Here is a 55,231-nt window from a genome sequence, read left to right as displayed (position 1 = left end):
GCGCAAAGCCGATGGCATTCATCACGCTCAGGGCAGAGCCCACCGCATCCGGTGGCGCACTCTCCGCGGCCAGCGCCGAGAACTGGGGCGAATCCGCGATCACCGTCAGCCCCCAGAGGGCGAGCAGGCCCAGAAGCAGCCATGGCGCCAGTCCAGCCAGCAACGGGTACAGCAGGCACACCAGCCCGGATGTCGCCAGCGCCACCCGTGCGACCCGCAGGCTCCCCAGACGGCGGCTCAGGCGGCCACCCCAGACACAGCCCACCGCGCCCAGCCCGATCACCGCGAAGGCCAGCCAGGGCACCAGGCCGGCGGGGGCATCCAGACGGGCCAGTTCATGCGCAACCAGCACCGGAACCAGCGTCCAGAAGGCGTACAGCTCCCAGCAATGGCCGAAATAACCGCCGGCCACCGCACGAAAGTCACGCCCGCCCAATGCACGAAAGCCCTTGCCCAGCCCCGGTGTGCGCCCCGCCGGCGGCAGATGCGGGCCGTCGCCCAGGCGCGCGATCATCCCGGCGGCCGCCACCGCCAGCACAGAGGCCAGCATCATCGGTACCGGCCAGACGAGATCGAGGGTCACGCCCCGCAAGAGATGAGGAAGCGCCGTTCCCAGCGTGAGCATCCCGAGCAGCCAGGACAGGGCCCAGCCCTTTTGCTGCGGCGTCCAGCTGATCACCAACTTCATGCCCAGCGGATACACCCCGGCCAGGCACAGCCCGACGACAAAGCGCACGGCCAGTGCCAGCTCCCAGACGCCGGCCAGCAGGATGAACCCGGCATTGACCAGTGCCCCCAGCAGCGCGGACACCATGAACAGGCGACTCGCACGCACCCGGTCGGCCAGCCCGGTTGCGGCCGTCACCAGGGTACCGGTGATGAATCCCAGCTGGGTCGCCATCGTCAGCCACCCAATCTCGGTCGCCGTCCAGCCCAGTTCCTGCTGCAGAGACAACCCGACCCCGTTCACACTGAACCACAGCGAGGTCGCAAAGAGCTGAGCGATCACGATCGCCGCCAGGGGATGGCGGTGCAGCAGTCCGACGTAATGGCCTGCCTGCACGAGTGCTAAACCGCCACACGGCCCGGACAGACGTCACTCAGTGGGCATCCCTGACAAAGCGGTTTGGGTCGGCAGCGCTGCTTGCCGTGTTCCACGATCAGGGCGTGCAGATCATTAAAGGCCTGCGCATCCGGCCCCAGCTCCGACTCCACCCAGACCCGCAGGTCGTCGTAGGCGCCGCGGGCATGCGGCAGGCCCAGCCGCTCGAACAACCGCCGGGTATAGGCATCGACCACGAACACCGGCCGTTCGAACGCATACAGCACGATGTCGTCCGCCGTCTCCGGCCCGACCCCCTTCACACTCAAAAGGGCCGAGCGCAGGGCCTCGGTCTCCATGCGGGCCAGGGCTTCCACGCCACCCTGCTGTTCCAGAAAGCGCAGCAGGTGCCGCAGGCGGTCGGCCTTCACGTTGAAGTAACCGCTCGGCCGGATGTGCTCGGCCAGCGTTTCGTGCGGGAGCTCCAGCAGCGACTCCGGATCCAGTACATCCGCCGCGCGCAGATTGGCGATTGCGCGTTCGACATTGGTCCAGCTGGTGTTCTGCGTAAGCACCGCGCCCACCATGACCTCGAACGCCGACTCCGCCGGCCACCACTGCAGATCACCGTAGGCACCCTGCAGGCGCTGCCGGACCTCGGACACCCGCAACGGCATCAGGAACGCGCCCGACCACCCGGCTTGCGCGGCCCGCCCTTGCGCCCGGCACCTCCCGGCCCCGAACGCCCGGTCTTGCCGCCCTTGCCGGGGCCGCTCCCTGGCTTGGTAGAGGTCCAGCGATCCGCTTCGCGTACGCGCCCCCCCGACTTGCCCCGTTTGCCACGCGCGGGCCGAGTGTTGCGGCCCGGCCCGCGGCGCCGGCCCCGCTCGCGAATGGATTCCGGCACCGGCAGTTCGACCGCCTCGTACAGGGCCTCGACCTCGCGCACCTCCAGATCGCGGGAGGCGCCCGTCTTCAGGCCGCGCCCGAGGACCACCGGTCCGTAGCGCACCCGGATCAGCCGGCTCACGGTCACACCGACCGCATCCCACAGGCGGCGCACCAGGCGGTTGCGGCCTTCACTGACCACCACGTGAAACCAGTGATTGGCACCGTCGCCGCCACGCTCTTCCAGGACATCGAAACGCGCGGGACCATCCTCCAGCTCGACCCCTTCCAGCAGCATGCGCCGCGTATCGTCGGGGACCTCGCCCAGCACCCGCACCGCATATTCGCGCTCCAGCGAATGGCTGGGGTGCATCAGGCGATTGGCCAGTTCGCCATCGGTAGTGAACAGCAAAAGCCCCGAGGTATTCAGGTCGAGACGCCCGACCGCGACCCAGCGCTGCCCCTTCAGGCGCGGCAGGCTGGCGAACACCGGCTTGCGGCCCTCGGGATCCGAGCGACTGCAGATCTCGCCGACGGGCTTGTGATACACGAGCCAGCGATGGGCATGCTCCGCCATGTGGATCACGCGCCCGCGCACGCGGATCACGTCATTCGGCCCCACCTGGTCGCCCAGCTTGGCCGTGCGCTGGTTGACCTTCACCTCGCCGCGCTCGATCCAGCCCTCGATCTCGCGCCGCGAACCGAGGCCGCGCGCCGCCAGGACCTTCTGTACCCGCTCCGACATTCCTGCTGACTCCAGACGTCTCGATCCGGCCGCATTGCCGCGACCGGACCCGCATTCATTATGATGGGCGCTCACGATACACCAACAGGACGTTGCCCATGACCGCCAAGAGCCCGGAAACCACTCCCGTCCAGACCCCGCTGAACATCGCCGTCCTCACCGTATCCGACAGCCGAACCCTGGCCGAGGACCGCTCCGGCGATGCCCTGGTCGAACGGCTGGAGGGCGCAGGGCACCACCTGGCCGAGCGCCGCGTGGTCCGGGATGACATCTACGCGATCCGCGCCGAACTCTCGCGCTGGATTGCGGACCCGGAGATCGACGCGGTGCTGACCACTGGCGGCACCGGCATCACGGGCCGCGACGGCACCCCGGAGGCTGCCTCGGTGCTGCTGGACAAGACCATCGAGGGCTTCGGCGAGCTGTTCCGGGCACTGTCCTATGAAGAGATCGGCACCTCCAGCCTGCAGTCCCGCGCCCTGTCGGGGGTCGCCAACGGCACCTATATCTTCGTGCTGCCCGGCTCCACCGGCGCCTGCCGCACCGCCTGGGACCGCATCATCCAGGCCCAGCTCGACGACCGCACCATGCCCTGCAACCTCACCATGCTGATGCCGCGCCTGAAGGAGTCCTGAGCGGTCAATCGGGATCTGCCCCGGGCTCGTCGGGCGCGAAGCACACCGGCGAAGCGCGTTCTCCGGTTCGCTCCTCCTCGGCCCTCTCGGCATTGAGGAGATCGCGCAACACCGCCACGTGGCTGTGTTCCACGTCCCGAGTAGCCGTCAGCAGCGTCAGGCAGCCACGGCGGGCATACCCCAGCAACCGGCCAAAGGCCTCGGAGTCCGCGTCCAGTTCGGCCTGATAACGACGGCTGAAGTCACGCCAGCGACTTGGGTCATGCGCGAACCAGCGGCGCAAGTCCGGCGATGGCGCGACAGACTTCTCCCAAGCATCGAGTACGAGCGCGGACTTCTTGACGCCGCGAGGCCAGAGGCGATCAACCAGTACACGGGCCCCATCGTCGGGATCGACCGGATCGTAGACGCGCCGGATCCGCACCCGTTCCATGCCGCGATTACCGGTCCACGTGGGTCTGCAGCCAGTATTCGAGCAGGGCCGCGTGCCAGAGCTTGGAGCCCTGGATACGGGTGAAGTACTGGTCCGGTGCATCCAGCAGCTTGTCGATATAGGCCGGCTGATAGAGGCCCCGCTCGCGCGAGGCGCGCGAGGTGAGAATGTCGCGCATGAATTCGAGAAAGTCGCCACGCACGTATTTCAGCGCCGGCACCGGGAAGTAGCCCTTGGGCCGGTCCAGCACCGCATCCGGCAAGCGGCCGCGGGCAATGCGGCGCAGCACGTCCTTGCCGCCGTCGCCGAGCTTCAGGTGCGGCGGCATCGCGGCGGCGGTCTCCACCAGCTCGTGATCCAGGAACGGCACCCGCGCCTCCAGGCCGAAGGCCATGGTCATGTTGTCCACGCGCTTGACCGGGTCGTCCACGATCAGCGTGGTCACATCCAGCGCCAGCACCGCATCGATAAAGGAGTCCGCACGGTCGGTCTCGAGCTCGGCGAACTGCTCGCGCAGCCAGTCGCCGGTGATGTCGTTCGCGGGGGGATGACGCAGCATCTCGGCCATCTCGGGGTGATCGCGGTCGAAGTAGTGGCGCCGGAAGCGTTCCACCCAGTCACCGTGGCGATCCTCCGCCATCTGCGGATACCAGAAATAGCCACCGAAGACCTCGTCGGCACCCTGGCCCGACTGGACCACCTTCACGTGCCGCGAGACCTGCTCGGAGAGCAGGTAGAAGGCCACCGCATCCTGGCCGAACATCGGCTCGGCCATCGCGCCGACGGCCTCCGGCAGCCGGGCCAGGACCTGGTCGTTCGGGATCAGCGTGGCCTGGTGGTCGGTCGCGTAGCGTTCGGCGACCGGATCGGAATATTCGAACTCGGAACCCTTCTCCTCCGGCTGGTCCTCGAAGCCGACGGTAAAGGTACGCAGGTCTTGCGCCCCCTCCTCCATGGCCAATGCCACCAGCAGCGAAGAGTCCAGCCCGCCCGACAGCAGAACGCCCACCGGGACGTCGGCCACCTCCAGGCGCTTGCGCACGGCACTGCGCAGGGCGTGTTCGATGCGCTCCTGCCACTCGTTATCCGATACCGGCTCGGCCGGGCGGCGTGCGTGCAGCGTCCAGTAGCGCTGCAGCCGCTCCTGTCCCCGGGCGTCGATGCTCAGGTAATGCCCCGGCTCGAGTTTGCGGATGCCGCGCAATACGGTACGCGGCGCGGGCACCACCGCGTGAAGCGAGAACAGCATGTGCAGGGCCTCGGCATCCAGCTCGGTGTCCACGTCGCCCGCCGCCAGCAGGGCCTGGGTATTGGAGGCGAAGCGGATGCCGTCGCCGGTGCGCGCCAGGTACAGCGGCTTGATGCCCATGCGGTCGCGCGCCAGCAGCAGACGCTGGGCGTGGCCGTCATACAGGGCGAAGGCGAACATCCCGTGCAGCCGCGCCACGATGCCCTCGCCCCACTCGGCATAGCCGCGCAGGATGACCTCGGTATCGCCCGTCGAGAAAAAGCGGTGGCCGCGGCCTTCCAGCTCCGAACGCAGCGCCCGGAAGTTGTAGATCGCGCCGTTGAACACCAGCGCGAGCCCGGTCTCCGGGTCGAACATCGGCTGGTGCGCGCGCTGCGACAGATCCAGGATCGACAGCCGCCGGTGCCCCAGCGCGACCCGCCCGGAGGCCCACAGCCCGTCGGCATCCGGCCCGCGCCGTTCCAGGCTGGGCAGCATGCGCGCCACGGCCTCGCCGCTCGCGCGCCGCTCGCCCCAGACGAATTCTCCCGCGATCCCGCACATCGATTCATTCCTTGCTGGTTGGGTGGCTTTGGTTTGGACCCGGCTTTTTACTGCCGACGCGGGCAGGGGCTTCGCCTGCAAGCAGGCCCCTACCGTTCAGGAGGCTCTGACGGGGCTGCGCCGAAGGCGGCCTCCAGGGCCTCCATCAGGGCCTGACTGGCGGCCCCGGCGCGATCGCGATCCGCGTGCGCCATGTAGAACGGCACCTCGTGGCGCGTGCCCGCCTCCAGGTTGAGTTCGACCAGACGCCCCTGCGCGAGATCCTCCGCGATGCGATCCAGCGGAAGCCAGGCGAAGCCGATCCCGGAGCACAGGATCTCGCGCGCGGTACTCATGTGCGAGACCGTCCAGCGCTGGTCGGCCTCGAGCCAGCCACCCTCCCCGGCCTGCTGCTCGCCGGAATCACGAACCACGATCTGGCGCTGAGCCTGCAGGTCCCGCCGCGTCAGTCGTCGGCCGTCGGCCAGCGGATGCCCCGGGTGTGCCACGCAGACCATGACCTGGTCCGTCAGCCAGGCACCCAGATAGCCGCCCGGAAGCTCCGGCGCGATCAGGATATCCACCCGGCCTTCGCGCAGGAGTTCCGGACCGCCGCTCAGGACGACCTCCTCCAGCTGAACACGCGTGGCCGGATAGGCACGGGAAAAACGCTCCAGTGCCTGGATCACAGGCCCCCGCGGCAGGATCTGGTCCACCGCCAGCCGGACCTCGGACTCCACACCGGCGGCGAGCGCACCGGCCAGGGCCTCGATCTCGGCGGCCTCCTCCAGCAGGTGCTCGGCACGGCGCAGCAGCGCCTCACCCGCCGGGGTCAGGACCGCCTTGCGGCCCTGTACCTCGAAGACCTCGACGCCCAGGCGCTCCTCCAGCTTCTGCACCGCATGGTTCACGCTGGAGGGGCTCTTGTGCACCTGTTCCGCGGCACGGGCAAAACCGCCGGCGGCCACCACCGCCTGCAGCATGCGCCACTGCTCCAGGGAGACGCGAATCAATGGACCCGCCTACGTCGGCATCCAGGAGTCCACGCCAGGACGCGGCGGCCCCGTTCTGGTGACAGGCTGCACCGCCACTGCCGCGGCTTCTCAGCACACAGCATCGAACCAAACGCCGCCCGATTCATCCTAGTGTTCCTCGGGGCACCCGCAGCCGGTCTTGTGGATACGCCGATGCCATTCCTCGCGCATCCGCGCGCAGGCGGTCGTGGTCATCAGCAGCAGATGGACCGTGGAGGGGTAGATCCGGCCATCCATGCGCAGGGTCTCGGTCAGCTCCGGGTCCTTGCCCTCGGGAATGTAGAAAAAGTCCTGTCCCTCGCGCAGCTGGTCCTTTTGCGCCTTGAACAGGCGAAAGGCCGTGCCCTTGGGCACTCCGTTCCATTCGTCGATCTGACGCAGGCTCAGGGTGGCGTACCCCGCATGAATAATCGGTTCCGGCGGGGTGGCGCTGGCGGAACCCTCACGCCCGGGAAACAGTCCTGCACTACGGGGGTCTTCGTCGCTTTCGATCCTCATGCTGGCATTATGGCATGCCGACAGCCGGCCGACGGAACAGGACGACACGGATGGAATTGCTACAGGAATACGGGCTGTTCTTCGCCAAACTCGTAACCGCCCTCGTGGTGGTGCTGATCTTCGTGAGTGCCGTGGCGGGGGTGGTCGCCAAGAGCCGCGAGAGGCGGCCGGACCGCCTGACGGTACGCAAGCTGAACGATCGCTATCGCCGCATGGAGAAGACCATTCGCCACGCGGTGGAGGGCAGCGCGAACTGGCGGGCACGGTTGCGCAAAAAGCTGGGCTGGCAACGCGGCGATTCGTCGTCAGGCGAACACGATGCGGGCGAAGCGTCCGGGTCGGATGCCCCGGCCGATGAATCCGTCGACAAGGAGCGCCCCCGGGTCTATGTGTTGCGCTTCACGGGCGACATCCGCGCCTCCAGCGTCGACAGCCTGCGCGAGGAAGTCACCGCGATCCTGACACTCGCTCGCCCCGAACAGGACCGCGTCATCGTATGCCTGGAGAGCCCGGGCGGGCTCGTCCCGTCCTACGGCCTGGCCGCCTCGCAACTGGCCCGCCTGCGTGACCAGGGGCTGGACCTGACCGTCGCGGTGGACCGGGTCGCCGCGAGCGGCGGGTACATGATGGCCGCGGTGGCAGACCGGATCGTGGCCGCGCCCTTCGCAGTGCTGGGGTCGATCGGGGTCGTGGCCCAGATCCCGAACCTGCACCGCTGGCTGGAGCGCCATGACATCGATGTCGAACTGCTGACCGCCGGCGAATACAAGCGCACCCTGACCGTACTCGGGGAGAACACCGACGAGGGCCGGCGCAAGTTTCGCGAGCAGCTGGACGAGGCCCACGACCAGTTCAAGACGTTTCTTTCCCGCTACCGCCCATCCCTGGATCTGGAGAAAGTGGCGACCGGAGAGCACTGGTACGGAGAACAGGCACACCAGCTGGGCCTGGCCGACGAGCTGCGAACCAGCGATGATCTGCTGCTGGAGACCAGCCGCGAGGCTGACCTGTTCGAGATCACCTATACCCGCCCGCAACGTCTGAGCCGGCGGATTACCCTGGCGATGGAGTCCATCGTCGAGCGCGTGCTGCGCAGCCAGGGACCCGAGGCGCGGCTTTGAGCCATCTCGGCATAAAGGGAAGAAGAACCCGTCCCTGCCCGTCGACCATGCAAAGGACCCATTCGGAGGATATGACCATGAAAAACCGTTCCTGCACCCCCGCGTTGCTGTTGTGTCTGCTCGCCAGCCTGGCCTTGCTTGCCCTGCCGCTGAAGGCGGCCGCAGACGACCAGATGCCCTGGGGCTCGGCCGAGATGATGGACCGTGAATACGAACCACGAAAGGTGGTCTATGACGTCTATGTGGATACCGAAGACGAGCTGAACATGGTGCTCGACCGTGTCAGCATGTTGAACAACGTCTACGAGTCCGATCCCTTCGAGGCCCATATCGTACTGGTCCTGCACGGCCGCGAGGTCCCGTTCTTCACCCGCGACCAGTTCGAGGAACGCGAGGAAACCATGCGCCGTGCCAAGTCCCTGACCGAGGGTGGCGTGGTGGAATTTCGCATGTGCGAGGCCTCCGCCCGGCTGCGCGGCATCGACCACGAAGACGTCCACGGCTTCGTGAACCTGGTGCCCATGGCTGACGCCGAGATCATCGAACTGCAGCACGAGGGCTATCTGCTGATGCAGTGAGGCCCCGCCTGCAGACAGACGCCAGAACCCTGGCGTCTGTCTGTTAACGCCCCTTCAATGGCTGCCCCGAACGAGCCTCCTACGCCCCATCGATGGCACCCCAAGGAATCCCCGCTCATGAAACGACGTCTGCTTGCCCTCCTGATCGCGGCCACCGGCCCCACCCTGGTCCTGGCCGACGAACCGCGAAAGAGCGAACCTGACCGGAATGTCTACATCCCCGGGGCCGAGGACAGCCAAGGCGTGTTGCGCGTGGCAGCGGTCTACAACGGGGACCGCATCCGGATTCACTACGAGTACGAGACCAACAATCCAAGCTGGTATCACCAGTACTGGCGCTACGAGGATGGCGAATGGGTGCGCTATGGCTCCGGCGGGCCGGAGCCGGACGAGCACGGCCTGTACGAAGACCGTATCTCGATGATGCTGGATGACGGCGCGGTCGAGGACTTCATGCGCCTCGGAGGCTGGATCACGGCGCACGAGGGCATGCGCAGCCTGAGCTCGGAGATCGATCGCGACGAGGTGCGCAACCACCCCAAGCTGGGCGAGGAGATGGGGCGCCGCGACGTGCGCAAGTACCTGCCCGGCACCCGCGAGACCGATGACCCGGAGGACATGTCCTGGGACGCGATCCGGGACGATGACGAACTCGAGGCGATGCGGGACGACGGCGAGTTCCTCGACCTCTGGCAGTGGCGCGCCCATCGCAGCCACCCGGTTGGGTACGCGGACAACGGCTATGTGCTGCACTACCGCCTGAGCTCCGAGGGCGACGGCATGTTCACCGACAACTGGGACGACGACGCCGACCAGCCCGCGTACATGTTCGACCCCGACCAGGTGGGCGCTCCGGCCCTCGACTGGGAACGCCTGGTCGCTGGCGAATACGGCCAGAACGACCCCTACTTCCTGTCGGAAGATAACTCGGTCGCGTTTGACCCCGACTATGACTGGCAGGAGGGCGACACACTGCCCCAGCGCTTCCTGCGCGAGCCCAGTGGCAGCCGCGGCGCGATCGAGGCCTCGGGCGGCTACCAGGACGGGGCCTGGCGCATCGCATTGACCCGCTCGCTCGACGCCCCGGACTCGCGCGACAGCAAGGCGCTTGAGCAGGGCAATACCTATAACGTCGCCTTCGCTGTGCATAACGGTAACGGGGCCCGCTGGCATCTGGTCTCGCTGCCCATGACGCTGGGCCTGGACAATGGCGAGGCCGACATCGAGGCCCAGTACGCGGATGGGCATCTGGACGACGTTGATCTGGAATGGACCGAAATCCCGGTGTTCTACCCTGGGCAGATGACCTACCAGGACCTGCACGGCGACACGCACGGGGCCGGCGGCCCGCTCGTGCGCGACGGCGACCTGGGCGTGCTTGACGCCCATGATCCGGAGGGGCTGGCGGACCTGATCATCGAGCACGAACTGCGTCAGCTCGAGCACTAGGGAGACGCTGATTTTATCGCGCGCCCGCGCTCGAGTCGCTTTTGCGTGGGGACAAGGCGCGGTGACTGCCGTGCAGTCATTCTGCACAAGGGAACCGCAACGCAGTTCCCGCGCAAAAGCGGCCGAGCCCCTGCTTTGAATGGCTTGTGGGGTTGGTGCCCCCTGTTCCCCGATCCTGCGTTGCGCCGCTTGCGGGTAGAACCACTACCCGCTGCACGACGCGCCTTGTCTCGGAAAACAGGGGGCGCCAACGCGGACGTGCGATTAAATCAGCGTCTCCCTAGACTTGGTCGCACCCCCTCAGCGTCTCCCCAGGACCAATCGTCAGGTGGACCGGGATCGTTCCGAGGGTGCCTGCGAGGCAGGGAACAGGCGCGGCATCCAGCGCAGGTAGCCGAGCATCCCGAACAGCTCGACCAGCGACTGCAGTACGATGACCATGACGGCCGCGTGCAGGGCCTCCGGCAGCGCAAGGGCCACCGGCAGCACGACAAACGAGTTGCGCGTGCCCAGGCTGAACGCCAGCGTGCGCCCCTGCTCGCCGGGCAGGGCGAAGGCCCGTGCGAGACCCCATGCCAGCGCGGCCGCCCCGGCCAGGAACAGCAGGTACACCGGGATCACCCCCAACAGCTCCCGTCCGCCCTCGAACACCGCCGGGGCCTCCACCAGCGCGATCATTCCCACCACGAGGGCCAGCAGCGGAACGGTAGCGCCCGCGAAGCGGTTCTGCCAGACCTCTACACGCCCCCGCAGCCTGAGCGCCTGTTCCAGCAGGATGGCCACCAGTAGCGGCAGGCCGATCAGCAGCGCCGCCGCGGCGAACACAGCCGGCGACATCAGGCCCATGGCCTCCCCCGGCCCCAGGATGATGGCCAGATAAGCGGGCAGCATCAGAAACTGGGCCGCCAGGCTCACCGGTGTAAAAGCCGCGGCACGCGCACCATCGCCCCCGCCCTGGCGGGCAAAGGTAATGAACCAGTCGGTGCAGGGCATCAGCAGCACGAGCAGGATGCCCAGCCGTATCGCCGGGTCGGCGGGGGCCAGCGGCAGCAGGGCGACCAGCAACAGGGGTACCAGCACGAAGTTCCCCACGAGCGCGGCGATCAGGAAGCGTCGGTCGTTAAACGCGAGCCGGATCGCCTCCCAGGGGATCTGTGCAAAGGTGGCAAACAACAACAGTCCGAGCGCGATCCATACCCAGGCGATCAGACCCTCGCCAAGCCCCGGCCAGAGGCCAGCCAGCACCAGACCCATCACAATGGCGGCAAGATAGATCCAGACCTGAAGGCGTTCCAGCATCAAGACACGGTACCAGAACCCCACCCTGCCTCCGGGCTTCGTTGCCCTCGACACTGGGACCGTTCAGGCTTGGAAATACTTGATGTATCGATTAGCCGGCAGCCGATGTCATGTCTCAGCAAGAGCCTCTGATTGCCTACCACGATTTCCCTCCCGTCACGCGTGACCGGCTGGAGACCCTGCAGGCGAATCTTGGCTATGTCTGCAACCAGACCTGCTTTCACTGCCACGTGAACGCCGGCCCCAACCGGCGCGAAGTCATGCCGCCGGAGGTCATCGACGAACTGCTCGCCTGCTGCGACCGCTGCGATATCCGCATCCTCGACCTGACCGGGGGCGCTCCGGAACTGAACCCCGGTTTCCGCGACCTGGTCCGCGCCGCCCGCCAGCGCGGCATATACGTGATCGATCGCTGCAACCTGACCATCCTCGGTGAACCCGGTCAGGATGACCTGGCCGCGTTCCTGGCCGAACAGGACGTCGAGATCGTGGCCTCGCTGCCCTGTTATCTGGAAGCAAACGTCGATGCCCAGCGTGGCGACGGCGTGTTCGAGCGCAGCCTTGCCGGCCTGAAGCAGCTCAATGCCCTGGGCTACGGCGACCCCGGCAGCGGGCTCCGCCTTAATCTGGTCTACAACCCGCAAGGGCCCAGCCTGCCGCCCCCGCAGGCCGAGCTGGAGGCCGCCTACCACGAGCACCTCGAGCGCGAATACGGCATCCGCTTCAACGCACTGTTCACGATCACCAATATGCCCATCCACCGCTTCGCCAAGACGCTCGCGCGTGAAGGCCGTTACAACACGTACATGCAGACACTGCGAAACGCCCATCAGTCGTCTAATCTCGCAGGCGTCATGTGTCGGACACTCGTCTCGGTCGACTGGCAGGGATACGTGCACGACTGTGATTTCAACCAGATGCTGGAGTTGCCCCTCGGGGCCGGTCGGGGCGGTCGCGTGCACATCGCCGAGCTCACGCCCGAGTACCTGGCGCAGGCACCGATCGCGGTGGCCGACCACTGCTACGGCTGCACGGCCGGCCAGGGTTCCAGCTGCGGCGGGGCGCTTTGATTCCCCCGCCACCATTCAAATCCTCAACCACGATGAAAAGGAGTTCGTCATGAAAAAGACTCTTCTGGCCACTACCCTGTCACTGGCCCTCGCCGCCACGTCCGCGCAGGCGTTCGATGTGGACGGCATGATCACCAAGGCCAGCCCGCACTCGGCCGCGGAAACGCTGGATCGCCTTGAGTCCACCCTGGAGGCGAACGATGTCAACGTCGCCCTGCGCTGGGACCACGCCGAAAAGGCGGCCGGCGAGGGCATTGATCTGGGTCCGACCGAGCTGCTGCTGTTCGGCAATCCGGCCCTGGGCAGCCACATGTTCACCAGCCGCCAGCACGCGGGCATCGACCTGCCGATGAAGGCACTGGCCTGGACCGATGCGGACGGGCAGACCTGGCTGGCCTATAACGACCCTGTATGGCTGGCCGAGCGCCACGGGATCGACGATCGCGAGGAGGTCGTCGAGCAGATGAGCAACGCGCTCGACAACCTTTCCGACGCGGCGATCGCCGACGACTGAGCACCAGCACCCGGCGGGCGATTCGTTATAGTGGAGGCCGGACCCAATTCACCGAGGGACTCATGGATCGCCCGCCTCATTTCAAGCCCTCGGCGCATGCCGAAGATGTGCTCGGCTGGCGCGAGTGGGTCGGCCTGCCGGATCTCGGTCTCGGGGCCATCAAGTGCAAGGTGGATACCGGTGCGCGCAGTTCCGCGCTGCATGCCTTCTATATCGAGAGTTTTACCCGCGACGGGCGTGAATGGGTGCGTTTTGGCATCCATCCCTATCAGCAGGATGACCAGACCGAGGCCTGGTGCGAGGCCCCGGTACTGGATGTTCGCAACGTCACCGACTCCGGCGGTCATACCAGCGAGCGCTACTTCATCGCGACCCGCGCAAAAATCGGTGATCGAGTGGTTCCTCTGGAACTCTCCCTGACCAGCCGCGATACCATGCGCTTTCGTATGCTGCTCGGACGCGAGGCCATGCGGGGACGCTTTCTGGTGGATCCCCGTGCTTCCTTCCTGCTCGGGCGCCCCACTCCACATCTCGCAACACCGGAACCCACGCCCGAATGAAGCTCGGAATCCTCTCGCGCAACAGCAAGCTCTACTCCACCCGGCGCCTGGTCGAGGCCGCCCAGGAACGCGGCCACGAGATCCGCGTGGTGGACCCGCTGCGCTGCTACATGAACATCACCGCACACAAGCCCCAGATTCACTACAAGGGTGATGTGCTCGACCAGTTCAACGCCGTCATCCCGCGTATTGGCGCCTCCATCACCTTCTACGGTACCGCCGTGCTGCGCCAGTTCGAGATGATGAGCGTCTATCCCCTGAACGAGTCGGTGGCCATCTCGCGCTCGCGCGACAAGCTGCGCAGCCTGCAGCTGCTTTCGCGCCGCGGCATCGGCCTTCCGGTGACCGGGTTTGCCCACTCCCCCGATGACATCGACGACCTGCTGGCCACCGTCGGCGGCGCACCTGCCGTGATCAAGCTGCTGGAGGGCACCCAGGGGCTGGGGGTCGTGCTGGCCGAGACCAAGCAGGCCGCCGAGAGCGTGATTCAGGCCTTCATGGGTCTGAAGCAGCACATCCTGGTGCAGGAGTACATCAAGGAGGCCAAGGGCTCGGATATCCGCTGCTTTGTGATTGGCGAAAAGGTTGTCGCCTCGATGAAACGCCAGGCGAAAGACGGCGAGTTTCGTTCCAATCTGCACCGCGGCGGCACCGCGACGCTGTGCCGCATCACCCCCGAGGAACGGGCCACCGCCGTGCGCGCGGCCAAGGTGATGGGTTTGAACGTCTGCGGCGTCGACCTGCTGCGTTCCAACCACGGCGCCGTGGTGATGGAGGTCAACTCCTCGCCGGGCCTGGAGGGGATCGAAAACGCCTCCGGAAAGGACGTGGCCGGCATGATCATCGACTTCATCGAGAAGAACGCCAAGCCGAACCGCACCAAGACCAAGGGCCGTGGCTGATGGCCACGCCCAGGGCCGACCGGAACGACCCGATCACCATCGGCGGGACGACCGTCCGCCCCGGTGAACGACGCACGGTGGAACTGCAGCTCGGCGCCCTGTACACCCACACCCCGACCAATATGCCCGTGCAGGTCCTGTGTGGTCGGCGCAAGGGGCCGGTCCTGTTCGTCAGCGCCGCCATCCATGGCGACGAGATCAACGGCGTGGAAATCATCCGCCGCCTGCTGAAGATCCCGGCGCTGCGGCGCATGCGGGGCACGCTGCTGGCGATCCCCGTGGTCAACATGCACGGCTTCATCAACCAGAGCCGCTACCTGCCGGACCGCCGCGACCTGAATCGCTGTTTCCCCGGCTCGCCCAAGGGCTCGCTGGGGGCCCGGGTCGCGCGGCTGTTCATGCGCGAGATCGTCCATCGCAGCACCCATGGGATCGACCTGCACACCGGGGCCATTCATCGCTCCAACCTGCCGCAGATCCGTGCCAACCTCGACCACGCGGAGACGCAGGCCCTGGCACGCGCGTTCGGCGCGCCGGTGATCCTGAATTCCGCGCTCCGTGACGGGTCCCTGCGCGAGGCCGCGGCGGAGCGGGATACCCCGATCCTGCTGTACGAGGCCGGCGAGGCGCTGCGCTTCGACGAGCTGTCCATCCGCGGCGGCGTGCACGGGACCATCGAGGTCATGCGGCATCTCGGTATGCTGCCGGCGAGCCGGCGCCGCACCCCGCGCGAGCCGATCATGGCCCGCACCAGCGGCTGGGTACGCGCCCCGCAAAGCGGCATCCTGCGCAGCTTTGTCCGTCAGGGCGACCGTGTGGTCCGCGACCAGACGCGCCTGGCGATCGTCTCCGACCCCTTTGGCGAGACCGAGACCGAGGTCCTCGCCCCGGCCTCGGGGATCATCATTGGCCAGCTCAACCTGCCCCTGATCAACGAGGGCGACGCCCTGTTCCATATCGCGCAGTTCAACCGGACCGATCTGGCGGTGGAGCGCCTGGAGACCTTCCAGGAAAACCTCGAGGCCAGCGACTACCCCTACGCCGACGCCCAGCGCCCGGAAACGCCCTGACGTTCACACTCGCAGGGGATTAAAACCCTCCACCAGCACGTCTACGGCTTGAACTCATTCAACCAGAACCCCGTCGATGATCCGTTTGCCCCTGTGCCTCAACACCCTGCTCCTGGCGGGCGCCCTGTGTGCCAGCCCCACCCTGGCGCAAGAGATCGCCGAAGAAACCCCGGACGATGCCCAGACCGGCGCGGTGTCAGCCGCCACCGGCATCGATGCGGGTGGCGCCGAGATCCCGGTCGAACGCTATCCCACGGATGGCGAGGCCGTGCTACTGTGGTTCCCGTCCGAGCACGGGCTGCTGGACGGCCACCGGCAGCAGGCCCTGGCGCTGCAGGCCGCGGGCATCGAGGTCTGGCTGGCGGACCCGTTTGCCGGGCATTTCCTCCCGGAGGCCGCCTCCAGCTTCGACGAGATGCCGACCGCAACCGTGGGCGACCTGATCGAGGCCGCACACGCGGAGGACGAACGCGCGGTGTTCGTGTTCGGCAACGACCGCGCCCTGCCCTGGCTGCTCACGGGTCTGTACCACTGGCAGGAGGCGCATCCGGAGGCCGAACACCTCGCGGGGCTGATCATGATGAGCCCATACCTGCACACCGGCGTGGACACCGACGAAGCCGAGATGCAGCCCATCGTCGGCGTCACCAACCTGCCGGTCTACATCATCCAGCCCATGCTCTCTCCACAGTTCCAGCACCTCGGACTCATCCGCTCGACGCTAAGCGACGGCGGCAGCTCCGTCGGGGCACGTCTGCTGCCCGAGCTGCGTGACCGGTTCTTCTTCCGCCCCGACGCGATGGAGGCCGAGCTCCTGGCACGCGAGATCTTCCACCAGGAGCTCGTCTACGGCATGGACCTGCTGCGCCGCCTGCCGGCCGCGCGCACCGCCGCCGCATCCGACGACCGGGACCTGAGCGTGAACACGCCTACCGGCGGCGACGTCCAGCTGGATGCGCTGGACGAACCGATCGCGGCCCCCGAGCTGGTCCGCCCGGACCTGGCCGGCGAGGAGCACCGTCTGGAGGATTATCGTGGCGAGGTCGTGCTGATCAACTTCTGGGCCAGCTGGTGCCCGCCCTGCGTGCACGAAATGCCGTCCATGCAGCTGCTGGAAGACGAGCTGCGCGAAGAGGGCTTTCGCATCCTCGCGGTGAATCTTGGCGAAGACGAAGAGACCATCCGCGACTTCATCGAGAACGAGGTACAAACGGAGTTCACCATCCTGCTCGACCCGAACCAGGAGTCGCTGAACGACTGGCGCGCGATGGCCTATCCCACCAGCTATGTCGTCGACCGCGAGGGCAACCTGCGCTACTACCTGTTCGGCGCGATCGAGTGGACCGAGCCCGGCGTCGTCGACCAGATGCGCGAGCTGCTCGAGGAAGACTACGAAGCCCCGGAAGGCGACGACTAGTCCGAACCCGGAGGCGTCCCGAAGGCCTCGCGCAGCCAGTCGCGCAGGGCGTCAAAGCCATGCTCCGCCCGCTCCGAGGGCGGCTGCATGCCCGGGACGAAGCCGTATTCGCGAAATGGCTCCAGCAAGGCCGGATCACCGCTGATGATGTGCACGGGCACGGCCCAGCTGGCGTCCTGACCGGTGACCAGGGCAGCCGGCTGATGATCGCCCAGCATGAAGAACAGCGTGTCCTCGTCCACGTAGCGGGCGGCATAGCCACCGGTCACCTCCAGCGAATAGCGCACCGACTCCGCGTAGAACTCGCGCACACGACCGAAGTCCCGCCACAGCGCCTCCGGCGTGGGCCCCTGGCCCGCCCACTCGTCGAAGATCGCGCCGTCCCCGATCGTCTCCCAGTCCTCCAGCACCGGCAGGATCGGGGTCCACGGTGCATGCGAGCTGATCAGGGCCAGCATCGCAAACACGGGGCGTTGCGAGGGCCCGCGGATCTCGCGTTCGAAGAACGACCAGGTGTACTGATCCGGCATGGTCACCCAGAAAAACGGCGGCCCGGCATAGTCGAACCCGTGCTTGTCGATGATGTCGTCCCAGCGAAACCACTGTCCCTCCGGCCAGTCGAGCTGGATCGCCGGCGCCAGCATGGCCGTCTCGTGCCCGGTCGCCTGGAAGTCCTGCACCAGGGTGTCGCGGGTCTGCACCTGCAGGGCGTCATAATGCCCCGCGTAACGCACCTGCAGACCCGTCAGCAGCGAGGCCTGCGCCAGCCAGGACTGCCCCCCGGCGATCGGGGCCTCCAGTACGCCGGTCACCACATGCAGGTCCGAGGCCTCGAGCTGCTCGCCAATGGATTCGAGACTCGGCACGATGACCGGGGCATAGCGCTCGTCGAACACCGCCGAGACCCCGTAGGACTCGACCAGCCCCAGGATCACGTCGACGTCAGCCAGACCCGTCAGGGGACGCCCCTCGGCCTGCTCGCGGGTCCGTTCCAGGCCTTCGCGAAAGGAACGGTTCTCCGCCAGCGCCCCCTGCCCGGCCACGATCTGTTCCTGGATCGAAACGATCCCGGGTACGGCTGTACCCGGCGGTGCCTCGCCGCGCACGGAAACGACCGCCCCTACCAACCCGAGCGTGACCAGCCCGACCGCGATGGACAGGGGTATCCGGCGCTCGGGTAGCGGCTGCGCGGTCAAGCCGAACAGGCCACGAGCGGCGCCCGCGATGACCGCGACCAGCCCCGCGGCCAGGACGACCACCAGCGCCACCGTGGCCCAGAGATCCAGATTGCCGGTCACCAGCCGCCAGACCGCGTCCAGCAGGATCCAGTCCTGCATCACGTTCAGGGGGCGCACCAGACTGACTCGGGTCAGGGCATCGAACAGTGCCAGCACCACCAGCGCCAGCAGGACGAAACCGGCCAGCCAGGCCAGCGTCCGCGCCAGTCGCCCGGTGGGCAGCAGCGCGAACAGCCCGACCAGCAGGACCGCCTCCCAGGCCAGCCAGTGGGGCCCGATCCCCGCGTGGCGGGGCACATCCAGCCCCAGCAGCACAACGTTGAGTGCCGCAAAGGCCAGCAGCAGTCGGATCATGGGCGGACAGGCATCAGCGCCGCGGCGAACCAAAGGTCATCCGCTGCAATACCCCATCCCGACGCACACGCCAGTGGTACAGGGCCGCCGAGATATGGCCCAGTGCCAGCACCAGAATGGTGATCCCCACGATCTGATGCCAGGCGAACAGGGTCTCCGACAGCGCCTCGTTTTCCGGGAACAGACCCGGCAGGATCAGCGGGCCCAGCTGCACCGGGTAGCCACCGGCCGCCGTCGCCCACCAGCCGATCACCGGCATCACGATCAGGAGCAGATACAACAGCCCGTGGACGGATTCAGCGGCGATGCGCTGGGCCGGGGGCAACGCGACCGCGTAGGCCGGCTTGCCGTGACGCAGACGCAGACCCACACGCACCAGCATCAGCAGCAACACCAGCACCCCGAAGCTCTTGTGCCAGGTGTAGATCGTGTCGGTCGTGTCTTCGCCAAAGCGCGCCTGCAACCCCTCGAAGCCATACCAGCCAATCGTACCACCCAGCGCCAGGGCACCCAGCACCAGCGCGGCGACCGCCCAGTGCACGATCCGCTGGCCTAGTGCGTAACGCGGCCATACCTCGGCATTGTCCGTATCCATCCCGCGCTCCCGTTCGTGTATGCCCCCCAACATGCCGCCCACACGGGATGCCCGCAACCCTAAATCAGCTGACGATATCCCGCATGGCCCGGTGCGGGCCATTATGCTTTGAGGATGCGATCCTCCATCCCCAACTCCACGCCCCTGGCCGGCGTACGCTGCCTGACCTTCGACCTCGACGACACCTTGTGGCCAGTGATGCCGGTCATCCACCACGCGGAGGCGCGCTTCTACGCCTGGCTGCGGGAGCATGCACCGGTCGTCTGCGAGCGCTTCGATCCGCAGGAACTGATCGCCGCGCGCACCACCTTCATGCGCGCCGCGCCACCGGAGGAGCGCCACGACCTGACCGGCCTGCGCAAGCGCTGGCTGCGCGAGCTGGCCACGGACTGCGGCTGTTGTCCCGACCGCCTGTCGGGCGAGGGGTTCGACGTGTTCTGGCATGCACGCAACGAGGTGACGCCGTTCCCCGAGGCGGACGGCGTCCTCGCGACCCTGGCGCGGCACTTCCGGCTGGGCGCCATCAGCAACGGCAATGCCGATGTCTTTCGCACCCCCCTGGGGCGCCATTTCGACTTCGCGATCGCGGCGGGCGCGGCGGGCGCGGCCAAGCCCGATCCGGTGATCTTCGCGCAGGCCCGCGAACAGGCCGGCGTCAACGCCGAGAATATCCTGCATGTGGGGGATGACAGCACCAGCGACGTGCTCGGGGCTTTGAACGCAGGGTTTCAGGCCGCCTGGTTCAACCCCGACGCGCTGCCCTGGGAACACGGGCGGCCCCGGCCGGTGCTGACGCTGGGGCGGCTGGGCCAGCTGCCGCGGCATCTCGGCATCGACTAGGCCGACGATCGCCAACCAGCCAGTCTCCCTAATCGGGGTCGACGCGGCCGCGCAGGGCCTTCTTGCGGCCACGGTGGGTCTTGCCCTCCAGCCGACGCAGCTTGGACGCGCGCGTGGGACGGGTCGGCTTGCGCGTCTTGATCGGTCGGCCGGCCTCGCGCAGGAGCTCGGCCAGGCGCTCCAGCGCATCCTCGCGGTTGGCCTCCTGCGTGCGGTACTGCTGGGCCTTGATCACCACCACGCCGTCCTTGCTGATGCGCTGATCACGGCGGCGCAGCAGGCGCTGCTTGTAGACCTCCGGGAGGCTGGAGGCCCGGACGTCAAAACGCAGGTGGATGGCGGAGGCCACCTTGTTCACGTTCTGACCACCCGCACCCTGGGCCCGGATGGCAGTCAGTTCGATCTCGTCCTCGGGCACCGAGACACTGTTGGAAATGCGAAGAACCATTCAGCGAAAGTCGCCGTCCCGGATCCGGCCCTCGTCATCCAGCTCGGCGAAAAAGCGCGAGTGGTCCTGGCGATACTCGTGGGTCGCGATCTCGCCCGGCAGCACCAGCGTCACATCCGGGTAGACGCGCTCGAATTCCTCCGGGGTCGGCCGGGTTTCCAGGAAATGCAGGAACGGGTTCATCTGCTTGACCGTCCCCGGACGCGGCTCCGGCCCGTCGGCTCGGGTCTCGGTCTTGTGCACCGCGCAGCCGCCGGCCACCAGCGCCACGACCACGCCGATTATAGACAAGAATCGAAACGCCATATTTTCCTCCTGCACCACACGATTGCACCGTCATTGCGAGGCGTCGCAGACGCCGTGGCCATCGCCTCAAGCTGGCATCAAGCCCGGCGCCGCTGGCTTTGGATGGAGTTCGCCACGTCGCTTCGCTCCTCGCCGGTGACGGTGCCAGAACCACGTTCCGGAGTGCTCCCTACTCCGACGGCTGGCCGTGTTCGCGGGTGGCCTCGAAGCGGATCTCCGGCCACTTTTCCTGTGCCATCTGCAGGTTGACCCGTGTCGGTGCGATATAGACCAGATCGCCGCCGTGGTCGATGGCCAGGTTCGCGGCGGCCTTCTCCTTGAACTCCTCGAGCTTCTTCGGATCGTCACATTCGACCCAACGCGCGGTCTGGACGTTCACGTTCTCGAACTGCGCCTCGACCTTGTACTCGGTACGCAGGCGCTCGGCGACCACATCGAACTGCAGCACGCCGACCGCGCCCAGGATCAGGTCGTTGTTGGTCAGCGGGCGGTAGAGTTGGGTCGCGCCCTCCTCGCACAGCTCCTGCAGGCCCTTGGCGAGCTGCTTCATCTTCAGCGGGTCCTTCAGCTGCGCGCGACGGAACAGCTCCGGCGCGAAGTTGGGCACGCCGGTAAAGGTCAGTTCCTCGCCCTCGGTGAAGGTGTCCCCGATGCGGATGGTGCCGTGGTTGTGGATGCCGATGATGTCGCCCGGATAGGCGGTCTCCACATGCTCGCGGTCCGAGGCCATGAAGGTCAGCGCATCGGGGATCTTTACGTCGCGCCCAATACGCACATGGCGCAGCTTCGCGCCCTTGTCGAAGGTACCGGAGCAGATGCGCATGAACGCGATGCGGTCGCGGTGCTTCGGGTCCATGTTCGCCTGGATCTTGAACACGAAGCCGGTGAACTTCTCTTCGGTGGGATCGACCCGGCGCGAATGGGTCGGCCGCGGCAGCGGGCCCGGGGCGTACTCGACGAAGTCGTCCAGCAGCTCCTCGATGCCGAAATTGTTGATCGCGGAGCCGAAAAAGGCCGGGGTCTGCTCGCCACGCAGATAGCCGTCGGCGTCGAACTCGTGCGAGGCACCTCGCACCAGTTCCATTTCGTCCCGCAGCTCCTCGGCCTGTGCACCGAGCACCTCGTCCAGGCGCGGATTGTCCAGCCCTTCGATGATCTCGCCGGTAGACTTCTTGCCGCCCTCTTCCGGGTCGTACAGATGCACCGCATCGCGGCGGATATGGTAGACACCGCGAAAGCGCTTGCCGGAACCGATCGGCCAGGTGATCGGGGCGCACTGGATCTTCAGCACCTCTTCGACCTCGTCGAGCAGTTCGATCGGGTCGCGGCCCTCGCGGTCCATCTTGTTGACGAAGGTCATGATCGGCGTGTCGCGCAGCCGACAGACCTCCATCAGCTTGATGGTGCGTTCCTCCACGCCCTTGGCCGCGTCGATCACCATCAGCGCGGAGTCCACCGCGGTCAGGGTGCGGTAGGTGTCCTCGGAGAAGTCCGCGTGCCCCGGGGTGTCCAGCAGGTTCACGATGCGGCCCTTGTAGGGGTACTGCATCACCGAGGAGGTCACCGAGATGCCGCGCTGCTTTTCCATCTCCATCCAGTCGGAGGTGGCATGGCGCGAAGCCTTGCGCCCCTTGACCGTACCGGCGAGCTGGATCGCCCCACCGTACAGCAGGAGCTTTTCGGTCATGGTGGTCTTGCCCGCGTCCGGGTGCGAGATGATCGCAAACGTCCGGCGCCGGGCGGTTTCCTCGAGAAAGGACATGGTCTTGGGTCGCCTGAGTGAAGCGCGGGAGTTTAACGCGAAAACGGGGTAGACGTTGCGCTTCCCGGTGCCCGGAATGCAAACGGCCCCGGATGAACATCCGGGGCCGTTTGCAGTAGGCCCTGAACCGTAATGGTTGCGGCTAGCGCGCAGATGCTCGCTGGATCGCGGAGGACTGTTCGTCCAGCCGGCTCTGGGCCAGGTCCAGGTCACGCGGACTCATGCGCGCCTTCACGGTTTCCATGCGTTCGCGGTCCTCGGCCAGGGAATACCAGACATAGGCTTCGACCAGATCACGCTCCACGCCCTGTCCGTTCTGATGCAGGCGCCCCAGACCGATCTGCGCATTGCGATCGCCACGCTCAGCGGCTTTGGTGTACCAGCGGGCGGCCTCACTGGGGTTCGGATTCGTCCCGCGACCCGTCTCGTGCAGGAAACCGTAGTAGTACTTGGCCGAAACCTGCCCCTGCTCGGCTGCCTTGCCCAGCCACTCCAGGGCTTCGCCATTCGACTGCTCGTTACGGGCATAGTGGCTGCCCAGCCAATACTGCGCATTGGCGTAGCCGAGTTCGGCCGAGCGGGTATAGTGCTCGAGGGCCTTGTCTTCATCGGCGGCCGTGCCACGGCCGGCGGCAAACATGAACCCAAGGTAGTAATGGGCGCCGGCGTGATCGTCATCCGCCGCACGCGCGAACCAGTGCAGCGCCGCGTCGTAATCCACGTCGGTACCACGACCGACGTAATTGGCCATGCCCACGTCGAACATGGCACGGGTGTCACCGCGCTGGGCATTGCCTTCGCGAATCTCGTACCAGACGCCGAGCAGCTCCTGCTGCCGTTCGACTTCGTCGTAGCCGAATTCCTGGGCCTGAGCCACACCCACCCCGAAGGCCAGGGGCAAAGTCAGGGGAAGAGAGACAAACAACGCACGCAGGGATCGGGACATGGGACAGCCTCGCAGGGAAATCCGGCATCAATACCGGTTACGATCATAGACCGCCCCCCATCCGCGCGCAAAACCCGTCCGCGGGTACGAGAACCGCTGGCCGCAAAACGCTCTCCTAACGTCGAAAAACGCGGCAGATGTCACACTGTGTCGGGTCACGCCCCGGCCGGGGCGTCACATCGGCGACTCAGCACCCAGGCATCCTCGCGGCCGCTGTGCAACGGATAGTAGCGTGGCCGGGTTCCGATGTGCTCGAACCCCTCCGAGCGGTAGAGCTGCACCGCTGCGACATTGGAGGGACGGACCTCCAGAAACAGGGCCTCGGCCTTCTGCTCGCAGGCATAGTCGAGCAGGCGGCGCAACATGAAGCGACCCAGCCCGTAGCCCTGCCAGCGTCGGTCGACGGTCAGGTTCAGCAGGTGCGCCTCGCCAGCCGCCACGGTCAGCACAGCGTGCCCGGCCTGGCGCTCGTCCACCTCCAGCACCCAGCAGTCATAGCCGACCCGGATGCAGTCCTCGAAGATGCGCGCAGTCCATGGGTAGTGGTAGGCCTCGCGCTCGATGTTCATCACGCGCTCGACATCCTCGGCCAGCATGCGGCGCATCCGGGGTTGTACTTGCGGCTCGGCACTCATGACGTGGGGTGAGGTCTCCCGGGCTGGATTCCTGTGCTCAGGTTATAGGCGGCTACACGGTCGCTGCGTTCCCGGATACACACACATTTTGGGGTTACTCATCGGGAGTTTTGGCCAGGCAGGCCCGCGCGCGCAGCAGATCCTGCCAGGCCTTGGCCTTGTCCTGCGGCTTCCGCAGCAGATAGGCCGGATGATAGGTCACCACCAGCGGGACATCACGATACCGATGCAGGCTGCCACGCATGCGCCCCAGTGGCTGGTCGGTCTCCAGCAGATGCTGGGCGGCGATACGCCCGAGCGCCACGATTACCTCCGGCTGCACCAGCGCGATCTGCCGGTCGAGGAAGCCGCGGCAGGCCCGGGACTCGTCCGGACTGGGGTCGCGGTTGTTCGGCGGGCGACATTTGAGGACATTCGCGATAAAGACATCCTGCCGGCGATCGAGCCCCAGCGCGGCGAGCATGCTGTCCAGCAACTGGCCGGCACGCCCGACAAACGGCTCGCCCCGGCGGTCTTCCTCGGCCCCCGGGGCCTCGCCCACGAACAGCCACCGGGCACGGCGATCGCCAACGCCGAACACGGTCTGCGTACGCTGGGCCGCGAGTTCGGCGCAGGCCGTGCAGTCGCGCACGCGGGCTTCGAGCTCTGGCCAGTCCAATGCCGCGACCCCGCCTTCCACCGGCACGTCCGCGGGGGGCACGAGCGGCTCGGATGTCTCCGAGGGTGCGCCGGGTGCCTGGGCCGACTCGGCCTCGGTCATTAGCGGCGCAGCGGGAGACTCGGCGACCGGGGCTGCGATCGGGGCTGCCACCCGCACGCCCGGAAAGGCGCCGTCCCGGGCACGCCAGACGGGGATCCCCATGTCGGCCAGGATACGGCGTTTGCGCGCCGACAGCTCCACGCCTCAGTCCCCCGAGGGAGTACGACGCCGATGGCGGCGCCAGCGCTCCAGCGTCAGCAAGGGCCCGGAGAGGGCATAAACCACGAAACCCGCCCAAAGGACCTTGGGCGGATCCAGCGCCAGCAGCATCAGTGCCCCCACCACTCCGACAATCGCCAGGAAGGGCACCCGATGCTTGAAGTCCATGTCCTTGAAGCTGAAGTAGGTCAGATTGCTGACCATCGCCGCACCCGCCAGAACCGTCACGATCAGGATTGCGACTACGTACGGATCGGCCAGGTCCGCCGGAATGCCGAGATCCTCCAGCACCCAGACCATCCCGACCACCAGTGCAGCGGCAGCGGGGCTCGGCAGCCCCTGAAAGAAACGCTTGTCGACGACGGCCAGACGGCTGTTGAAGCGCGCGAGACGCAATGCCGCGGCCGTGGCAAAGAAGAAGGCCGCCACCCAGCCGAGATTGCCCAGGTCCTGCAACTGCCACAGGTAAACGACCAGGGCCGGGGCCACGCCGAAGGAGACCAGGTCGGAAAGCGAGTCGTATTGCGCCCCGAACTCGCTTTGCGTGTCCGTCATCCGCGCCACGCGGCCATCCAGGGTATCCAGGACCATGGCCACGAACACTGCGATCGCGGCGGTCGTAAACTCGCCATTGATCGCGGAGACAATCGCGAAGAAGCCGGAGAAGAGCACCCCGGTCGTGAACAGGTTGGGCAGCAGAAAGATCCCGCGGCGACGCCGGGCACGGCCCTCGTGCCGCTCGTCGGCCCCGTTCATCTCGTCGATGTCGCTTGATCCCTCGTCATCCGGCGTCACTCCAGCACCTCCACGGTCGCTTCCTCGTCGCCACTGGCCTCCGGCAGACCCCCGATCACGGTGGAGCCCGCCAGAACCTTCTGGCCGACCTGGGCCATAACCTGCGACCCGGCCGGTAGCCAGACCTCGAAGGTAGCACCGAATCCGGCAAAACCCATGCGCTTGCCGCGCCCGAGTCGATTGCCGGGCACCACATTCTGCAGGCGGATCATGCGCGGCCAGTGATTGACCGACAGGGCGAGCGTCAGGCGCGTACCCTCGTCGGTCGCCAGCGCAAACGCCAGCCGGTGATCGAGCTGCGCATCCGGCGGGCTATCCGTCTCCTTCCCCGGCCAGATTCGCTCCACCACCTTCGATTCCTGCGGCGCATGGACGTTGTATTCCCCCAGCCGCCGCTGGCGAATGCGGATGCGCCGGGCGGGCTCGCCGGTAAACGGATCGGTCGTCTCGTCGATCGCCTCCACCGTGCCATCGGCCGGAGCAATCACGCCCAGCGCGGGGGCCGCCGCCTTGCGCCGCAGATCACGGAAAAGCCCCATCAGCGCCACGGTCAGCAGCACCATGAACAGGCCCAGCTCCGCCTCCCCGACCAGCAGTGAGATCACCGCCATCCAGGCGGAGATGATCACGAACACACGGCCTTCGGGGGCAAGCGGAAACAGCATGGGGTTCTCGGAGGGGGGCGCGGGTGCGCGACCCGGGGCCTGCGCCCCGGGCCGCCCCGACGGATCAGTTGCGGGACTTGTCGACCAGCTGGTTGGCCTTGATCCACGGCATCATCGCACGCAGGCGTTCGCCCACCTGCTCGATCTCGTGGGCCGCGTTCAGGCGGCGGTTGGCGGTCATCGACGGGTAGTTCATCGCGCCTTCCAGGATGAACTGCTTGGCGTACTCGCCATTCTGGATGTTCTTCAGCGCCTCGCGCATCGCCCAGCGCGACTCCTCGTTGATCACCTGCGGACCGGTCACGTATTCCCCGTACTCCGCATTGTTGGAGATCGAGTAGTTCATGTTGGCGATACCGCCCTCGTACATCAGATCGACGATCAGCTTGAGCTCGTGCAGGCACTCGAAGTAGGCCATCTCCGGGGCGTAGCCGGCCTCGGTCAGGGTCTCGAAACCAGCCTTGACCAGTTCCACCGCACCGCCGCAAAGCACGGCCTGCTCGCCGAACAGATCGGTCTCGGTCTCGTCCTTGAAGGTGGTCTCGATGATGCCGGTGCGGCCGCCGCCGATCGCGGAGGCGTAGGACATCGCGATGTCACGGGCCTTGCCGGAGGCGTCCTGCTGGATCGCGATCAGGTCGGGGATGCCGCCGCCACGCACGAATTCGGAGCGCACGGTGTGGCCCGGGGCCTTGGGCGCGATCATGATCACGTCCAGGTCCTTGCGCGGAACGATCTGGTTGTAGTGGATCGCGAAGCCGTGGGCGAAGGCCAGGGTCGCGCCCTGCTTCAGGTTGGGTTCCAGGACGTCGCGGTACAGGGCCGCCTGATACTCGTCCGGGGCCAGCACCATGATCAGGTCGGCGCCAGCGGTCGCGGCGTCGACATCGGCGACCTTAAGTCCGGCCTCCTCGGCCTTGGCGCGCGAGGCGGAACCGTCGCGCAGACCCACGGTCACGTCCACGCCGGAGTCCTTCAGGTTGTTCGCATGGGCGTGACCCTGCGAGCCGTAGCCGATGATCGCGACCTTCATGCCCTGGATGATGGAGAGGTCGGCGTCTTTGTCGTAATACAGATTCATGGCAGTCATTTCCTTGGCAACAGGCCCCGACAGGGGGCCGATGACGAATTAAAAGCCCGTGCCCGGCCGGCACGGACGAAAGCGAAGACGATTACAGCTGCAGCGCGACGTCGCCGCGGGCGATGCCCATCACACCCGAACGCACGACCTCCAGCACCGGAAACGGCGAGACCGCCTCGAGGAAGGCATCCAGTTTGGAGCCCTCGCCGGTGATCTCGATCACGTAGGTCTGCTGGGTCACGTCGATGATGCGACCGCGGAAGATATCGGTCAGGCGCTTGACCTCTTCACGGTCGGCCGCCTCGCCGACGCGCACCTTGATCAGCGCCATCTCGCGCTCGATGTGCGGGTGAGCGGTCATGTCCAGCAGCTTGATCACGTCGACCAGCTTGTTCAGCTGCTTGGTGATCTGCTCGACGATCTCGTCGGAGCCACTGGTGACGATGGTCATGCGCGACAGCGACGGGTCGTCGGTCGGCGCGACGGTCAGCGATTCGATGTTGTAGCCACGCGCGGAGAACAGGCCGGCCACCCTTGAGAGGGCACCGGATTCGTTTTCCAGCAGGACACTGATGATATGACGCATACGGCTCTTCCCTGTACCCGGTTCAGACCAGGATCATTTCGTTCTGGCCGGCGCCGGCCGGGATCATCGGATAGACGTTCTCGGACTGATCCGTAATGAAGTCCAAAAACACCAGGCGTTCCTTCTGCGCGAGGGCCTCCTTGATCGCACCCTCGACGTCGCCCGGCTTGTCGATGCGCATGCCGACGTGGCCATAGGCCTCGGCCAGCTTCACGAAGTCGGGCAGGGCGTCCATGTAGGACATCGCGTAGCGCCCCTGATAGAAGAACTCCTGCCACTGCCGGACCATGCCCAGATAGCGGTTGTTCAGGTTCAGGATCTTGATCGGGAGCTGGTACTGGTAGCAGGTCGACAGCTCCTGGATGCACATCTGGATGCTGGCCTCGCCGGTGATGCAGCCGACCGTCGCGTCCGGGTGCGCGAACTGCACGCCCATCGCGAACGGCAGGCCCACGCCCATCGTCCCCAGGCCACCCGAGTTAATCCAGCGGTTGGGCTTGTCGAAGCCGTAGAACTGCGCCGCCCACATCTGGTGCTGGCCGACGTCGGAGGTCACAAAGGCATCGCCCTGCGTCAGCTCCCAGAATTTCTGCACCACATACTGTGGCTTGATCAGTTCGGAGTCGCGGTCGTATTTCAGGCAGTCCTGTGACTGCCACTCGCCGATCTGTTTCCACCAGGCGTCCAGCGCCTCGGGATCCGGCTTCGCCTTGGCGGCGTCCAGCGCCTTGATCAACGCGCGCAGCACCGGCTCCACTTCACCCACGATCGGCACATCGACCTTCACGTTCTTGGAGATCGAGGACGGATCGACATCGACATGCACGATCTTCGCGTGCGGGCAGAACTTCTCGATGTTGCCGGTCACGCGGTCGTCAAAGCGCGCGCCGATCGCGATCAGCACATCGGCGTGGTGCATGGCCATGTTGGCCTCGTAGGTACCATGCATGCCCAGCATGCCGAGGAACTGCTTGTCCGACGCCGGATAGCCGCCCAAGCCCATCAGGGTGTTGGTGATCGGGTAACCCAGCTTGCGGGTGAACTCGGTCAGTGCCTCGGAGCCACGCCCCAGAATCACGCCGCCGCCGGTGTAGATCATCGGCTGCTTCGCCGACAGGATCAGGTCCACCGCCTTGTCGATCTGGCCGGTATAGCCGCCAAAGGTCGGGTTGTACGAGCGCATGTGGATGGACTCGGGATACTCGAACTCGCAGCTCGCCGCGGTCACATCCTTCGGGATATCCACGACCACCGGGCCCGGACGACCCGTAGTCGCCACGTAAAAGGCCTTCTTGATGGTGGTCGCCAGGTCCTTCACGTCCTTGACCAGGAAGTTGTGCTTCACGCAGGGGCGGGTAATCCCCACGGTATCCACTTCCTGGAAGGCGTCGTTGCCGATCAGGCTGGTCGGCACCTGGCCGGTGAACACCACCAGCGGCACCGAATCCATATAGGCGTCGGCAATGCCGGTAATCGCGTTGGTCGCACCGGGACCGGAAGTCACCAGCGCGACACCCGGCTTGTCGGAGGACTTGGCATAGCCCTCGGCCGCGTGCACCGCGCCCTGCTCGTGGCGCACCAGTACGTGCGAGACCTTGTCCTGGCGATACAGCGCATCATAGATGTGCAGTACCGCCCCGCCGGGATACCCGAATACGACATCGACACCCTCGGCCTGCAGGCTGCGGCAGAAGATTTCGGCGCCGGTGATGGCGGTGGAGGAACTTGAGGTCTCGGACATGGTGGTCGACTTCCTTACCTAAGGGCTCGTGCGTGATCGTGGCGGGATGACCCAGCAGGAATCAAAATAGCCCAACATCCTAATATGAAATGACGATTTTTCCCAGCACCGGGGTGCGGAAAAGCCACCCCGGGAGGGGACCCAGCGTCGTGCAGACAGCCTTCAGTCGTCCGACTTCTTCACGTCCGCCGCGGGCAGACCAGGATTGGTCGGGCGGCGGGCATCGTCGCTGGACATGTCCTGCGGCGCCATCTGCTGTTCCAGCCCTTGCGGCGGGTTCATCTCTTCTTCCTCGCCCCCGCAGCCGGCCAGCACAAGCGTGGCGGCAACCGACAGAACGAGGAATCCAGTGAGGCGGGCGTGGCGGTACATAGTGTTCTTCCTTGCAAGACAGGGGCGTGAACTGGCGAGCTTGCCGTGGCGCCATTGGCTTGGCAACAATCCACCACGGCGAGACGCTGATTCCCGCGCGACGCGGGCTACCCCGCCCCCACCGGCAGTATCCGCGTCCCGGCCTGCCCCGCAATAATCGCGGTGGCGTCCTCGAGTGCCCCGATCCCGGCCCGGGCACCCTGATCGGCCACGCGCCGGGCAGCCTCCATCTTCGGGCCCATCGAGCCGGCCGGGAACGACGCGGGGTCGACCGCGCTGACCAGCAATGCCTTCAGCCGCGTGGCATCGGGCTCGCCCCAATTCCAGTAGACGCCGTCGACGTCCGTCAGCATCAACAGCCAGTCCGCGCCCAGCTCCAATGCGAGGCGTGCGGCGGTCAGGTCCTTGTCCACCACCGCCTCGATGCCGTACAGCCGGCCTTCGTCGTCGCGCGCGACCGGTACGCCGCCGCCCCCCGCGCAGATCGCGAGGGACCCGCCGTCGACCAGGGCCCGCACGGCCTCCACGCCCAGTACCTTCCGCGGCTCCGGCGAGGCGACCACGCGACGCCAGCCGTCGCCGTCGCCGTCGCCGTCGCGGGCGATATCCCAGCCGCGCTCCTCGGCCAGCGCGCGCGCCCGGGATTCATCCCATACCGGACCAATGAACTTCTCGGGGCAGGAAAATGCCGGATCGTCCGGATCCACTTCGGTCTGCGTCAGGAGGCTGGCGATCCGGTCATGGCCCAGGGCGTTGTGCAGTTCCTGCGCCAGGATGTACCCGATCATCCCGTGGCTCTCGGCGCCGACCACATCCAGCGGCCAGTGGATGGAATCGGCCTCCGCCTGACTGGCGAGCAGCCCCACCTGCGGGCCATTGCCATGAGTCACGACGACCTCGTGCTCGTTGGCGACATCGGCGATGGCCCGCGCCGCGGCACGGGCGTTGCGCCGCTGGGCCTCGGCCGACGGCGTCTCGCCGCGTTGCAGCAGGGCGTTTCCGCCCAGCGCGATCACGATACGCATGGCGGGTCTCCTGGTGAGCGTATGGACAGAACGTCAGGTGCGCGGGAGCGTCACGCCGCGCTGGCCCTGGTACTTGCCACCGCGGTCCTTGTAGGAGGTCTCGCAGACCTCGTCGGACTGCAGGAACAGCATCTGCGCCACGCCCTCGTTGGCGTAGATCTTGGCCGGCAGCGGCGTGGTGTTGGAGAACTCCAGCGTCACATGGCCTTCCCACTCGGGTTCCAGCGGAGTCACGTTCACGATGATGCCGCAGCGCGCGTAGGTCGACTTGCCGAGACAGATCGTCAGCACATCACGCGGGATGCGGAAGTACTCCACCGTATGCGCCAGCGCGAACGAGTTGGGCGGGATGATGCAGACATCCGAATGCACATCCACGAAGCTGCCCTCGTCGAAGCCCTTGGGGTCGACGATGCTCGAGTTGATGTTGGTGAAGATCTTGAAATGGTCCGAGCAGCGCACGTCATAGCCGTAGCTGGACGTGCCGTAGGAGACGATGCGCTGCTCGTCGTGATAGCGGACCTGACCGGGCTCGAAGGGCTCGATCATGCCCTTCGTCTCGGCCATCTCCCGGATCCAGCGGTCCGACTTGATGCTCATCTGCCCTGTCCCTGGTTGTGATCGCCGGATCAGTTGTTCTGGATGACGATGTTGGGGAATTTGCTGCTGTAATCCTTCGCCTGCTCCGCGAGCTTGGCGCCCGTGCGACGGGCAATCTCGCGGTAGATCTCCGCGATGCGGCCGTCCGGATCGGCGATCACGGTCGGTTCACCGCCATCCGCCTGCTCGCGAATGCGGATATCCAGCGGCAGCGCGCCCAGCATGTCCACACCATATTCCTCGGCCATGCTCTCGGCCCCGCCCTGGCCGAAGATGTGCTCCTCGTGCCCGCAGTTGGAGCAGATGTGGATGCTCATGTTCTCGATGATGCCCAGTACCGGCACCTCGACCTTCTCGAACATGCGCAGGCCCTTGCGCGCGTCCAGCAGCGCGATGTCCTGCGGGGTGGTAACGATCACCGCGCCAGAGACCGGGATCTTCTGGGACAGGGTCAGCTGGATGTCGCCGGTGCCCGGCGGCAGGTCGATCACCAGGTAGTCAAGATCCTTCCAGTTGGTCTCGTTCAGCAGCTGCTCCAGGGCCTGGGTGACCATCGGGCCACGCCAGATCATCGGCGTGTCCTCGTCAATCAGAAAGCCGATGGACATCGCCTGCACGCCGTGGCGCTCCAGCGGCTCCATGGACTTGCCGTCCTTCGACTCCGGGCGGTCCTTGATGCCCAGCATGCGCGGCTGGCTGGGACCATAGATATCCGCATCCAGGATGCCGACCTGCGCCCCTTCAGCGGCCAGCGCCAGCGCCAGATTGACCGCGGTGGTGGACTTGCCCACCCCGCCCTTGCCGGAGGCCACGGCGATGATGTTCTTGATGCCGGGCATCGGCTTCAGGCTCTTCTGCACCGCGTGGGCGGTCACCTTGGTGGTGATCGTCACCTCCGAGGACTCCAGCCCGGCCACGCCGGCCAGCGCGCCCTGAATCGCAGCGCGCAGCTCGTCGTGATAGCCGCTCGCGGAGTAGCCCATCTCAAGAGTGATGGCCGCCCGTGCGCCCTCCACACGGATGTCCTTGACCGCACCGGCGGCCACCAAGTCCTGCTCCAGGTACTTGTCCTGAACGGTCTTCAGGGCGTTTTCGATCTGCTCGCGTGAGAGTTCGGCCATGGCGTTCGTTCCATCCGACAGTTGGGAGTAATCGCGCGATTCTACTGGGCCGTCATCAGCACGCCAATGGCACCACCACTCGCCAGTCCTTTGCGCCATGCCACAAGTGGGGTCCTGAATGATCTGTCAACCCCTATCAGGGAGTTTTATACACATGAGTTTCCACTGCCCCTGAAAACGCCCCAGATAGCAGCCAAAACACCGAAAGAACTACACAAAGAACCCGTATCTTTTTGTTTGATAAGTATAAAAACAAATTGAACGTTTTTTGACCAATCTGTACAACGCCCTTGCGTGACAAGGCCTGACGATGAATTCCACTGGGTTGCCCACAGAGTTATCCACAGCTTCTGTGGAAAAGCCTATGACGGTCTTTATGCGCCTCGACAACCCGGCGGGCAGCCCCGACAATAGCGCCCCTGCATTCCACCGCCCGCCGCTACCGACGCACGAGCCCGACGATGACTGACACGCCGCGCAAGATCCTGGTTACCAGCGCCCTGCCCTACGCCAACGGGCCGATCCATCTGGGGCACCTGGTCGAGTACATCCAGACCGACATCTGGGTGCGCTTCCAGCGTGCGCGTGGCCACGAGGTGATCTATGTCTGCGCAGATGACGCCCACGGCACGCCGATCATGCTGAAGGCCCGTGCCGAGGGCATCGAACCAGAAGAACTGATCGCGCGGGTGCGCCAGGAGCACGAGGCCGACTTCAGCGAGTTCCTGGTCGGCTTTGACCACTACCACTCAACCCACTCGGACGAGAATCGCGAGCTGGCCGGGCGCATCTACACCGCGCTGCGCGACGCCGGGCACATCGAAACGCGTACCATCGACCAGGCCTACGACCCCGAGGCCGGGATGTTCCTGCCCGACCGCTTCATCAAGGGCACCTGCCCGAACTGCGGCGCCGAGGAGCAGTACGGCGACTCCTGCGAGGCCTGCGGCGCGACCTACAGCCCGCTGGACCTGAAAGACCCGGTCTCCGCGATCAGCGGCGCCCGGCCGGAGTCGCGCCAGTCCGAGCACTACTTCTTCAAGCTCGCCGACTTCGAGGCCTTCCTGCGCGAATGGACCGGCTCCGGCCGCCTGCAGGATGCGATCCGCAACAAGCTGGACGAGTGGTTCGACGCGGGGCTCACCGACTGGGACATCTCGCGCGACGCCCCCTACTTCGGCTTCGAAATCCCCGATGCCCCGGGCAAGTACTTCTACGTCTGGCTGGACGCGCCGATCGGCTACATGGCGAGCTTTCGCGCCTACGCCGAGAAGCAGGGCCTGGATTTCGACGCCTGGTGGGGCGCGAACTCCGACGCCGAGCTGTATCACTTCATCGGCAAGGACATCGCGTATTTCCATACATTGTTCTGGCCGGCCATGCTGCACGGCGCGGGTTTTCGCACCCCCAGCGCGGTGTTCTGCCACGGCTTCCTGACCGTCAACGGACAGAAGATGTCCAAGTCACGCGGGACCTTCATCCGAGCCCGCGACTACCTTGACCACCTGAACCCCGAGTCCCTGCGCTACTACCTCGCCGCCAAGCTGGGGGCCGGGGTCGACGACCTCGACCTCAACCTGGACGACTTCGTCCAGCGCGTGAACTCGGACCTGGTCGGCAAGCTGGTGAACATCGCCAGCCGCTGCGCCGGCTTTATCACCAAGCGCTCGAACGGCGAGCTGGCCGCCGAGCTGCCACGCCCGGACCTGCACCAGGCCTTCGTGGCCGAGGGCGAGGCCATTGCGGCCGCGTTCGAGAACCGCGAATACGCCCAAGCCATCCGCCGCATCATGGCGCTGGCCGACCAGGCCAACCAGTACATCGACGAAGCCCAGCCCTGGGTGCTCGCAAAACAGGAAGGCCGCGAGGCTGAAGTGCAGGCCATCTCCACCCAGGGGCTGGACCTGTTCCGCATCCTGATCGTCTACCTCGCCCCAGTCCTGCCCAGGCTCGCAGCCGACGCCGCGGCCTTCCTGCGGCTGGACAGCCTGGCCTGGGACACGCGTGCGCCGCTGGTCGGGTGCTCGATCGAGAAGTTCAAGCCGCTGATGACCCGCATCGAAGGCGAAACCGTCGACAAGCTGCTGGAGGCCTCGAAGGCCACCCTGGCCGCGACCGAACCCGCGACCACCCCCAACACCGACGCGGAGCCCGACGTGGACCCCATCGCCGAGACCATCGACTTCGACACCTTCGCCAAGGTCGACCTGCGCATCGCGCGCATCACCAGTGCCGAGCACGTGGAAGGCGCGGACAAACTGCTCAGACTGACGCTGGATATCGGATCGGAGACGCGCCAGGTGTTTGCCGGGATCAAGTCGGCCTACGCCCCGGAGGACCTGGTCGGGCGGCACACCGTGATGGTCGCCAACCTCGCGCCGCGCAAGATGCGCTTTGGCGTCTCCGAAGGCATGGTCCTGGCCGCCGGACCCGGCGGCTCGGAGCTGTATATCCTGAACCCGGACGACGGCGCCCGGCCCGGGATGCGGGTCAAATAGGCCGCCCGCGTCATGGATTTGCACCCACGGCTCGCGTAAGCTGCCGCTCTTTTGCCGATACCCGGACGCATGGACCAAAGCCCCGAATTCCTGGCGCAGGTACGCCTGCTGGCCGAAGCAGGCCGTGATCTCTCGGCGCGCGGCTGGCTGCCCGCCCGCACCGGCCACTTCTCCGCGCGCCTGGACGACCGGCATATCGCCGTCACCGCGCCCAATCGCGAGAAGAGCTTTCTCGACCGCCACGACTTCCTGGTGGTCGATCTCGACGGCCACGTGGTCGCCGGCAGCGAAGAGCCGGCGCCGGAGACCTTCCTGCATATCATCATGTACCGCCACGATGCCCAGCTGGGCGCGGTGCTGCATACGCACTCGGTACATGCGACCGTCCTGTCGCGCCAGTTTCCCGGTGCCCTGCGCCTGCGCGACTACGAGGTCCTGCGCGAACTGCCCGGTGTGGACAATCCCGCGCAGGGCCTGGACCTTCCCGTGTTCGCGAACGAACCGGACGTGCAACAGCTGGCCGCGCGGGTCGACGCCGCAATGAGCCGCGAGCCGAACCTCGCCGGGTTCCTGATCGGCGGCCACGGCCTCTACACCTGGGGCGCGAGCGTCGAACTCGCCCTGCACCGGGTCGAGGCCTTCGAATTTATGTTTCAGTGCGAGACCCTCGCACACCAGATGAACCGATGATCGCACCCCAAACTCCCGCGCCCCAGGCCCTCATCCTTGCCTTCGAAGGGGTCCTGGCCCCGCCCGGCGTGCTGCGCGACACGCTGGAACCCTATTCGCTGGAGGCCCTGCCGGGCTTTCTCGAGCGCCACGCGGAGACCACCGCCGTACAGCGCGTACTGGCGGACATCCTTGCCTACTCCGGACGCGAGCTGGACGTCGACGGACTGCTGGCACAGATCCGCGCCTGGATCCGCGGCGGGCAGGACATCACGCCCCTGCGCCAGTTACAGGGACTCATCTGGGCCGATGCCCTGGAGGCCTCGATGCTGCGCCCGGAGCTGTCGGACGATACGGCCCGTGCCCTGATGGCGCTGGACGATGCCGGCGTGGCCCTGTACAGCTTTGGCGCCAGCCCGGCCCCGGTCCAGCGCGACTGGCTGCGTCACGGCCCGTACCCGGAGGTGGAGCAGCGCCTGACCGGACTGTTCGACACCCGCATCGGCGGTCGGCGCGATGCCGGCAGCTACCGCCGTCTGGCGGACGAAATCGGCATCGCTCCGGAAGCCATCCTGTTGCTGTCGGTGCGCGGCGAGGAGCTGGACGCCGCGCACCAGGCCTGGCTGCAGACCGCCCGACCCTTCGCCGACCCGTCCGCTTCGGACCATCACGCGCTGCGCAGTCTGGACTCGCTCATCCCGGCAGACCGCTAAACTGACAACAAGGTGCGATCGGCCTGCGGGGGAGGAACCGGCAGGAGCGGGCCAGCCCGCGAATGCCCTGCGGCCAAAGCCTGGCCATTGCAAGGGCCTCGCGGGCAAACCCGCTCCTACCAGGGCGCGGCGATTCGGATCACCCGTATCTGGAAGGGTTGAGTCGAGATAAGCGGTCCCTGATACTATTTTGTTGACCTGACGACTCGGAATTAACGTGGAATACGTCCTGATCCTCATCAGTACGATCCTCGTGAACAACTTCGTACTGGTGAAGTTTCTGGGCCTGTGCCCGTTCATGGGGGTCTCGCGCAAGGTCGAGACGGCCACCGGCATGGGCCTGGCCACGACCTTCGTGCTGACGTTGTCCGCGGTCAGTTCCTATGTGATCAACGAATACCTGCTGACCCCGCTGGGGCTCGAGTACCTGCGCACGATCGCGTTCATCCTGGTGATCGCCGCGGTGGTCCAGTTCACCGAGCTGGTCGTACGCAAGACCAGCCCGCTGCTCTACAACGTGCTGGGCATCTTCCTGCCACTGATCACCACCAACTGCGCGGTGCTGGGCGTGGCCCTGCTGAACGTCCAGGAAGCCCACAACTTCGTCGAATCCGCGCTTTACGGCTTCGGTGCCGCGGTCGGCTTCTCTCTGGTCCTGATCCTGTTCTCCGCCATTCGTGAACGCATCGCGGTAGCCGATGTGCCCGTGGTCTTTCGCGGCAGCGCAGTCGCCATGGTCACGGCGGGGCTGATGTCGCTGGCATTCATGGGCTTCTCGGGACTGGTGCGGCTGTGAGTGTCGTCTACGCCATCCTCGCGATCGGCGGTCTGGCCGCCGCGTTTGGCCTGATCCTGGGCTTTGCCGCGCAGCGTTTTCGCGTCGAGCAAAACCCGGTCGTCGACCAGATCGACGCCCTGCTGCCCCAGACGCAGTGCGGCCAGTGCTCCTACCCCGGCTGCCGCCCCTACGCGGAGGCGATCGCCGCCGGCGAGGCCGACATCAACCGCTGCCCCCCCGGCGGCCAGGCCACGGTACAGGCCCTGGCGGACCTGCTGGACCGCGAGCCGACCCCGCTGGAAGAAGAGGAACAGGAAAAGGCCGTCGCGGTCATCGACGAGAACATCTGCATCGGTTGCACCCTGTGCATCCAGGCCTGCCCGGTGGACGCGATCCTCGGCGCAGCCAAGCAGATGCACACCGTCATCGAGGAGGAATGCACCGGCTGCGAGTTGTGCATCGAGCCCTGCCCGGTCGACTGCATCGAGATGGTCCCGGTGCAGACCGACATCACCGAATGGCGCTGGGCGGAACCGGAACCCTCGCCTATCGAGCGGCCCATACACGCTCTTGCAGAAGGCTCGCGGAGCTCCCGCTAAGCCGGGGTTCCGCGAAACGTTAGAATACGCCAATGCAGCTGCACCGCTTCCATGGAGGCCTGAAACTGGCCGACGAGACCGACGCCAGTACCGCCGAGCCGGTGCTGGTGATGGGTGTGCCTGCGAAACTGACCGTTCCGCTCGGCCAGCATATCGGCGAGGCGACCGAGGCCTGTGTCCAGGTCGGCGATCACGTCACCAAGGGCCAGCGCATCGGCCAGTCCAAGGGCTACATCGCCGCGCACGTGCACGCGCCCACCTCCGGCAAGGTGGTCGATATCGACCTGTACCCGGTCCCTCATCCCTCGGGCCTTGATGCCCCCTGCGTGGTGATCGAGCCCGATGGGCACGACGATTGGGGCGATGCCCGCATGGAGCCCTGGCTGGACTGGGATACCCGCGACCTGCGTGCGCTGCGCCAGCGCCTGCGTGCCGGCGGGATCGTCGGACTGGGTGGCGCGGCCTTCCCCACGGCAGTCAAACTGAACCCGCGCGCCGGCCAGCGCATCCATACGCTGGTGGTCAACGGGGCGGAGTGCGAACCCTACATCAGCGCCGACGACATGCTGCTGCGCACCGCTCCCGAGGCGGTGTTCGAGGGGATTCGCATCACCGCCCGCCTGCTGGGCGTGGAGCGGGTGCTGTTCGCGGTCGAGGACAACATGCCGGAGGCGATGCGCTCGCTGACCGAGACCCTGCCCCCCGAGCTGCGCGACCTGATCGAGCTGGTATCGGTCCCCTCGATCTATCCCACCGGGGGCGAACGCCAGCTGATCAAGGTACTGACCGGCCAGGAGGTCCCGAGCGGCGGCCTGCCCGCGGATCTCGGGATGGTCTGCCACAACCCGGGCACCTTCAAGGCGATCTGCGACACGGTGATCCAGGGCCGACCGCTGCTGTCGCGTATCGTCACCGTCACCGGCCCCGGTGTGAAACACCCGCGCAATGTGGAAGCCCTGCTCGGCACCCCGTTCGCCGACGTGATCGAGGCGGCCGGCGGCTATGCCGAAGGCGTGGACCGGCTGGTGATGGGCGGCCCGATGATGGGCTTCGCGGTCCACGACGACTCCATTCCTGTGATCAAGGCCACCAACTGCCTGCTCGCCACGCGCCCCCAGGACACGCCTGACCCCGGCCCGGTCATGCCCTGCATCCGCTGCGCCGAGTGCGCGGCCGTCTGCCCCGCCCAGCTGCTGCCGCAGCAGCTCTACTGGCAGGCGAAAGCAAAAGACTTCGACGCGATCCAGGACTACGGGCTGTTCGACTGCATCGAATGCGGCTGCTGCGCCTATGTCTGCCCCAGCAACATCCCGCTGGTCCAGTACTACCGCTATGCCAAGAACGAGATCTGGGCGCGGGAGAAGGAACGCCACAAGTCGGACATCGCGCGCGAACGCTACGAATTCCGCCAGGAACGCATCGAACGCGAGGAGCGCGAGAAGGCCGAACGCCTGGCGAAGAAAAAGGCCGCTCTGAAGAACAAGGAAGCCGACGGCGACAAGCAGGCCGCGATCCAGGCGGCACTGGAACGCGCCCAGAAGAAAAAGGCCGCCCGTGCGGAAGAGTCCGCGAAGGGTAGCGATCAGGCACCCGGGTCGGAGGCGACCCGCGAGGAAACCTCCACGACGAACGACACCCGCGACAGGGACGACCGCTGATGCGCTTTCGCACGCAATCCTCGCCGCACGTGATCCCCGCGCACTCCGTGGGCGGCGTGATGCAGCAGGTGCTGATGGCGCTGGTGCCCGGGACCCTGGCGATGACCTGGTTCTTCGGCTGGGGTGTACTGGTCAACGTCCTGCTGGGCGTGCTGTTCGCCGTGACCTTCGAGGCGGCGATGGTCGCCGCGCGCAAGCGGCCCGTCATGGCCACACTGGCGGACAACTCCGCGATCGTCACCGGCTGGCTGTTCGCGCTGGCGATCCCGCCACTGGCGCCGTTCTGGGTCACGCTAATCGGTATTGCATTCGCGATCATTGTCGCCAAGCACCTGTACGGCGGGCTGGGCTACAACCCGTTCAACCCCGCAATGGTCGGCTATGTCGTCGTGCTGGTCTCGTTCCCGCGCGAAATGGCGCTCTGGCCGGCCCCCAGCACGCTGCCGGAATCCCCGCTCACCCTGCTGCAGACCCTGCAGACGGTTCTGACCGGCAGTCTCCCCGGCGCCCAGGCGTGGGACGCGGTCACGCGCGCCACCCCGCTCGACGCGATGCGCGAGGGGCTGGTCTCCGGGCGCACGGTTGGCGAGATCACGGCCAGCCCGCTGTTCGGAAGCTTCACCGAGACCGGCTGGGAATGGGTCGGCAACTTCTTCCTGCTGGGTGGGCTGTACCTGCTGTTCCGTCGGATCATCCACTGGCACATCCCGGTGGCGGTGATCCTGGGCGTGGCCATCCCGGCCGGCTTCTTCTGGCTGCTGGACCCGGACTCGTTCGCCTCGCCGGCCTTCCACGTGTTTTCCGGGGCGGTGATCATCGGGGCCTTTTTTATCGCCACCGATCCGGTCTCCGCGTCCACCACCCCTCTGGGTCGCATCCTCTACGGCGCCGGGATCGGCGTGCTGATCTTTGTGATCCGCACCTGGGGTGGCTACCCGGACGCAGTCGCGTTCGCCGTGCTGCTGATGAACATGGTCGCCCCGACGCTCGACCACCTGACACGACCGCGGATCTTCGGGCGCACTCGCGGCGGACCGCCGTCAGGGGACGGTCGTGCCTGACCTGAAGCCGCGCGACATCCTGATCGCCACCGTCCTGCTGGCCGGATTTGCGGCGGCCGGCGCGGGTCTGGTCGCGCTGGTGCAGGAAGGCACGGAGGCCCGCATCGCGGACAACCGCATGGAGGTCAACCGCAGCCGCATCGCGGAGCTCACCGGCGACCTCGATTACGCCAATGATCCGGTGCACGACGCAGTGGCCCTGAGTGACGAGCGTCTGGGCGGCGACAACCTGCCCGCGTGGTTCGCACGCGACGCAGACGACAACGTCATGGGCATCGTGTTCTCGGCGGTCGCGCGTGACGGCTACAGCGGTGACATCCACCTGCTGATCGGCGTGGACCGCGACGGTGAACTGCTGGGCGTGCGTGTCTCCAGCCACCGCGAGACGCCGGGCCTGGGAGACGCGATCGAGGCCGAACGCTCCGACTGGATCCACGGCTTCGAGGGCCGCTCCCTGGGCGACCCCTCGCCCGGCGACTGGGCGGTGCGCCGCGATGGCGGCGTGTTCGACCAGTTTACCGGCGCCACCATTACCCCGCGTGCGGTGGTTCGCGCCGTCCGCCGCACACTGGAATACTTCGACGACTACCGCGATGACCTGCTCTCGACCTCGCCGGAGGAAGAGGAAGGTGCGGTGGTCGAACCAATAGGGAACGACTGATCCATGTACTCGGAACAGGACGACCGATGAACCCGACCCTGACCGACATCATTCGCGACGGCCTGTGGAACAACAACCCGGGCCTGGTCCAGCTGCTCGGCCTGTGCCCGCTGCTGGCGATCTCCGGGACGATGGTCAACGCCATCGGCCTGGGCATCGCGACCACCCTGACGCTGCTGCTGTCGAACGTCCTGGTCTCGATGATCCGCCGCCACGCCCGTCCGGAGATCCGTATCCCGGTGTACGTGCTGATCATCGCCTCCATCGTGACCGCGATCGAACTGGCGATGAACGCCTGGTTCCACGGCCTGTTCCTGATCCTCGGCATCTTCATCCCGCTGATTGTCACCAACTGCGCGATTATCGGCCGCGCGGAGGCCTTCGCCTCGCGCAACTCGGTCCCGCGCGCCGCGCTGGACGGTCTGATGATGGGGCTGGGCTTTACCGGCGTACTGATTGCGCTGGGCGCGCTGCGCGAGGTCCTGGGCCAGGGCACGCTGATGGACAACGCCCACCTGCTGTTCGGCGAGTGGGGGCGCGCGATGACCATCCAGATCTACCCGTCCGAACACGGGTTCCTGCTGGCCCTGCTGCCGCCGGGCGCGTTCATGGCCATGGGCCTGCTGATCGCCGCCAAGAACTGGATCGACCAGCACACGGCGACCGAGCCGGAGCCCGCCGCGGAGGAATCCCGCGCCGAGGCCTCCGAAACCACCTGATCCGGCGCGCCCTACAGGCCCCTTAAACGAAAACACCCCACCGGGGCGCTCCGGCGGGGCGTAAAGGGAAACCAGCTTCCCCAAGTGACCGTATGGGCAATCAGGCGGTCGTGTCGACGTTATTGCCCACGTGGTCGGGCAGGCCCTGGGAGGTCGCCTGCATCTCGCTGATGTTCGGCATGGCCTGCAACAGGCCCTGTGCCGCCATCTCTTCCGATTCCATGGCCTTTTTCTGTACCGCCACATCCTTTTGCGCGGCGATGTTCTGCTGGCTCATCTGCGTGGCCTGGCTGGCAATCGCACTGGCATCCATCTTCTGCTCCTGATTCGAATATGGAGCCGGCCCGCCCGGGGACTCGGTGTGCCGTTTCGGGCCCGACTCACTCCGGGTGACGGCCAGTGGTGCGCAGACTTTAGGGCATGGGTGAAGTTTTTTCGGCGCGTGCGGCCTCGAGCGGGTCCGGGCGGGCGGCGAACCGCCGCATAACCCCGCGCGACTCGCGATCCTCCGCCTCGATTACGAACCCGGCGCGCTCCACCACCGCCTCGGTATCGCGGTTCGGGTGGCAACCCCCGGTCACACAGGTCCAGGTCGGTTGCACGCGATCCTGCACCCAGGCCAGGCTCGGGCGCGTGTGCCGCACATGCTCGAGCATGCGCAACTGACCCTCGGTGCCCAGCACACGGCGGATCTCCGCCAGCCCCTGCTCCGGGTCCTGAACCGAACAGAACACCAGCCCCGACACAACCGTGTCGAACCGTGCATCGGCAAATGGCAATGCCTCGGCCCGGGCGACCACGAAAAGGGCCCCGGGCGCGCGTTCGCGCGCCCGACGCAGGGCCGCCAGGTCTGGATCGAGCGCGACGACATGCGTCGAGGCGGAATACAGGGGAAGATTGCGGCCCGTGCCACAGCCCAGCTCGAGGACGAGCCCCCCTGCCCCCGCGACGAGACGGCGGCGCCAGCCACGGAAACCAAGCGCGTCCGCCAGCCCCATCAGGGCGTCATAAAGCCAGGGAATCTGTTCCACTCCACGCATGGATTTCATTCTACGCCCCGCAAAATGTGAACGCGTTGGCGTGATACCCGGATCCGAAAGGAACCTGTGGGCAACACCCCTGTCTACCGAGGCAAGAGCGGAAAGATCGGCGCCTGGCAACGGCCGCCGCAGTTCCGCCGTTCAGACTTGAAGACTCCATCACACGGTTGTCTGAACGTTCGGCCCGGACTCCCACCGGGCCTTTTTTTTGCCTGGGCCCGCGACCGGGGTCGGCGCGGGCCAACGCCTGACTCACGCCTGCGCGGTCACTCCCCCCTTACCCTGATACGATTCGGCGCTTTCGTGCTCCCCACGCGGTGATGCAATGACCGAATCCTCGCAATCGAAGATTCTCTACGAGGTGGATGACCGTCCGCCGATCGGGAAATGCGCGCTCAGCGCCCTTCAGAGTCTGATCCTGGTCGCCCCGACCATTATCCTCGCGCCCCTGATTCTGGCGCGCACCATCGGCCTCGACCTGGCCGCCACCCAGTGGACCGTCTTTGCCGCACTCATCGGCAGTGCGCTCGCCACGCTGGTCCAGGTTCGTCGCGTCGGGCCGGTCGGTTCGGGCTACCTGATCTTCATGGGCACCTCGACCGCGTATCTGGCCGTCGGCATCGAGGCGGCCATGGTCGGCGGCATGGCGCTGGTCGCGACGCTGGCCATCCTGTCCGCACCCGCACAGTTACTGTTCGCCCGCTACCTGGGCCTGTTCCGGCGCATCATAACGCCGACCGTCAGCGGGGTCGTGATCATGCTGCTGGTGCTGACCGTGATCCCGTCCACGGCCGACATGATGCATGGAGAAGGCGAGTACGAGGGCACCTGGCGCGCCCTGGTCGTCGCCCTGTTTACGCTCGGGTTCACCATCCTGCTGGCGATCTTCGGCGGTCGCATGCTGCGCCTTTGGGCACCCATCATCGGGCTCGGGGTCGGCGTCGCGGTGGCGGTTGCATTCAACGTCACGGACTTTTCCAGGGTCGCGGACGCCGCCTGGCTGGGTCTGCCGCCACTGGAATGGCCGGGCTTCAACTTCGAGTTCTCGACCGCCTGGTTCACACTACTTCTGACCTTCATCATCGTCACGCTGGTCGGATCGGTCGAGTCGGTGGGCGACACCATGGTCGCGCAACGCAACTCCCACCGGATCCCGCGCAAGGTTGATTACGACCGCGTGCGCGGCGGCCTCTATGCGGACGGGGTCGGCAACATGATCGCCGGCGGCCTGGGTACGCTGCCGAACACCACCTACGGGATCGGCGTGTCCTCGATCGAGCTGACCGGCATGGCTGCGCGGCGCGTCGGCTACTACTTCGCCGGCTTCCTCGCCCTGGTCGCACTCATCCCCAAACTCAACATGGTGATGATCTCGCTCCCCGGCCCGGTCTTCGGAGCCTTCCTGCTGATCCTTCTGGCGCTGCTGTTCGTGGCCGGCATTCGCCTGTGCGCACAGGACGGCCTGAGCTACCAGAGCGGGCTGATCATCAGCGTGGCGTTCTCCACCGGCTTCCTGTTCCAGAACCAGTTGTTCTTCCATCACTTGATCCCGGACGCGCTGGGGCCGTTCATGAACAACAGCGTGACCACCGGCGGCACCGTCGCGGTCGCCATCAGCCTGATCTTCAACCTGCGCCCGCGCCCACGACGCCACAGCACCTTCGCGCCCGAGGCCGAATCCCTGCCGCAGATCCAGGCCATGGCGCGGGAGTTCGGCGAGAGCCTGAGTCTGCCGGAGAAGCAGTCCGTCAAGCTGCAGGTGGCCCTGGAAGAGGTGTTCATGCACCTGTCCGAACAGGCCGCCAGCGAGCCGGGGCGCAGCCGCCCGGTGGATGTCCGTCTGGAACGCGAGGGCGAACACCTCGCGGTGGAGATGATCGACCGCAGTGCGGCGGCCGAAGTCGACGAGGCCTCGCTGCGCAAGGCCCGGCAATGGGGTCACAACGACGAGCAGTCCCTGCGCGAACTGGGGCTGTACCTGCTGAACAGCCTCGCGCAGGATGTGCGACACCTGCGCATGGCCGGGGTCAACTACATCTCGTTCGGTATCCCGCTGCGCCCGATGTAATCACTCGACGACGGTTCGCCGGTTCAGGGCCCTGCACAGGCCGCCGCCAGCGGTTCAGTCGCGAGAGCCGTGGATCAGGTTGAGGAACTCGCGACGGGTGCGCGCATCCTTGCGGAAGGCACCCAGCATCACCGACGTCGCCATCGAGGAGTGCTGCTTCTCCACCCCGCGCATGGTCATGCACATGTGCTTGGCGTCCACGACCACACCCACGCCCTTGGCATCGGTGACCTGCATCAACGCCTCGGCGATCTGCCGGGTCATGTTTTCCTGGATCTGCAGGCGCGCGGCGAACATATCGACAATCCGCGCGATCTTGGAGAGGCCGATCACCTTGCCATTCGGCAGGTAGGCGACATGCACCTTGCCGATGATCGGCAACAGGTGGTGCTCGCACAGCGAGTACAGCTCGATATCGCGCAGCAGCACCATCTCGTCGTTATCGGAGCTGAACAACGCCCCGTTGACGATCGTGTCGAGGTCCTGGTGATAGCCACGGGTCAGGTACTGCATCGCCTTGGCCGCCCGCATCGGCGTATCCAGCAGGCCCTCGCGGTTCGGGTCTTCATTCAGGCCGGCGAGGATCTCGCGATAATGACGGGCCAGCGCCTCGGGGGCCGGCAGCGGCCGCCCATCGGCGGCGCTGGTCACGGGTTCGTCCGCGGTTCGGGCATCTGATTGCATCGATAGGTCCTTGTTCTGTGCCATCTTCGGCATTCCCTGGGGCGTGCGGGCGCGTCAGCGCCCCATGATAACGGCCAGCCCGGAGGCCAGCGATACGATGGCCCCCGCGGTCAGCACCAGGCGCATCCCCAGGTACCCACGCGGCAACGGCCGCCCACGCAGGCTCAGGCGGTCCACCCACAGCGCCCCCAGAAACAGCACGGCCAGGGTCATCAGTGCCTCGGGCAACGGTTGCAGCAACGCAAGCCAGGCGAGGACCGCCGGGACCACCGCCCACACGGGCGCCGACAGCGGGCCCACCCGGTGTTCGCGATCCGCCAGGTAAAGCCCCCAGTGGATCGCCCCGAGAAACGACAGGATAACGGCACCATAAAACGCCAGGGCCTCCAGTGCGAAAACCTGCCATTCCGGCTGGGCCATCCAGGCGCCGAAGCCCAGGGCCACAAAGGGGATTAGCCCTCCGTATCCCAGCACCTGAAGCATCGGTGCCGAGGCTTCCTGGGACCGTTGCGTTTGCCCGGCCCGTTCCGCGGCGTCACGCGGGCCTCGGTTGGACCCGGCCGCGACAGCCCGCGCGCCGAGGTATTCGCGCAACTCGGGGAGCCCCCCGATTGCACCGTCCCGCGCAACGAAATAGGGCAACACATCGGCTCCAGTCGCCTGCTGCAGGGCATGAAACTGCTCGCGGTTGTGAGCAGAGCCCATGCCCCACTCCAGGCGCACCCAGCGTCCCGGGAGCATCGCCTCCAGCAGCGCCTCGGCATCGCGCACATCGGACAACCCCGACGTAATCGCCACGACCTCGTACCGCGCCAGTGCCTCGCGCACCTCGCGGGGCCAGTCGCTCATGGCCTGGACAACGTCGTTCATAGGGCAGCCTCGATCGCGGCGCGCAGACGTCGGTCTTCGGGTGTCACCCGTGTGCCGAACGAGGCCAGCACCTCGCCGTCGCGCCCGATCAGATACTTGTGGAAATTCCAGGACGGAAACTCGCCCGCCGCGGTCCCCAGATAGTGATAAAGCGTACCGGGCGCCGCGTGACGCCGCGAGGCATGCACCTTCTCGTACATCGGGAACTGGATGCCGTAGTTGGAGCGGCAGAATTCGGCGATATCGGCCTCGTCCTCGTATTCCTGCCCGGCGAAGTCACCCGAGGGGAACCCCAGCACACTGAACCCTTGCTCGTGAAGTTCCGCGTTCAACGCCTCCAGGCCCTCGTATTGCGGGGTGAAACCGCACTGGCTTGCCGTATTGACCACCAGCAGCACTTGACCGGCATGGCGCTCGCAAAGACGCACGGGTTCGGATGCGGTCAGCGGACGCATCTCGAAGTCGAGGCTCGCGGGGCACAGCGCCCCCGCCTCGCCCGCCGCCGCGCTAGACGCCAGGCCTGTCCACAACAGCCCTATCACCACAAGGAACCGACTCGCCCTGCGCATCACTGCACCCTCCACACCCCGGGCCATGCCAGGCCCTCTTTGCACCGCATTCGGGACGGCGCCCATTTACAGGCATTGTACAGGTCCTGTATAAGATGTACATCACCCCTTGATGGAATCGGAACCGTCGTCATGAGCACCTCTCGCATCGCTGTCATCGGCGGTGGCATCGCCGGCCTGGCCAGCAGCTGGATCCTGCAGTCGCGCCACCAGGTGCGTCTGTTCGAGGCGGCGCCCGAACTGGGCGGTCACGCCCACACCATCGAGGTACCCGACCCGGAGGGCCCCACTCACCTCGACACCGGATTCGTGGTGTACAACGAGCGCAACTACCCGCTGCTGACGCGCCTGTTCCGCGACCTGGACGTGCCGACCCAGCAGACCGACATGTCATTCTCGTGTTCCCGGCAACCCCACGGCGTGGAGTACGCCGGCAGTGACCTGAACACCCTGTTCGCGCAGCGGCGCAACCTGCTCAACCCGCGCTTTCTGCGCATGGGCGCCGACATCCTGCGCTTCAATCACCTGGGGCATCGACTGTTCGAGCGCGGCGAGACCCCGCAGGGCACACTGGATCACTTTCTCTCGCGACACCGTTTCGGTCGTGGCTTCCGCGAGGACTACCTGCTGCCGATGGCCGCCGCGATCTGGTCCTCGCCGCCGGCGTCCATCCGCGAGTTCCCGGCGGCAAGTTTCCTGCGATTCTTTCGCAACCACGGGCTGCTGGACCTGCGCGACCGCCCGCAGTGGCGCACCGTGCGCGGTGGCAGCCGCGAATATGTGCAGCGCCTCGCCGCGCGGCTCGAGCCACGCAGCGTGATACACGAGGCCGTGCGCGCCGTGATCCCGGAAGACGGCCAGTGGCGTGTGCTGACCGCGGAGCGCTCCGAGGGGTTCGATCAGGTCGTGTTTGCCTGTCACGCGAACGACGCGCGCCGTCTCCTGGGGCGGGCCGTGCCTGTGCTCGACGGCCTGCTCGCGAACTGCCGCTTCCAGGAAAATCGCGCGATCGTGCATACCGACCCCACCCTGATGCCCCGTTCGCGCCGCGTCTGGTCCTCCTGGAACTACCTCAGCGGGCGCACCACGCAGCCCGGCGAACGGGTCTCGGTCTCCTACTGGATGAACCGCCTGCATAATCTGAAACGTCGTCGTGACTACGTGATCAGCCTGAACCCCTGGCGGGAGCCCCACCCCACCACGGTGCTTGGCGAGCACCTTTGGGAGCATCCAGTAATGGATGCCCCCGCCGAGTCTGCACGCCAGCGCCTGATCGCCCGCCAGGGCCAGGACCGACTCTATTTCGCCGGGGCCTGGATGGGCGACGGCTTCCACGAGGACGGGTTACGCTCCGCTGTCACCATCGGCGAGGGAATGGGCATCGCACCCCCGTGGAGCTCCATAACGAGTGCTACACCCGTGCCGGTGCCGGCGGATCCGAAGCCGGTCAACGGCGGTGGCGTGACGCCAACTGCGGCAACGGCTGCGCGCCCCGAGGACGTCTGAGGCACTGGCATGGACGCGGCCCTGGTCTACACATCGGTGATGCACCAGCGCATTGCAGCGCCGGCGTATCGCTTTCGCTATCCGGTGATCGCCGCGCTGTTCGACATCGATCACCTGGAGGCCACCGCGGCTCGCTGCCGGCTGTTCTCGATGGACCGCTTCAACCTGTTCAGCCTGCATACCCGCGACCATGGCCCGCGCGATGGTCGCCCCTGGCGGCCCTGGGTCGAGTCCCGCCTCGCCGAGCACGGCATCGAGCTCGCGGGCGGCGCGATCCACCTTCTCGCGATACCGCGCGTACTGGGGCACGCGTTCAATCCGCTCAGCGTCTGGTTCGCCTATCACGCGGATGGCGGGCTGCGCGGCGTGCTGCTGGAAGTCCGCAACACCTTCGGCGAGCACCACCACTACCTGCTGCACGAAGGCGGGCGCGCCATGACCACGCCGGTACGCCAGGAGAAAGACAAGGCCTTTCACGTATCCCCGTTCATCGACATGGATGCGCGCTACGCCTTCGCGATCTCGCCCGCACGCATGGAACGCGGAGCCACCGTGCGCCTCGCAATTCGCGAGACCCAGGCGGGTTCGCCGTTCCTGATCGCGACCCAGCACGGTCGTCTGCGCGACTTCAGCGACCAGACCCTGCGGGCCGCACTGCTTCACCAGCCGTGGATGACCCTCAAGGTCCTGCCACTGATTCACTGGCAGGCGCTCAAGATCTGGCTGCGCGGCGGACGCTACCACCCGCGCCCCGCGCCGCCGCAAAAGGAGATGCACTGATGTCCGTCGAACAAGGAAGCGCGACCACCGACTTCGCGACCCGCCGGCACAGGGCCCTGCAACTGATCGCCCGGACCCTGCGCGGTCTCGAACAGGGACAGTTGACACTGGTCGGCCCACGCGGGGAACGGGAGCTCGTACAGGGCGCGCAGCCAGGCCGCGAGGCCATCTGGCACCTCAAGCGGCCCTGGCGAACGCTGCTGCGCATCCTGCGCCACGGGGACCTCGGCTTTGCCGAGGGCTACATCGCCGGCGACTGGAACACGCCGGACCTGAAGGGCCTGCTGCACCTGGCCACCGACAATGAGGCGGCACTGGCCGATCTCGCGGCCCGCCCCTTGGTCCAGCGCCAGCTCGACGCCCTGCGCCACTGGTGGCACCGCAACAGCCGCCGCGGCAGTCGCGCCAACATTCGCTTCCACTACGACCTCGGCAACGACTTTTATCGCCTGTGGCTGGACCCGAGCATGAGCTACTCCGCGGCCCTGTTCAGTCGCGGCGACGAGGCGCTGGAGAGCGCCCAGCAGCGCAAGTACGAGCGCCTGCTGGAGCAACTCGACGCCGCCCCCGGGTCCCACATCCTCGAGATCGGTTGCGGCTGGGGCGGCTTTGCCGAACTCGCCGCGCGACGCGGCCATCAGGTCACGGCCATTACCCTGTCGCAGGAGCAGCTCGACTACGCCCGCGAGCGGATCGAACGGGCCGGGCTATCCGCCCGTGTCAAACTGCGCCTGCAGGATTACCGCGACACCACTGGACAGTTTGACCACGTCGTGTCGATCGAGATGTTCGAGGCGGTTGGGCAGCGATGGTGGTCGAGATTCTTCGAGACCGTTCGCCGCTGCCTGCGCCCCGGCGGGCGTGCCGCATTGCAGGTCATCACCATCGACGAGAGCGCGTTCGAGTACTACCGCAACAATGCTGATTTCATCCAGCTCTATGTCTTCCCGGGCGGGATGCTGCCCTCGGTCCCCCGCTTCAACGAGGCGGCGCGCAAAGCGGGCCTCGAAGTCGGCGATCAGCGGTTCTTCGGACTGGACTATGCCGAAACCCTGCGCCGCTGGGATCGCGAGGTGCGCCAGGCCGAACTGGTCATCGAGGCACTGGGATACGCCCCGGAGTTCCTGCGCATGTGGCGCTACTACCTCGCCTACTGCGAGGTGGGGTTCGAACACCAGCGTGTGGACCTGATGCAGGTCGTCCTGGAACCCGGACGCCCCGACACACCTGTGCCCCACCCGACCCACCAATCATCCAATACTCTCTAGAGTCTTCCCCACGTATGGGCCAATTCTGGTACCGAATCACCAGTTTATTGGGATTCTGGTCACAGGACGGTTCTGGATTCGTCGACTAGAATGCAAACTTCCGGGTTCATGGAAACCGGGATTCGGTCACAGACCATCCCGATTGGTCGAGGAGCTTCAGCCATGCAACATCGCATTCAATTCCGCGAGGCCAGCTGGCCCGCCGACGCCGAAGCCATCTCCGCCGTTCGTCGCGAGGTCTTCATCGAGGAACAAGGCGTCCCCGAGCCGCTGGAATTCGACGGTCTGGATGCGACCGCCCTGCACTGGCTCGCCATTGGCCCCGGCGAAGAACCCATCGGCACCCTGCGCATGCTGCCCTCCGGCCAGATCGGACGCATGGCCGTGCGCGAACCCTGGCGCGGCCACGGCATCGGCTCGCGCCTGCTCGATTACGCGGTCGAGGCCGCGATGCGCCACGGCTGGCGCGAGGTCTGGCTGAACGCCCAGAACACCCGGCTGGGCTTCTACGCCCAGCACGACTTCTTCATCATCTCCGACACCTTCGAGGACGCCGGCATCCCCCACCGGCGCATGCTGCGCCGCATCCGCCAGCCCCTGGCCCAGGCCCGGGCCCGGGCCCAGGCCGGTTAAGGAAACGCTGATTCAATCGCGCGCACACTCCGCCGCAAGCACAGCCATGAATTAGCACCGCCGGCGGCCTACAATGGTGCTGGAGGTGCCCTCATGCGACTTAGCGAACATCAGCGCCAAACGATCGAAACCATCGCCCACGAGCTTTTTGGCGACTGTACCGTTTATCTGTTTGGTTCACGGGTCGATGATTCAGCTCGCGGTGGTGACATCGACCTGCTCGTGGAGACGCCGCATCGCGTGCCAAACCGCGCTGCGATGGCCGCTCGCTTCTCGGGTCGCTTGCAGATGGCTCTGGGCGATCAGCGCATCGACGTCCTGGTTCTCGATCCCGATACCCGGCACCAGCCCATTCATGACAAGGCGCGCGAACAGGGAGTCGCACTGTGGCATTGAACCCCGACAAGGACCGCCTCCAGTTCCTGCTTGAAACCACGCGAAAAGAAGCTCGCCATCTGAGACAGACCGTTGATCGGCTTACCGAGGAACCGATAACGGCCCAGTGGGTTAGCCAACTCGAACACGAACCCGAGCTGTCCGAAAGGCTGGATGCATTCGTCGCTCGATTCGGGCGCCTTCAGGACACGCTCGGGGACAAACTGATCCCGGAATTACTCGGACACCTCCTGGAAGACGTCGGCGCCACCCTCGACAACCTCGCCCGGATGGAACGGCTCGGCTACCTTCCTTCGGTCGCCGACTGGGTCGAAGCACGGAATCTGCGTAATCGCCTGATCCATGAATACATGCGGGACCCCGAAGAGTTTGCGCAGGCGCTTCGTAGAGCGATGGACCTCACTCCGTTGCTGGAGCAGACCCGAGAGAAACTAGCCGAAGCCGCGAAGCGTTTCACCAACGGTTGATCCATGCGTGGATTCGATCGCCGCCCCCCTTAAAGCAGATGCGCGAGGCGCGCTAGTTGCCTATGCTGAGTAGAGACCCAGCCCGGAGGCGACCGCATGGCCGAACCGACCACCGACCCCGTAATGGAGGACGCAGCCGCCCTTCTCGGGGAGCTGTTGGGCCAGACCCGGCGGCGCTTCTGGCTGCATGCCCGCGTGGAACTGCTGGCGGAGTTCCGGGGGCTGGAGCTGGGCTCATACCTGGCGAATATCGCCCGCCGCCACCGCCATACCGATATCCGTATTCTGGTCGATGACGATCTGGCGCTGCGCGAGCGCATCCCGGATCTGGTGGAAAGCATCAAGCGCCTGCCCACCGCCGTGACCGTGCGACGGCTGGATGCCACCGACGAAAGCCCCCTCACACTGACCGCGATCGCCGATCACAGTGGGTGGATGCAGCTCACCCAGGCCGGCGGACAACGCGTTCTTCGCGGAGATGTCGAAGACCGTGCGGGTACCCAACGGTCCGCCCTGGATTTCGAGGCGAACTGGAGTCTCAGCGATGAAGCGATCGAACTGCGTCGGCTCATGGTCTAGGCGCCGCGCCCTGCGCATCCTGGCGGGGTGCCTGCTATTGGCCGGACCCTCGGCACCCGTGCTGGGGCGCGACCCGCAGGCCGAGGTCGCCGTCCTCCCTCTGCAGAATCGCCCGGCCGCCGAGATCCTTCCCGAGCTGCAGGGCTTGTTCGGCGATGCGGCCACACTGCGGGCCGACGGCTTCCGCCTCCTGGTACGCACCGACGCCCGGACCCTGGAGCAGATCCGCGAGGTCGTGGCCGAACTCGACCACAGCGCCCAGGATCTTGTCCTCTCGGTACGTCGCCACAGCGATCGCCCCCGGCAGCAAACCGGTGCGGGCATCGACATCGAATCCGGCCCGGACGGAACCCGCGCCCGGGGTACAGCGCGGCGCTGGACGACCACCCGCCAGGACGACCAGACCCAGCAGATCCGCCTGCGCGAAGGTACCGAGACCATCATCCTGGTCGGCGAGACCGAGGCCCACGGCTTCCGTGTATTCGCCGGTCGTTCCGGCTTCGGCATGGAGCCGGTATTCCGCGACACCGCCCGCGGCTTCCGCGTGCAGCCCCACGCCCAGCCCGACGGTCGCATCCGCGTGGATATCGTTCAACTCCACGAACAGCCGCCCGCCACCACCATGGGCCGCGTGGAACGCCAGGCCGTCGAATCGTCCATCACCATTGAGCCCGGCGCATGGCATGACCTCGCGGGCGTCGGCCGCACCATCGAACTCGACGAACGCGGTATCGCCTCTCGCCGCACCACCCGCGACCGCGACGCCCTCACTCTCGAAATCCGCGTCGACCCCGCCCGCTAGCACCCAAGATTCGCTTCGCTCAGCGGCATCCTGCGCAATCCGACCACCCCGTAGGCTGCGTTGAGCCCGGCGAAACGCATCTTCAACTTCAAAGGTCCCGGGGTCTACCTTCGGATTTCGCAGGCCGGCGGGACGGACGGAAAACGGGGCCTGGGCGGGGCCTGGGGGTCAGACCTTGCGCGGGGCTTGGGGGTCAGACCTTGCCTTTTGTGCGGGGGCTTGGGGGTCAGACCTTGCCTTTTGCTCTCTGGCGCGAACCACGGCAACACGGGTGGCATCGCACACCACTTTAAGGTGTACTCCCTCGTCAGGCATACATGACGGAGGGACAAGGATGGTCCGACCCCTACGCCTGGAGTACCCGTGGGCGCTCTATCACGTCACCGCACGCGGCGACCGACGCGGATGGATCTACCAAGATTCGGTCGATCATCAGCGATTTCTCGACACCCTGGCTCAAGCCGTACAACGGTATAACTGGGTACTGTCAGCGTACTGCCTGATGGGAAATCATTATCACCTGCTCGTTGAAACGCCGGACGCGAACCTCTCCCGCGGTATGCAGTGGCTCAATGGCGTCTACACACAGCGGTTCAACCGCAGGCATCGACGAGTGGGGCACGTTCTCCAGGGCCGATACAAGGCGATTCTGGTGGAACGCGAGTCCTACCTGCTCGAACTCGCGCGTTATATCGTACTTAACCCGGTCCGTGCCCATCTGGTCGCACGTCCTTCGGACTGGAAATGGAGCAGTTACACTGCCACCGCCGGGCAGGCCAGCGCACCCACGTGGTTGACGACGGATCGCGTACTCGACGAATTCGGACCAGAACCTTCAGCCGCCTATCAGCAATTTGTCGCCGAGGGCATCGGGAAAGAATCCCCATGGGGCCAACTGCACGCACAGTTATATCTCGGCTCCGAGGATTTTATCGAACGTCAGCTATCCCATCGCCAAGGCGAACCAGAAATTGAACATCCAAAAGCACAGCAACGCCCCACACCACCGCCACTCGACCAACTAACAGCACGCTATCCACGCAACGAAGCCATCCAGCACGCCTACGCCAGCGGTGGCTACACCCTCAAAACCATCGGTGACTACTTCGGGCTCCACCCGTCCCGCATCAGCCGCATCGCCGCAGGAAAGGCAAAAGG

Annotated in this window: 60 protein-coding genes (1 of these 60 cut by a window edge); 30 read left to right on the top strand and 30 right to left on the bottom strand. The window is 66.3% G+C overall.

What is annotated here, in order from left to right; translation table 11 throughout:
* The 3 genes in view from F813_RS0101670 to rluB are tightly spaced (at most 5 nt apart) and all read right to left on the bottom strand, a layout consistent with a single transcriptional unit that may run on beyond the window.
* Positions 1–1,063: the 5' portion of a nitrate/nitrite transporter gene (locus F813_RS0101670; protein WP_017925313.1), read on the bottom strand. Its footprint begins 143 nt before the window's first position; 1,063 of the gene's 1,206 nt are visible here — the first part of the coding sequence; the start codon lies at positions 1,061–1,063; its stop codon lies off the left edge, out of view.
* A gap of 5 nt (positions 1,064–1,068) precedes the next feature.
* Positions 1,069–1,719: an endonuclease III domain-containing protein gene (locus F813_RS0101665; protein ID WP_017925312.1), complete on the bottom strand. Its 651-nt coding sequence runs from the start codon at positions 1,717–1,719 to the stop codon at positions 1,069–1,071.
* Positions 1,719–2,675: a 23S rRNA pseudouridine(2605) synthase RluB gene (gene rluB, locus F813_RS0101660; RefSeq protein ID WP_012983120.1), complete on the bottom strand. Its 957-nt coding sequence runs from the start codon at positions 2,673–2,675 to the stop codon at positions 1,719–1,721. Before rluB ends, F813_RS0101665 begins: the two co-directional genes overlap by 1 nt.
* A 98-nt stretch (positions 2,676–2,773) precedes the next feature.
* Here rluB and moaB point away from each other — a divergent pair, with 98 nt between their 5' ends.
* Positions 2,774–3,310 (top strand): molybdenum cofactor biosynthesis protein B, encoded by a 537-nt coding sequence (moaB, locus tag F813_RS0101655; RefSeq protein ID WP_017925311.1) that lies wholly within the window; start codon positions 2,774–2,776, stop codon positions 3,308–3,310.
* A gap of 4 nt (positions 3,311–3,314) precedes the next feature.
* Here the strand turns inward: moaB and F813_RS0101650 are convergent, their stop codons facing one another.
* The 4 genes from F813_RS0101650 to F813_RS0101635 form a co-directional block, all read right to left on the bottom strand.
* Complete coding sequence (locus tag F813_RS0101650; RefSeq protein ID WP_017925310.1) at positions 3,315–3,743, bottom strand: DUF488 domain-containing protein; 429 nt, start codon at positions 3,741–3,743, stop codon at positions 3,315–3,317.
* A 7-nt stretch (positions 3,744–3,750) separates the two neighbouring features.
* A complete protein-coding gene (locus tag F813_RS0101645) occupies positions 3,751–5,535 on the bottom strand; it encodes an N-acetylglutaminylglutamine amidotransferase (protein WP_017925309.1) in 1,785 nt (594 codons plus the stop codon).
* Between the two features lie 89 nt (positions 5,536–5,624).
* Positions 5,625–6,527 carry a LysR family transcriptional regulator gene (locus tag F813_RS0101640; RefSeq protein WP_255324790.1) on the bottom strand — a complete coding sequence of 301 codons (903 nt, stop codon included), beginning with the start codon at positions 6,525–6,527 and terminating at the stop codon, positions 5,625–5,627.
* 129 nt (positions 6,528–6,656) lie between these two features.
* The gene (locus tag F813_RS0101635) at positions 6,657–7,046 is read right to left on the bottom strand and encodes a hypothetical protein (protein WP_017925307.1); all 390 of its coding nucleotides are present in this window, start codon (positions 7,044–7,046) and stop codon (positions 6,657–6,659) included.
* 50 nt (positions 7,047–7,096) lie between these two features.
* Between F813_RS0101635 and sohB the strand changes: the two genes are divergently transcribed.
* From sohB to F813_RS0101620, 3 genes are all read left to right on the top strand, one after another.
* On the top strand, positions 7,097–8,167 hold the full coding sequence (sohB, locus tag F813_RS0101630; protein WP_017925306.1) for a protease SohB: 1,071 nt from the start codon (positions 7,097–7,099) through the stop codon (positions 8,165–8,167).
* 77 nt (positions 8,168–8,244) lie between these two features.
* Positions 8,245–8,745: a DsrE family protein gene (locus F813_RS0101625; protein WP_012983127.1), complete on the top strand. Its 501-nt coding sequence runs from the start codon at positions 8,245–8,247 to the stop codon at positions 8,743–8,745.
* 117 nt (positions 8,746–8,862) lie between these two features.
* The gene (locus F813_RS0101620) at positions 8,863–10,194 is read left to right on the top strand and encodes an ethylbenzene dehydrogenase-related protein (RefSeq protein WP_017925304.1); all 1,332 of its coding nucleotides are present in this window, start codon (positions 8,863–8,865) and stop codon (positions 10,192–10,194) included.
* 324 nt (positions 10,195–10,518) lie between these two features.
* Here F813_RS0101620 and F813_RS0101615 read toward each other — a convergent pair whose 3' ends face one another.
* The gene (locus F813_RS0101615) at positions 10,519–11,493 is read right to left on the bottom strand and encodes a hypothetical protein (protein WP_017925303.1); all 975 of its coding nucleotides are present in this window, start codon (positions 11,491–11,493) and stop codon (positions 10,519–10,521) included.
* Between the two features lie 110 nt (positions 11,494–11,603).
* On the opposite strand from F813_RS0101615, the gene arsS reads away from it, so the two are divergent.
* From arsS to F813_RS0101585, 6 genes are all read left to right on the top strand, one after another.
* Positions 11,604–12,563, top strand: coding sequence for an arsenosugar biosynthesis radical SAM (seleno)protein ArsS (arsS, locus tag F813_RS0101610; protein ID WP_017925302.1), 960 nt, complete (start codon positions 11,604–11,606; stop codon positions 12,561–12,563).
* Positions 12,564–12,612: 49 nt separating this feature from the next.
* On the top strand, positions 12,613–13,077 hold the full coding sequence (locus F813_RS0101605) for a DUF302 domain-containing protein (RefSeq protein WP_012983131.1): 465 nt from the start codon (positions 12,613–12,615) through the stop codon (positions 13,075–13,077).
* A 62-nt stretch (positions 13,078–13,139) separates the two neighbouring features.
* The gene (locus F813_RS0101600; protein WP_017925301.1) at positions 13,140–13,637 is read left to right on the top strand and encodes an ATP-dependent zinc protease; all 498 of its coding nucleotides are present in this window, start codon (positions 13,140–13,142) and stop codon (positions 13,635–13,637) included.
* Positions 13,634–14,539, top strand: coding sequence for a 30S ribosomal protein S6--L-glutamate ligase (rimK, locus tag F813_RS0101595; RefSeq protein ID WP_012983133.1), 906 nt, complete (start codon positions 13,634–13,636; stop codon positions 14,537–14,539). Before F813_RS0101600 ends, rimK begins: the two co-directional genes overlap by 4 nt.
* Complete coding sequence (locus tag F813_RS0101590; protein WP_017925300.1) at positions 14,539–15,609, top strand: succinylglutamate desuccinylase/aspartoacylase family protein; 1,071 nt, start codon at positions 14,539–14,541, stop codon at positions 15,607–15,609. Before rimK ends, F813_RS0101590 begins: the two co-directional genes overlap by 1 nt.
* Before the next feature lie 76 nt (positions 15,610–15,685).
* Entirely contained in the window at positions 15,686–17,026 is a 1,341-nt protein-coding gene (locus F813_RS0101585) for a TlpA disulfide reductase family protein (protein ID WP_017925299.1), read from the top strand.
* Here the strand turns inward: F813_RS0101585 and F813_RS0101580 are convergent.
* Both F813_RS0101580 and F813_RS0101575 read right to left on the bottom strand, forming a co-directional pair.
* Positions 17,023–18,618 (bottom strand): hypothetical protein, encoded by a 1,596-nt coding sequence (locus F813_RS0101580; RefSeq protein ID WP_017925298.1) that lies wholly within the window; start codon positions 18,616–18,618, stop codon positions 17,023–17,025. The genes F813_RS0101585 and F813_RS0101580 overlap by 4 nt on opposite strands.
* 13 nt (positions 18,619–18,631) lie before the next feature.
* The gene (locus F813_RS0101575; protein ID WP_017925297.1) at positions 18,632–19,213 is read right to left on the bottom strand and encodes a cytochrome b; all 582 of its coding nucleotides are present in this window, start codon (positions 19,211–19,213) and stop codon (positions 18,632–18,634) included.
* Positions 19,214–19,327: 114 nt separating this feature from the next.
* Here F813_RS0101575 and F813_RS0101570 point away from each other — a divergent pair, with 114 nt between their 5' ends.
* Complete coding sequence (locus F813_RS0101570; RefSeq protein ID WP_017925296.1) at positions 19,328–20,053, top strand: HAD family hydrolase; 726 nt, start codon at positions 19,328–19,330, stop codon at positions 20,051–20,053.
* A gap of 28 nt (positions 20,054–20,081) precedes the next feature.
* On the opposite strand, the gene arfB is transcribed toward F813_RS0101570, so the two are convergent.
* The 15 genes from arfB to apbC all read right to left on the bottom strand — a co-directional run bounded on the left by arfB (position 20,082) and on the right by apbC (position 33,055).
* Complete coding sequence (gene arfB, locus F813_RS0101565) at positions 20,082–20,501, bottom strand: alternative ribosome rescue aminoacyl-tRNA hydrolase ArfB (protein WP_017925295.1); 420 nt, start codon at positions 20,499–20,501, stop codon at positions 20,082–20,084.
* A complete protein-coding gene (locus F813_RS0101560; RefSeq protein ID WP_012983140.1) occupies positions 20,502–20,807 on the bottom strand; it encodes a hypothetical protein in 306 nt (101 codons plus the stop codon). It abuts the gene before it with no gap.
* Positions 20,808–20,976: 169 nt separating this feature from the next.
* Positions 20,977–22,569, bottom strand: a complete 1,593-nt coding sequence (locus F813_RS0101555; protein WP_012983141.1) for a peptide chain release factor 3 — start codon at positions 22,567–22,569, stop codon at positions 20,977–20,979.
* 142 nt (positions 22,570–22,711) lie between these two features.
* Complete coding sequence (locus tag F813_RS0101550; RefSeq protein WP_017925294.1) at positions 22,712–23,515, bottom strand: tetratricopeptide repeat protein; 804 nt, start codon at positions 23,513–23,515, stop codon at positions 22,712–22,714.
* Between the two features lie 155 nt (positions 23,516–23,670).
* Positions 23,671–24,150 carry a ribosomal protein S18-alanine N-acetyltransferase gene (gene rimI / locus F813_RS0101545; RefSeq protein ID WP_026148092.1) on the bottom strand — a complete coding sequence of 160 codons (480 nt, stop codon included), beginning with the start codon at positions 24,148–24,150 and terminating at the stop codon, positions 23,671–23,673.
* A gap of 94 nt (positions 24,151–24,244) precedes the next feature.
* The gene (locus F813_RS13485; protein ID WP_017925292.1) at positions 24,245–25,051 is read right to left on the bottom strand and encodes a uracil-DNA glycosylase family protein; all 807 of its coding nucleotides are present in this window, start codon (positions 25,049–25,051) and stop codon (positions 24,245–24,247) included.
* A 3-nt stretch (positions 25,052–25,054) separates the two neighbouring features.
* On the bottom strand, positions 25,055–25,864 hold the full coding sequence (gene pssA / locus F813_RS0101535; RefSeq protein WP_017925291.1) for a CDP-diacylglycerol--serine O-phosphatidyltransferase: 810 nt from the start codon (positions 25,862–25,864) through the stop codon (positions 25,055–25,057).
* Positions 25,861–26,529 carry a phosphatidylserine decarboxylase gene (locus F813_RS0101530; RefSeq protein ID WP_012983146.1) on the bottom strand — a complete coding sequence of 223 codons (669 nt, stop codon included), beginning with the start codon at positions 26,527–26,529 and terminating at the stop codon, positions 25,861–25,863. The genes pssA and F813_RS0101530 overlap by 4 nt, the downstream gene beginning before the upstream one ends.
* A gap of 64 nt (positions 26,530–26,593) precedes the next feature.
* A complete protein-coding gene (gene ilvC, locus F813_RS0101525) occupies positions 26,594–27,610 on the bottom strand; it encodes a ketol-acid reductoisomerase (protein ID WP_012983147.1) in 1,017 nt (338 codons plus the stop codon).
* Positions 27,611–27,701: 91 nt separating this feature from the next.
* The gene (ilvN, locus tag F813_RS0101520; protein ID WP_012983148.1) at positions 27,702–28,196 is read right to left on the bottom strand and encodes an acetolactate synthase small subunit; all 495 of its coding nucleotides are present in this window, start codon (positions 28,194–28,196) and stop codon (positions 27,702–27,704) included.
* A gap of 22 nt (positions 28,197–28,218) precedes the next feature.
* Positions 28,219–29,937, bottom strand: a complete 1,719-nt coding sequence (ilvB, locus tag F813_RS0101515; RefSeq protein WP_012983149.1) for a biosynthetic-type acetolactate synthase large subunit — start codon at positions 29,935–29,937, stop codon at positions 28,219–28,221.
* Positions 29,938–30,099: 162 nt separating this feature from the next.
* Complete coding sequence (locus F813_RS0101510) at positions 30,100–30,309, bottom strand: fimbrillin family protein (protein ID WP_017925290.1); 210 nt, start codon at positions 30,307–30,309, stop codon at positions 30,100–30,102.
* A 107-nt stretch (positions 30,310–30,416) separates the two neighbouring features.
* Positions 30,417–31,334 (bottom strand): carbamate kinase, encoded by a 918-nt coding sequence (locus F813_RS0101505; RefSeq protein WP_017925289.1) that lies wholly within the window; start codon positions 31,332–31,334, stop codon positions 30,417–30,419.
* A 33-nt stretch (positions 31,335–31,367) separates the two neighbouring features.
* Complete coding sequence (gene dcd, locus F813_RS0101500; protein WP_012983152.1) at positions 31,368–31,934, bottom strand: dCTP deaminase; 567 nt, start codon at positions 31,932–31,934, stop codon at positions 31,368–31,370.
* 29 nt (positions 31,935–31,963) lie between these two features.
* On the bottom strand, positions 31,964–33,055 hold the full coding sequence (apbC, locus tag F813_RS0101495; RefSeq protein WP_012983153.1) for an iron-sulfur cluster carrier protein ApbC: 1,092 nt from the start codon (positions 33,053–33,055) through the stop codon (positions 31,964–31,966).
* A gap of 461 nt (positions 33,056–33,516) precedes the next feature.
* Here apbC and metG point away from each other — a divergent pair, with 461 nt between their 5' ends.
* From metG to F813_RS0101450, 9 genes are all read left to right on the top strand, one after another.
* On the top strand, positions 33,517–35,553 hold the full coding sequence (metG, locus tag F813_RS0101490) for a methionine--tRNA ligase (RefSeq protein ID WP_017925288.1): 2,037 nt from the start codon (positions 33,517–33,519) through the stop codon (positions 35,551–35,553).
* 69 nt (positions 35,554–35,622) lie between these two features.
* Positions 35,623–36,243 (top strand): methylthioribulose 1-phosphate dehydratase, encoded by a 621-nt coding sequence (gene mtnB, locus F813_RS0101485; protein WP_017925287.1) that lies wholly within the window; start codon positions 35,623–35,625, stop codon positions 36,241–36,243.
* A complete protein-coding gene (locus tag F813_RS0101480; protein WP_017925286.1) occupies positions 36,240–36,935 on the top strand; it encodes a hypothetical protein in 696 nt (231 codons plus the stop codon). Before mtnB ends, F813_RS0101480 begins: the two co-directional genes overlap by 4 nt.
* A gap of 217 nt (positions 36,936–37,152) precedes the next feature.
* Entirely contained in the window at positions 37,153–37,731 is a 579-nt protein-coding gene (rsxA, locus tag F813_RS0101475) for an electron transport complex subunit RsxA (protein WP_017925285.1), read from the top strand.
* Complete coding sequence (rsxB, locus tag F813_RS0101470; RefSeq protein ID WP_017925284.1) at positions 37,728–38,312, top strand: electron transport complex subunit RsxB; 585 nt, start codon at positions 37,728–37,730, stop codon at positions 38,310–38,312. Before rsxA ends, rsxB begins: the two co-directional genes overlap by 4 nt.
* Before the next feature lie 32 nt (positions 38,313–38,344).
* Positions 38,345–39,970, top strand: a complete 1,626-nt coding sequence (gene rsxC / locus F813_RS0101465) for an electron transport complex subunit RsxC (RefSeq protein WP_017925283.1) — start codon at positions 38,345–38,347, stop codon at positions 39,968–39,970.
* The gene (gene rsxD / locus F813_RS0101460) at positions 39,970–41,031 is read left to right on the top strand and encodes an electron transport complex subunit RsxD (RefSeq protein WP_017925282.1); all 1,062 of its coding nucleotides are present in this window, start codon (positions 39,970–39,972) and stop codon (positions 41,029–41,031) included. Before rsxC ends, rsxD begins: the two co-directional genes overlap by 1 nt.
* Entirely contained in the window at positions 41,024–41,692 is a 669-nt protein-coding gene (gene rsxG, locus F813_RS0101455) for an electron transport complex subunit RsxG (protein WP_017925281.1), read from the top strand. Before rsxD ends, rsxG begins: the two co-directional genes overlap by 8 nt.
* A 26-nt stretch (positions 41,693–41,718) precedes the next feature.
* Entirely contained in the window at positions 41,719–42,411 is a 693-nt protein-coding gene (locus F813_RS0101450; RefSeq protein WP_017925280.1) for an electron transport complex subunit E, read from the top strand.
* A 100-nt stretch (positions 42,412–42,511) separates the two neighbouring features.
* On the opposite strand, the gene F813_RS0101445 is transcribed toward F813_RS0101450, so the two are convergent.
* Together F813_RS0101445 and F813_RS0101440 are read right to left on the bottom strand one after the other, a co-directional pair.
* Complete coding sequence (locus tag F813_RS0101445) at positions 42,512–42,724, bottom strand: YjfB family protein (RefSeq protein WP_012983163.1); 213 nt, start codon at positions 42,722–42,724, stop codon at positions 42,512–42,514.
* 100 nt (positions 42,725–42,824) lie between these two features.
* Positions 42,825–43,451 carry a class I SAM-dependent methyltransferase gene (locus F813_RS0101440; protein ID WP_017925279.1) on the bottom strand — a complete coding sequence of 209 codons (627 nt, stop codon included), beginning with the start codon at positions 43,449–43,451 and terminating at the stop codon, positions 42,825–42,827.
* A gap of 325 nt (positions 43,452–43,776) precedes the next feature.
* Here F813_RS0101440 and F813_RS0101435 point away from each other — a divergent pair, with 325 nt between their 5' ends.
* Positions 43,777–45,519 (top strand): uracil-xanthine permease family protein, encoded by a 1,743-nt coding sequence (locus tag F813_RS0101435; RefSeq protein WP_017925278.1) that lies wholly within the window; start codon positions 43,777–43,779, stop codon positions 45,517–45,519.
* Between the two features lie 54 nt (positions 45,520–45,573).
* On the opposite strand, the gene folE is transcribed toward F813_RS0101435, so the two are convergent.
* From folE to F813_RS13480, 3 genes are read right to left on the bottom strand one after another with little or no spacing between them, the layout of a single operon-like run.
* Positions 45,574–46,227: a GTP cyclohydrolase I FolE gene (gene folE / locus F813_RS0101430; protein ID WP_017925277.1), complete on the bottom strand. Its 654-nt coding sequence runs from the start codon at positions 46,225–46,227 to the stop codon at positions 45,574–45,576.
* Positions 46,228–46,257: 30 nt separating this feature from the next.
* Complete coding sequence (locus F813_RS0101425; protein WP_017925276.1) at positions 46,258–47,073, bottom strand: DUF3429 domain-containing protein; 816 nt, start codon at positions 47,071–47,073, stop codon at positions 46,258–46,260.
* Positions 47,070–47,642, bottom strand: a complete 573-nt coding sequence (locus F813_RS13480) for a glutathione peroxidase (RefSeq protein WP_026148091.1) — start codon at positions 47,640–47,642, stop codon at positions 47,070–47,072. Before F813_RS13480 ends, F813_RS0101425 begins: the two co-directional genes overlap by 4 nt.
* Positions 47,643–47,774: 132 nt before the next feature.
* Here F813_RS13480 and F813_RS0101415 point away from each other — a divergent pair, with 132 nt between their 5' ends.
* From F813_RS0101415 to F813_RS13855, 9 genes are all read left to right on the top strand, one after another.
* The gene (locus F813_RS0101415; protein ID WP_017925274.1) at positions 47,775–49,148 is read left to right on the top strand and encodes an NAD(P)/FAD-dependent oxidoreductase; all 1,374 of its coding nucleotides are present in this window, start codon (positions 47,775–47,777) and stop codon (positions 49,146–49,148) included.
* Between the two features lie 9 nt (positions 49,149–49,157).
* Positions 49,158–49,928: a DUF1365 domain-containing protein gene (locus tag F813_RS0101410; protein ID WP_017925273.1), complete on the top strand. Its 771-nt coding sequence runs from the start codon at positions 49,158–49,160 to the stop codon at positions 49,926–49,928.
* The gene (locus F813_RS0101405; protein ID WP_017925272.1) at positions 49,928–51,196 is read left to right on the top strand and encodes a cyclopropane-fatty-acyl-phospholipid synthase family protein; all 1,269 of its coding nucleotides are present in this window, start codon (positions 49,928–49,930) and stop codon (positions 51,194–51,196) included. Before F813_RS0101410 ends, F813_RS0101405 begins: the two co-directional genes overlap by 1 nt.
* A 162-nt stretch (positions 51,197–51,358) precedes the next feature.
* The gene (locus F813_RS0101400) at positions 51,359–51,829 is read left to right on the top strand and encodes a GNAT family N-acetyltransferase (RefSeq protein WP_012983172.1); all 471 of its coding nucleotides are present in this window, start codon (positions 51,359–51,361) and stop codon (positions 51,827–51,829) included.
* A 93-nt stretch (positions 51,830–51,922) separates the two neighbouring features.
* On the top strand, positions 51,923–52,225 hold the full coding sequence (locus F813_RS0101395; protein ID WP_012983173.1) for a nucleotidyltransferase domain-containing protein: 303 nt from the start codon (positions 51,923–51,925) through the stop codon (positions 52,223–52,225).
* A complete protein-coding gene (locus tag F813_RS0101390) occupies positions 52,216–52,692 on the top strand; it encodes a hypothetical protein (protein WP_012983174.1) in 477 nt (158 codons plus the stop codon). Before F813_RS0101395 ends, F813_RS0101390 begins: the two co-directional genes overlap by 10 nt.
* A gap of 96 nt (positions 52,693–52,788) precedes the next feature.
* A complete protein-coding gene (locus F813_RS0101385) occupies positions 52,789–53,271 on the top strand; it encodes a hypothetical protein (RefSeq protein ID WP_017925271.1) in 483 nt (160 codons plus the stop codon).
* Between the two features lie 61 nt (positions 53,272–53,332).
* The gene (locus tag F813_RS0101380) at positions 53,333–54,073 is read left to right on the top strand and encodes a secretin N-terminal domain-containing protein (RefSeq protein WP_026148090.1); all 741 of its coding nucleotides are present in this window, start codon (positions 53,333–53,335) and stop codon (positions 54,071–54,073) included.
* Between the two features lie 334 nt (positions 54,074–54,407).
* The coding region (locus F813_RS13855; protein WP_081601275.1) for a transposase at positions 54,408–55,231 on the top strand (824 nt) is incomplete at its 3' end.

Source organism: Thioalkalivibrio sp. HL-Eb18 (genome assembly GCF_000364985.1).
In the GTDB taxonomy this organism is placed as follows: Bacteria; Pseudomonadota; Gammaproteobacteria; order Ectothiorhodospirales; family Ectothiorhodospiraceae; genus Thioalkalivibrio.
The sequence above is the reverse complement of the archived record's forward strand: the minus strand, read 5'-3'. Positions and strand labels throughout refer to the sequence as shown.

Bases quoted from the DNA above. Each gene is read 5' to 3' on its own strand.
- F813_RS0101665 (WP_017925312.1), bottom strand. From the start codon at position 1,719: ATGCCGTTGCGGGTGTCCGAGGTCCGGCAGCGCCTGCAGGGTGCCTAC.
- rluB (WP_012983120.1), bottom strand. From the start codon at position 2,675: ATGTCGGAGCGGGTACAGAAGGTCCTGGCGGCGCGCGGCCTCGGTTCG.
- moaB (WP_017925311.1), top strand. From the start codon at position 2,774: ATGACCGCCAAGAGCCCGGAAACCACTCCCGTCCAGACCCCGCTGAAC.
- F813_RS0101650 (WP_017925310.1), bottom strand. From the start codon at position 3,743: ATGGAACGGGTGCGGATCCGGCGCGTCTACGATCCGGTCGATCCCGAC.
- F813_RS0101645 (WP_017925309.1), bottom strand. From the start codon at position 5,535: ATGTGCGGGATCGCGGGAGAATTCGTCTGGGGCGAGCGGCGCGCGAGC.
- F813_RS0101635 (WP_017925307.1), bottom strand. From the start codon at position 7,046: ATGAGGATCGAAAGCGACGAAGACCCCCGTAGTGCAGGACTGTTTCCC.
- sohB (WP_017925306.1), top strand. From the start codon at position 7,097: ATGGAATTGCTACAGGAATACGGGCTGTTCTTCGCCAAACTCGTAACC.
- F813_RS0101625 (WP_012983127.1), top strand. From the start codon at position 8,245: ATGAAAAACCGTTCCTGCACCCCCGCGTTGCTGTTGTGTCTGCTCGCC.
- F813_RS0101620 (WP_017925304.1), top strand. From the start codon at position 8,863: ATGAAACGACGTCTGCTTGCCCTCCTGATCGCGGCCACCGGCCCCACC.
- F813_RS0101615 (WP_017925303.1), bottom strand. From the start codon at position 11,493: ATGCTGGAACGCCTTCAGGTCTGGATCTATCTTGCCGCCATTGTGATG.
- arsS (WP_017925302.1), top strand. From the start codon at position 11,604: ATGTCTCAGCAAGAGCCTCTGATTGCCTACCACGATTTCCCTCCCGTC.
- F813_RS0101605 (WP_012983131.1), top strand. From the start codon at position 12,613: ATGAAAAAGACTCTTCTGGCCACTACCCTGTCACTGGCCCTCGCCGCC.
- F813_RS0101600 (WP_017925301.1), top strand. From the start codon at position 13,140: ATGGATCGCCCGCCTCATTTCAAGCCCTCGGCGCATGCCGAAGATGTG.
- rimK (WP_012983133.1), top strand. From the start codon at position 13,634: ATGAAGCTCGGAATCCTCTCGCGCAACAGCAAGCTCTACTCCACCCGG.
- F813_RS0101590 (WP_017925300.1), top strand. From the start codon at position 14,539: ATGGCCACGCCCAGGGCCGACCGGAACGACCCGATCACCATCGGCGGG.
- F813_RS0101585 (WP_017925299.1), top strand. From the start codon at position 15,686: ATGATCCGTTTGCCCCTGTGCCTCAACACCCTGCTCCTGGCGGGCGCC.
- F813_RS0101580 (WP_017925298.1), bottom strand. From the start codon at position 18,618: ATGATCCGACTGCTGCTGGCCTTTGCGGCACTCAACGTTGTGCTGCTG.
- F813_RS0101575 (WP_017925297.1), bottom strand. From the start codon at position 19,213: ATGGATACGGACAATGCCGAGGTATGGCCGCGTTACGCACTAGGCCAG.
- F813_RS0101570 (WP_017925296.1), top strand. From the start codon at position 19,328: ATGCGATCCTCCATCCCCAACTCCACGCCCCTGGCCGGCGTACGCTGC.
- arfB (WP_017925295.1), bottom strand. From the start codon at position 20,501: ATGGTTCTTCGCATTTCCAACAGTGTCTCGGTGCCCGAGGACGAGATC.
- F813_RS0101560 (WP_012983140.1), bottom strand. From the start codon at position 20,807: ATGGCGTTTCGATTCTTGTCTATAATCGGCGTGGTCGTGGCGCTGGTG.
- F813_RS0101555 (WP_012983141.1), bottom strand. From the start codon at position 22,569: ATGTCCTTTCTCGAGGAAACCGCCCGGCGCCGGACGTTTGCGATCATC.
- F813_RS0101550 (WP_017925294.1), bottom strand. From the start codon at position 23,515: ATGTCCCGATCCCTGCGTGCGTTGTTTGTCTCTCTTCCCCTGACTTTG.
- rimI (WP_026148092.1), bottom strand. From the start codon at position 24,150: ATGAGTGCCGAGCCGCAAGTACAACCCCGGATGCGCCGCATGCTGGCC.
- F813_RS0101530 (WP_012983146.1), bottom strand. From the start codon at position 26,529: ATGCTGTTTCCGCTTGCCCCCGAAGGCCGTGTGTTCGTGATCATCTCC.
- ilvC (WP_012983147.1), bottom strand. From the start codon at position 27,610: ATGAATCTGTATTACGACAAAGACGCCGACCTCTCCATCATCCAGGGC.
- ilvN (WP_012983148.1), bottom strand. From the start codon at position 28,196: ATGCGTCATATCATCAGTGTCCTGCTGGAAAACGAATCCGGTGCCCTC.
- ilvB (WP_012983149.1), bottom strand. From the start codon at position 29,937: ATGTCCGAGACCTCAAGTTCCTCCACCGCCATCACCGGCGCCGAAATC.
- F813_RS0101510 (WP_017925290.1), bottom strand. From the start codon at position 30,309: ATGTACCGCCACGCCCGCCTCACTGGATTCCTCGTTCTGTCGGTTGCC.
- F813_RS0101505 (WP_017925289.1), bottom strand. From the start codon at position 31,334: ATGCGTATCGTGATCGCGCTGGGCGGAAACGCCCTGCTGCAACGCGGC.
- dcd (WP_012983152.1), bottom strand. From the start codon at position 31,934: ATGAGCATCAAGTCGGACCGCTGGATCCGGGAGATGGCCGAGACGAAG.
- apbC (WP_012983153.1), bottom strand. From the start codon at position 33,055: ATGGCCGAACTCTCACGCGAGCAGATCGAAAACGCCCTGAAGACCGTT.
- metG (WP_017925288.1), top strand. From the start codon at position 33,517: ATGACTGACACGCCGCGCAAGATCCTGGTTACCAGCGCCCTGCCCTAC.
- mtnB (WP_017925287.1), top strand. From the start codon at position 35,623: ATGGACCAAAGCCCCGAATTCCTGGCGCAGGTACGCCTGCTGGCCGAA.
- F813_RS0101480 (WP_017925286.1), top strand. From the start codon at position 36,240: ATGATCGCACCCCAAACTCCCGCGCCCCAGGCCCTCATCCTTGCCTTC.
- rsxC (WP_017925283.1), top strand. From the start codon at position 38,345: ATGCAGCTGCACCGCTTCCATGGAGGCCTGAAACTGGCCGACGAGACC.
- rsxD (WP_017925282.1), top strand. From the start codon at position 39,970: ATGCGCTTTCGCACGCAATCCTCGCCGCACGTGATCCCCGCGCACTCC.
- F813_RS0101450 (WP_017925280.1), top strand. From the start codon at position 41,719: ATGAACCCGACCCTGACCGACATCATTCGCGACGGCCTGTGGAACAAC.
- F813_RS0101445 (WP_012983163.1), bottom strand. From the start codon at position 42,724: ATGGATGCCAGTGCGATTGCCAGCCAGGCCACGCAGATGAGCCAGCAG.
- F813_RS0101440 (WP_017925279.1), bottom strand. From the start codon at position 43,451: ATGCGTGGAGTGGAACAGATTCCCTGGCTTTATGACGCCCTGATGGGG.
- F813_RS0101435 (WP_017925278.1), top strand. From the start codon at position 43,777: ATGACCGAATCCTCGCAATCGAAGATTCTCTACGAGGTGGATGACCGT.
- folE (WP_017925277.1), bottom strand. From the start codon at position 46,227: ATGGCACAGAACAAGGACCTATCGATGCAATCAGATGCCCGAACCGCG.
- F813_RS0101425 (WP_017925276.1), bottom strand. From the start codon at position 47,073: ATGAACGACGTTGTCCAGGCCATGAGCGACTGGCCCCGCGAGGTGCGC.
- F813_RS13480 (WP_026148091.1), bottom strand. From the start codon at position 47,642: ATGCGCAGGGCGAGTCGGTTCCTTGTGGTGATAGGGCTGTTGTGGACA.
- F813_RS0101415 (WP_017925274.1), top strand. From the start codon at position 47,775: ATGAGCACCTCTCGCATCGCTGTCATCGGCGGTGGCATCGCCGGCCTG.
- F813_RS0101410 (WP_017925273.1), top strand. From the start codon at position 49,158: ATGGACGCGGCCCTGGTCTACACATCGGTGATGCACCAGCGCATTGCA.
- F813_RS0101405 (WP_017925272.1), top strand. From the start codon at position 49,928: ATGTCCGTCGAACAAGGAAGCGCGACCACCGACTTCGCGACCCGCCGG.
- F813_RS0101400 (WP_012983172.1), top strand. From the start codon at position 51,359: ATGCAACATCGCATTCAATTCCGCGAGGCCAGCTGGCCCGCCGACGCC.
- F813_RS0101395 (WP_012983173.1), top strand. From the start codon at position 51,923: ATGCGACTTAGCGAACATCAGCGCCAAACGATCGAAACCATCGCCCAC.
- F813_RS0101385 (WP_017925271.1), top strand. From the start codon at position 52,789: ATGGCCGAACCGACCACCGACCCCGTAATGGAGGACGCAGCCGCCCTT.